This window comes from Cytobacillus gottheilii, assembly GCF_018582665.1.
In the GTDB taxonomy this organism is placed as follows: Bacteria; Bacillota; Bacilli; order Bacillales; family Cytobacillaceae; genus Cytobacillus; species Cytobacillus gottheilii.
Map to the genome: position 1 here is coordinate 1,030,001 of NZ_CP071709.1, position 57,671 is coordinate 1,087,671.

Here is a 57,671-nt window from a genome sequence, read left to right on the forward strand (position 1 = left end):
ATCCTACCTGCGGAGCCATATGGAGAGCTGTCCGAGTGGCCGAAGGAGCACGATTGGAAATCGTGTAGGCGGTTTATAGCTGTCTCAAGGGTTCAAATCCCTTGCTCTCCGCCATTCTAAAATATATATATGGCCCCTTGGTCAAGCGGTTAAGACACCGCCCTTTCACGGCGGTAACACGGGTTCGAATCCCGTAGGGGTCACCATTCATTTCGGAGGATTAGCTCAGCTGGGAGAGCATCTGCCTTACAAGCAGAGGGTCGGCGGTTCGATCCCGTCATCCTCCACCATTATTATTATTATCGCGGGGTGGAGCAGTCCGGTAGCTCGTCGGGCTCATAACCCGAAGGTCGCAGGTTCAAATCCTGCCCCCGCAATTTGGTCCGGTAGTTCAGTTGGTTAGAATGCCTGCCTGTCACGCAGGAGGTCGCGGGTTCGAGTCCCGTCCGGACCGCCATTTTTAAAATCAAATCAATACATATGGCTCAGTAGCTCAGTCGGTAGAGCAAAGGACTGAAAATCCTTGTGTCGGCGGTTCGATTCCGTCCTGAGCCACCACTACTGCCGGTTTAGCTCAATTGGTAGAGCAACTGACTTGTAATCAGTAGGTTGGGGGTTCAAGTCCTCTAGCCGGCACCAGCAGTGTTTATATAATCCGGAGGGGTAGCGAAGTGGCTAAACGCGGCGGACTGTAAATCCGCTCCTTAGGGTTCGGCGGTTCGAATCCGTCCCCCTCCACCATTTTTAGGGGTATAGTTTAATGGTAAAACGAAGGTCTCCAAAACCTTTGATGTGGGTTCGATTCCTACTACCCCTGTAATCTTTATGGCGATTGTGGCGAAGTGGTTAACGCATCGGATTGTGGTTCCGACATTCGTGGGTTCGATTCCCATCAGTCGCCCCATTTAATTTTCACAAGACAAACTAGATATTCATACTATACATTATGGCGATTGTGGCGAAGTGGTTAACGCATCGGATTGTGGTTCCGACATTCGTGGGTTCGATTCCCATCAGTCGCCCCATATATTTTATTGGGCTATAGCCAAGCGGTAAGGCAATGGACTTTGACTCCATCATGCGTAGGTTCGAATCCTGCTAGCCCAGCCATTCGCGGAAGTAGTTCAGTGGTAGAACACCACCTTGCCAAGGTGGGGGTCGCGGGTTCGAATCCCGTCTTCCGCTCCAATTATTTATGGCGGCATAGCCAAGTGGTAAGGCATGGGTCTGCAAAACCCTGATCACCGGTTCAAATCCGGTTGCCGCCTCCATAATTGTTCAGAACGCCGGGGTGGCGGAACTGGCAGACGCACAGGACTTAAAATCCTGCGGTAGGTGACTACCGTACCGGTTCGATTCCGGTCCTCGGCACTTTTAGAAGTGCCATTTAATATTTTATATGCCGGTGTGGCGGAATTGGCAGACGCGCACGACTCAAAATCGTGTTCCTTCTGGAGTGTCGGTTCGACCCCGACCACCGGTATCAAAAAACATTCAGCGACGGTATTTCAGTGTAGTTAATCACTGAAATACCGTCGCTTTTCTGTGTTAAATTTTTACGATAATTGATCGTTTGCCTATTCGTTTTCCTTAAAAACGGGGGAGGTGGATTTTTTTATGGATTCACCCACAAAAAAAAGAGACCCATAATTGAAATAACGAAAATGGACCTCCATAAAATTTTAATAATATAGATTAAAGTTAAATAGAACGCAAGCTTTCTTTCAGTGTTTTGACGATAAAGGTGAAGTCGTCTTCAGTAATACTTAGAGGAGGAGCAAGTTGCAAGATGTTATTATAGCCAGCAACAGTGTCCCCATTCTTTCCAATAATCAGCTTTCGCTCTTTGCAGGCGCTGATTACTTTATTAACGATTTCCACACTTGCTGGTTTTTTCGATTCTTTATCTTCAACCAGTTCAATTCCTATAAGAAGTCCTTTTCCTCTAACATCTCCTACAAATGGTAAATCTTTTAATTCTTCAAGCTCTTTTAATAATCGTTCTCCCAATACCTGTGAACGCTCAATTAGTTTTTCATCTTCAAAAATTTCTAGGTTCTTTAATGCAAGCGCACAAGCAGCGGGATTTCCCCCAAATGTATTTACATGGCGGAGGCGATCATATTGTTCATTGCCGCTGTATGCCTCATAAATCTCTCTTTTAACCGCAGTAACAGAGAGAGGCAGATATGCACTTGTGATCCCTTTAGCCATTGTAATAATATCCGGCTTTACATCATAATGCATAAAACCAAATGCTTTACCTGTTCGGCCAAATCCACAAATTACTTCGTCGCAAATTAGAAGGGCGCCGTGTTTTTCGCAAATCTCTTTAACCTTTTTCATATAGTTCTGAGGAGGAATCAAGCAGCCGCCTCCAGTAATGATTGGCTCCATAATCATGGCTGCTACAGTCTGGCTTAATTCCCATGTCATAACCTTGTCAACTTCATGAGCGCTTTCAAGGGTATGCTCATCAATCGGATTTCGGTATACATCGGGCGGATTCACATGGATAAAGCCCGGAGCTAGTGGCTCATATTTATATTTCCTTTCAGCCTGACCTGTTGCTGCAAGGGCTCCCATTGAATTTCCGTGATAAGCACGATAGCGAGAAATGAATTTATACCGTCCATGGTCGCCTCTTTGCTGGTGGTATTGACGTGCAATTTTAAATGCTGTTTCATTTGCTTCAGAGCCGCTATTTGAGAAAAAAATTACGTAGTCATCACCAAGCCATTCGTTAAGCTTTTCAGCCAGCTTAATGGCAGGAATATGGCTTTGAGACATTGGAAAGTATGGCATTTCCAGAAGCTGCGCATAAGCAGCCTCCGCCAGTTCCTTCCTGCCATAGCCGGCATTTACACACCAGAGGCCAGACATACCATCCAAATATCTATTCCCCTCAATGTCTACTACCCAGGCGCCTTTTGCCTCTTTAATAATTAAGTTTCCTGAAACAGGAGCAGAACCTCTCATTGCGTGCCAGATATAACGCTCATCTTTTTTTTGCAGATCCTTTCCTTGGTCCGTTGCTAGCATTCTTATCTCCCCATTTCATTAAAAGTTGTTTATTAATAACGAGCAGTTACCATCTTTTTACGAGTATAAAATTCTACTCCATCGCGGCCATTGGCGTGAAGGTCACCGTAAAATGAATTTTTATAACCTGAAAATGGGAAGAATGCCATTGGGGCTGGTACACCTAAATTTATACCAAGCATACCTGCATCAATTTCTTCACGGAATGTGCGAATTACACTTGCGCTATCTGTATATAGACATGCGCCGTTAGCAAACTCGGATTGGTTTGTAATCATAATTGCTTCTTCGAGGGTTTCTGCACGGACAATAGACAATACAGGGGCGAATATCTCATCTTTCCAGATTTTCATATCTGTTGTCACATGGTCAAAGATGGTTGGGCCCACGAAATAGCCATCTTCCTGTTCTCGATCTTCTCTCCCATCACGAATTAGAAGGGCTCCTTCATTTTCCCCGATCTCAATATATTGAATGGTCCGTTCTTTATGTTCTTGACGGATGACTGGACCAAGGAATACATCATGATCCATCCCATTTCCGATTTTAATTTCATCAGCTTTTTGTTTTAGTCGGTTAATTAACTCATCCGCTATCTCTCCAACGGCTATTACAACAGATGCAGCCATACAGCGTTCGCCGGCTGATCCAAAGGCTGCTCCAATGATATTTGTAACTGTATTATTCAGGTCAGCATCAGGCATAACAATTGAATGATTTTTCGCTCCAGCCAATGCTTGTACTCTCTTTCCATTCGCTGCAGCTGTTTTGTAAATATATTCTGCAACAGGTTGTGAACCAACAAAAGAAACGGCTTTTACATCCTTATTTTCAAGGATTCCATTTACAACATCATGGCCACCATGAACAATATTTAGGACCCCATCCGGAAGGCCAGCTTCTTTAAATAGCTCAGCTAAGCGATTGGCCAAAACCGGGGTGCGTTCAGACGGTTTTAACACAAATGTATTTCCGCAAGCGATGGCTAGTGGATACATCCAACAAGGCACCATCATTGGAAAGTTAAATGGAGTAATGCCGCCTACTACTCCAATTGGGTAACGGTACATACCGGACTCAATACCAGTTGCAATATCAGGAAGTTGATCGCCCATCATTAGTGTAGGGGCCCCGGCAGCAAATTCAACACATTCTATTCCGCGCTGCACCTCTCCATATGCTTCCTTGTAACTTTTACCGTTTTCAAGTGTAACTAGTCTTGCCAGCTCACTCCAGTTTTCAACTAGTAATTGCTGATAACGAAATAGTATCCGCGCTCGTTGAGGAACCGGTACCTTTTTCCAAGATTGGAATGCTTTATGTGCAACCGTGACCGCATGATTAACCTCTTCACGTGTGGAGATTGGCAGTTTTGCAATAATTTCACCTGTAGCTGGATTTGGGATATCACTTACATTCTTACTTTCTGATAACGTCCATTGACCGCCAATAAAATTTTTTAGTGTCTTTACTTCATTAGTTACAACCATCAGACTGCCTCCTTCAATTCATAAAATTATGAAATTTCGATCTAATCTAATTATATTAATGGAGAAAATCGTTTTCATTAGACAGAATGTAAAATAATTTTGAAGGAATACGTTACGTTCAGAAAAAATCTGATGTTTCTACTTATCTTACCGATCGTTTTTTTCTTAAGGTGATTGCTTGGCTCCATCCAGATACTCATAAGCCGCAACCGCAAATTCAAACGCTTGTCTTTTTGGCGGTTCCATAAAGTCCTCTCCTATTAACTCATATAACTTTTCTAGCCTGTGATAAAGTGTTTGCCTCACAATAAAAAGATGCTTCGCTGTTTCTTTTTTTGAACCATTGAATTTTAAATATAAACTTAATGTATTCATAAGCTTTGTGTTATTTTGGCGATCAAATAATAGTACAGGCTTTAAATAATCTGAAACAAATTCATATAAAATTCCTTGATCGTGGGCGGCTTTAATGATTCTGTATATATGTAAATCTTCATAAAAATAACTAGTTTTTTCATTTCGAACTTTTTCCCTGATACTAGAAGCCTCTTTAGCAAATTCGTAGCTTTTTTTTATTTCAGTTAAATGGTGAACTGGTTTACCAACACTAATATGTAAGTGATTGGTTAAATATTTTGTGTTTATTAGCCGTTCGATTGCAGTACCAACTCTTTGTTTATAATTAGTTTGAATCCTATTATCAATCAAAATTAATACAAGCGAATTTTCCATCATGGCAGGTAATAGGTGGAATCCCTGATTCTGAAAAATATTACGTAAAAATAGCTTTAAATAAGTTATGCTTGAATCATCAGGATCATAATCGACCTTGATGAGTACTACAATCGCTCTTTCAAGATTTTTACCAGGAGCAATCTTTTCAAGGTATCTCTCTATTTGTTCTTCATTGTGTTCTCCGCTTAGCCATTTTTGGATCCAATCCGTTTGCTTTGCATTTCTTCTTTCTTCAATCCATAAATCACGTAAAATTATTTGAGCAAGTGCTGTTACTGTTCTGTCTAGGAGCAATTTTTCAAACTCTGTTACCGAATCGGCGTTGTCTACAATGATCAACTCGGCATAATCCTGATTTAAGACATTAATTTTTTGGCGTGTGATAAATTCCTTTTTCCCTAAACTGCTTTCTTTAACTAATTGAAGGAGGTTATTATTTTCATTTTCTGATTTGTTGGAAACAATACTATCGTGACCATCATTTGATAAATAAATGACGGGCATTTGTAATTGTTTTTGCAACATATTCAAAACCACCTTTTTAGGGTCGGCTTCGAGCAAAACTTCATTTAGTTTTCGTGAATACTCCTCTAAATCCGTTACCATTTGATAATGTTTTTTAATAATTAATGTATGAATTTCTTCAGTGATATCAACAAACCTTACTTCCTTTTTAAATACTATAATCGGGAAATTGAAACGATCAGCTAATTTGATTAAATCACTTGAGATTTCACTAACATATTCACCTAACTCCACGCAAAGTCCAGATACCTGACATTCAATTAACTGCTTTACAAGTGAAATCATTGATTCTTCGCTATCTTTCCAACCTATACCAGTTGTTAGTATTAATTCATTTCCGTTTAATAGATTACCTACATTCGTAATTTCCATAACATGAACCCATTTAACAGTTCTTGTTATTCCTTTTTTCCCGGCAACAATTTTTGCAGTTTGAAAACTTTTCTGTTTCAATATCTCCTCTACAGATAATTTGACTTCATTTTTCATCCTCATAAGCCCCCGATTCATTCCAAAATGAGCCTCATTTTTTTTTGATTTATAATTTTTATTTCGCTGCTAAAGGGTAAAAGTGTTACCTGGTTAAATGATCATATTTATACTATCAGTGAAATTTCACAGCACTAGCATAGCATAGAACATCTGAATTGTCTGAATAATTTAACATTATGTCGTGTTATTTTATAAATTATTATATTTTTTGTCCAATGAGAATTAAGCGCCATCATGATAAGATAAGAAAATAAAATAAAATTCAGAAAATACGGATTAGTTAAACAAATAAAGAAGTTGATTTCTCAGCCAGTTCGAAATTTCTATATATTCAATCCAAATCCTATTCTATAAATTTAAAGAAATTGGTTAAGTGTATTAATGAAACAAAAGGTTGGTGGTGAGTGTTTAGTTTTTCAATTATGAAAAGGAGTGAAAATGATGACAAGTCATCGGATTGCTGTTTTACCTGGAGATGGAATCGGTCAAGAAGTAATGAAGGAAGCAGTTGAGGTACTGGAATTACTCAAAAAGCTGGATCCCTCAATAAGAATTGAATTTGATACATTTGGCTGGGGCAGTGAGTATTATTTAGAGCATGGAAAAATGATGCCTGATGATGCCTTAGATAAATTAAAAAAATACGATGCGATATTATTTGGGGCGATTGGCGATAAGCGGGTGCCTGATGATGTGACTGTATGGGGGCTGATTATGCCTATTCGGAAAAAATTCAAGCAGTACATTAATTTAAGACCAGTAAAATTATTAAAGGGAGTTTCCTGCAGATTTACAGGTGAAGATATCGACTTTGTTATTGTCCGTGAAAACGCAGAAGGTGAATATTCCAATAGTGGCGGTAGATTGTATCAAGGTCTAGATCAAGAAATTGCTGTTCAAAACACTATTATTACACGAGCAGGTACAAAAAAGGCTGCAAGATTTGCTTTTGAATATGCTGAAAAGCATGGAAAAGGGACGGTCACCAGTGCGACAAAGTCCAATGCGATCATCCATTCAATGAAACTATGGGATGAGACTGTACGTGAGGTTGGACAAGAATTTCAAGCAATTAATCTGCAAAGCTACTATATTGATGCTCTTGCAGCCTATTTCGTTTTAAAACCTGAGGAATTTGAAGTTGTTGTTGCTTCCAATTTGTTTGGGGATATTTTAAGTGACCTGGGTTCTGCTGTTGCAGGAGGGCTTGGGCTGTCTCCATCCGCAAATTTAAATCCAGAAGGGGATTTCCCTTCCATGTTTGAACCTGTCCATGGTTCAGCTCCTGATATCGCCGGAAAAGGGATCGCTAATCCAATTGCACAGATCTGGTCGGCGGCACTTATGCTTGAGCATTTAGGGAGAGCGGATTTAGCTGCAGTCATTTTGGAGTCAATTGAAGAAGTTCTTGTACAAAAAGAAGTACAAACACCTGACTTGGGCGGCAATTCAACTACAAGCGAGATGGGATCAGCGATACGAGATATTATTCAACAATTACTATTAGTGAAAGAAGGCCGGTAAAATGAGATTAGAAAATGAAGTAGTTGTTGTTACGGGCGCACAGGGCGGAATGGGAAAAGAAACAGTAAAACGTTTTTTAGAGGAAGGGGCTTTGGTAGCGGCTGTTGATCTAAATGTGGAAGGTGTAGAGGAAAGTGAACGTCTTTTGCCGATTTCAGCAGATTTAACAATGGAAGAGGATGTTGTGAAGGTTTTTTCAGCTGCAAATGAGAAATTTGATCGTATAGATGGGCTTGTTAATATTGCAGGAATCGCACAGCCAGCAACACCCATTGAAGAAGTAAGCTTGGAGGATTGGGAGAAAATTATGCGAGTAAACGCAACGGCTCCATTTTTAACAAGCCGTGCAGCTGTACCTTATATGAAGAAACAAGGGAAAGGAGTAATTGTAAATATCGCTTCTATATCCATGGTGAGACCTCGTCCTGGCTTGAATGCTTATATTGCTTCAAAAGGAGCCACCGTTTCTTTTTCGCAAGCATTGGCCATTGAATTAGCCGATTATGGAATCAGGGTAAATGTGGTGAATCCAGGTCCTGCAGATACGAATATGCTTGGGCAATTTACAGCGAAGGATGCGAATATTGAAGTAACAAAGGATACTGTTTTTAAGAATAGTGTTCCATTAGGAAGGTTAATTAATCCGAATGATATTGCCAATTCTCTAGTGTATCTGTGTTCAAAGGAAGCCGCCATTGTAACAGGCTCAATTATTAATGTAGATGGCGGAAGGGGGATTTAACAAGTGAAGGCGGTCGATGTGCAAGTTAAAGGATGTTACATAGGCGGAGAATGGAAGATTCCTGAAAAAGAGAGATTAATAGAAGTGAAGAACCCAGCGGATAGCTCTCTTTTAGCTTTTGTGCCAAGAGGGGACAAAAGGGAAATTGACCTTGCAGTAAAATCTGCGAAAAAAGCTTTTCATTCAAAAGAGTGGAATATGGTCAAGCCTTATAATCGAGGCAAGCTACTTTATCAGGTTGCAGAAATCATCCGTGAGAATAAGGAAGAATTAGCAGAAATAGAAACACTTGATGTCGGAAAGCCCATTGCACAGTCTGCTGTAGATGTAGAGATTGCAGCTCGTTATTTTGAATATTATGCAGGTGCCGCAGACAAAATTCTTGGAGAAACAATTCCGGTAGAACCAGGAATCATCAATTACACTGTTCGCGAACCGATAGGCATTGTTGGACATATTATCCCATGGAATTACCCGCTGCAAATTGCAGCAAGAAGTATTGCTGTATCTATAGCCACCGGAAACACAGCTGTCTTGAAGCCAGCAGAAGACACACCATTAACAACGTTAAAGCTTGTTGAATTAATGGAGCCATTAGGGCTGCCAAAGGGTGCTGTGAATGTTGTAACAGGTTATGGTTATGAGGCGGGTGCTGCGCTTTCTGCTCATCCTGATATTAACCATATTACTTTCACAGGTTCAGTGGAGACAGGGAAGAGGGTCATGGAGTCAGCAGCAAAAAATATCGTGCCCGTTACACTTGAGCTTGGCGGAAAATCCCCGAATATCGTTTTTGCTGATTGTAATGAAGAGCTGGCGCTTGAGTGGGTTATAAAGTCCATTGTACAAAATGCAGGTCAGACGTGTTCTGCAGGTTCACGTTTGGTAATTGAAAGGACCATTAAGGAAAAATTTGTTGACAAGCTTATAAATGCGATGGAAAAGCTGACTATCGGTCCAGGAATTGATAATCCTGATCTTGGACCAGTTTTATCACAGAAACAATATGAGCTCATCCAAAGTTTTATTGATTTGGCAAAGCAAGACGGAATTAGGATTGCGACAGGAGGAAAGCGTGAGTTAGTAGAGAAATGTGAATCAGGCTACTTCCTTCAGCCAACCATCTTGGATAATGTTCCTGCAAGCCACCACCTTGCACAAGAGGAAATCTTCGGTCCTGTATTAACAGTAACTACCTTCGAAACAGAAGAAGAAGCAATTGAAATCGCCAATGGGACACCCTACGGACTCGTGGCAGGTGTATGGACTGAAAACGCCGGCAGAGCACACCGCGTTGCCAGCCTCCTGCAATGCGGCCAAGTTTTCATCAACCACTATGGGGCCGGAGGTGGCATTGCCCAGCCGTTTGGTGGATATAAAAAAAGTGGTTTCGGCAGGGAAAAGGGACTTGAGGCGCTTAGGAATTATACACAAGTGAAGAATGTGGCGGTAAAATTTTGAGAGAAATGCCACTTGCCCGGCAGGATAAGCAATTAACTTCTCTGCGCGTAAAAAATGCAATAAGTTTAAGAGGAAGTAAGTGTCTAAACACCGTATATAATATCCAAACCGGACAATTATGAAGGAGTGAACCTTGTGAAATTAGTGATGAACTGGGATGAATGGGCTAACCTTGATGCTATAGGTCTCGCCGAAATGGTTCGTAAGGGGCAAATTACTCCGCGAGAGGTGGCTCAACAGGCTGCTCTCGCCATTGACGCCTTAAATCCTGAAATCAATGCCATTGTTGAGGTCTTTGATGATGTGATCAATGACCCCATGAAGGACGGAACAAACCTTGACGGAGTTTTCGCCGGAGTGCCATACCTGATGAAAGATTTAGGGCCCACTCTCAAAGGGCGCCTGCAGGAGATGGGTTCTCTGCTGATGCGCGGAAATCGATCTACAGCCGATAGCTTCCTGACCAAGCGCATCCGCCAAGCCGGTCTCAACATTATCGGACGGACGACAACGCCAGAGTATGGACTCTGCAGTTCAGCCGAGAATCCAGCGGTCTATGTTACACGAAATCCGTGGAATCTTGATTATACAACCTGCGGCTCTTCTGCAGGCACAGCAGCTGCGGTTGCAGCCGGCATCATTCCCATATCACATGCGACTGATGGTGGTGGCTCAATTCGAATTCCCGCTGGTGTAAATGGAAATATCGGCTTAAAACCGTCCCGTGGCGTCTTTTCGCTAGCTCCTCACGGTTCGGACTTAATGGGCTCGGTCTCCGCTCAGGGTTGTATGTCACGTACCATTCGTGACACTGCTGCATTTGTGGACAGTTGCAGAGGTGGAGCACCAGGCGAGTTCATGCCTTATTGGACACCATCGCAGCCATACTCCGAGCTCATCCGACGGGATCCAGGAAGACTTCGTATCGCTGTTTCACATGAGTGGGGCGATTACCGCGCTGCGCCGGAAATTGTTGCAGAGTTGGAGCGGGCGGCAGGCTTTCTTGAGACACTTGGACATCACGTTGAGTGGGTAATTCCAGATATTGACTTCCGTGCCGCCTACGAGGCGCAAACCGCTTGCTATATTATGAATTTTTCACAAGTGATTTCGGGTCTCTTGGAGAAAAAAGGCTTGGAAAAGCCACCTGCCGACCTTATTGAACCGATGTGCATACGGGTCTGGGAAGAGGGACGTTTCGCATCTTATACGCAGCGTGCCAATATGCAAGCAGTGTTTAACGATACTTCCCGGAGGCTAGGCACATTCTTTGAAGACTGGGATATCATCCTGACCCCCACGATGGCACTGCCTACGCCAAAGGTTGGAACGACGGAGTATCTGACGATCAGCGATAACCCATCAGTTTATGACTGGTTCGAGAATCTATGGAGAATATTCGCTTATACTCCAATCGCCAACCTTTCTGGTCTTCCGGGCATCTCATTGCCAATGGCAGAGCTCGAAAACGGACTGCCGCTTGGAATACACGCGCTCACACGGCAAGGAGATGATGGGTTGCTTCTTCAACTCGGAGCCCAGATTGAGCGCGCCCTGAATGGAGAGTGGAACCGTGGGCGGCGACCTGATGTCCACGTGGCATCGATTTTAACAACAATTTAATGGTAGTATCGCGGGCGGTGACTCGACGCCGCTCGCCTTAAATAGAATCCAGGAAACGACAGCAGGAAAGATAGGGATGGGCTATTATTGTTAGACTTACTAACCAACCATTCCTGTTAATCTATGAAAGTTCAAAAAATGAATGATACCCCAAAGTAAATCACCTTATTCCCACCCTTTAGATTAGTCAGAATAGTAATAAAATGAAGCATGTGCCGTTATAATCTTGGACTTGTATTAGTTCAATATCTAATCATAAATGAATCTACTATAGGTAACTTGTTCCTCTTAAAAAATCTAAATTTTTTGGAAACCGCGGTAAAAAAATAAAAAAATCTGGTGAATGGATCTCAGCTATGGGGTATGACCAACGTTTTATGGGCGTGAATTATATAGCAGACTGACTTTAACCACCCATTTTCACTTGACTATATGACCCATATTGCACTACTTGATCCCAAACTTAGGGAAGGAGAAATGATAAATGCAATTAAAATTAACAAAAAAGGAAAGAGAAAAGCAGATAAAAAAAGAGGCCATTATATGTACAGTCATGTATATTGTATTTTTTATCTGGTGGTTAGTAACGGGGGTTGGTTTAGGAAGTAAAGATCCATCTGAGTATACTTATATTCTAGGACTTCCTATGTGGTTCATGCTAAGTTGTATTGTAGGCTTTGTACTTTTCTGTATTGCATCAGCAGTTGTAGTAAAGTTCTATTTTAAGGATTTTGATCTCGAAGAAACACTTGAAGAAAAGGAGGAGAGGCAAAGTGACATCATATAGTCTGATTATTCTTGCTGTATTAATTATATATATGGTTCTAACCCTTATAATTGGGATAGTTTCAAGTAAAAGGCAAGCTATGGCACAAGCTGAGAAAGGATTTATCAACAATTATTTTGTGGGTGGAAGATCAATGGGAGGGATCGTTCTAGCGATGACGCTGGTCGCTACATTTACAAGTGCATCCAGCTTTATCGGTGCTCCAGGAATTGCATACTCAAAAGGATTAGTATGGGTATATATTTCCGTTATTCAAATACCTACAGCATTTATTGTACTAGGTATACTTGGGAAAAAATTCGCCATAATCTCCAGAAAAACAAATGCAGTAACAGTTACAGACTATTTACGATCCAGGTATAAGTCGCCTGCAGTTGTTATCATCTCCTCAATTGCTATAGTCCTATTCTTTATAGCAATGATGATGTCTCAGTTTATTGGTGGGGCGATATTACTTGAAACCATTACAGGATTACCATATGTATGGGGTTTAATTATATTCTCCATTATTGTTATCGCATACACCTCAATAGGAGGGTTTAATGCAGTTGCAATCACTGATACAATACAAGCATTTGTAATGTTAGTAGGATGTTTCTTGATTCTATTTACTGTCATAAAAGCAGCAGGGGGATACACACCATTAATAGAGACTTTAAACACTGTCAACCCTACATGGAGTTCGCTGGCATCTGACGGTAGTACCCCATTGCCATATATACTATCTTTTTGGGTATTGGTTGGTATTGGAGTACTGGGTCTTCCTCAGACTGCGGTTAGAGGAATGGCTTTTAAAAACACAAAATCATTACATCAGGCAATGATTTATGGAACAGTTGTAGTTGGAACTATGATGATAGTCATTATAATTGTTGGTGTATTTGCACCAGCAGTATTAGATCCTTCAGAATTCAAAAATACAGACTATGTAGTACCAATGATTGTACTGAAGTATATGAACCCAGTAGTCGCGGGACTGTTTATTGCAGCACCACTTTCCGCAATTATGTCTACCGTTTCATCCCTATTACTATTAGCTTCTGCTGCAATTGTTAAAGATATTTATATGAATTATTTTGTAAGAAGAGATACGGAAGAAAAAGGATCAGCATTTGAGGCGAAAATTGGTAAACTCAGCATCTTTTCTACTATTTTAGTTGGAGCAATCACACTTATTCTTACCTTAAATCCTCCTGATTTAATTGTTTGGATAAATTTGTTCGCTATGGGTGGATTAGAATGTGCATTTCTTTGCCCGATTATATTTGGACTTTATTGGAAAAAAGCAAATGCAACTGGTGCAATTTTTTCTTCCGTTATCGGAGTTGCAACGTTTTTAATTTTAAGTAGCACAGGTGTAACAGTATTTGGTACCAGTCCGATCGTAATTTCAATACTTACTTCAGTAATTGCGTTTATTATTGGTAGTTTATTAGGGAAAAAACCTGATAGAGAAACTCTCGAATTATTCTATTAATTTGATTTAATAAGCGAAAGTTTAATGAAAAAACCAAAAGTGCAGGCTGCCATGTCCCTTGACATGGAGCTTTGTACCAACTGTTTTGCTAATTGGGCTTATGACAGCAGGAAAGACGAGCGTGAGCCGAAAGAAATGGGCAAAGCAAACTAACTTCATCGGATTGTATATTTACTACAGTGACTAATCAGGGGAAAGCTTTTTACCCCCGTGTGCCATAATTATCACCTCCTTTCAAATTAAATAGGTAATTTTACATCTTTAATAAAAATAAAGCTCACAATCCTTATTACAAGGATCATGAGCTTTTTACTTTTTATTGTATTCGTTAGAAAACGATACTAAATCAATTGATTTTAGACAATATAAAAATCTCCCTGTATATTGCAAAATGCCCCTCCAAAAAACACATAGACAAAGCCATCTCCGACTCTGTCTACTTTCCCAATCCCACTATAACCTCAGCCCTAAGAACAAGACTCAAACAACTCAATTCTCTCCCAATGCACATCAGTTAGCTCTTTCTCCAGTTCATCTCTTTGCAGTTTAATTTCCTTCAAAGTAGTTTTCACAAGGTCATACATTTTTTCTGTCTGTGACATGGCGTCGTTGATTTTTCCATGGACCATCCAATCGACAACGATACCATCAAAGAAGTAATCGGCAACTGTAAGCATATTGCCGATATCGTAATCGTGGTCAAAGTGCTTTTTAAGATCCAGCAGCTCTTCTCGAAATTGGCGGAGGGTGTGCTGGGCATCATGGATGAGATCCTGGGCGTTATTGTAGCGGCTATGTTTGACAAAAGTAGAAATGGTGCCACCGCCGAACATATCAAAAGTTGACCAATTATGTGCAGATTCTAATTCGTCTAGTGCCTCATCTAGCTGATGTTTTGCTTTTTGTCCGACTTCAATTGCTTCGTTGTACTCCTTTAAGCCGGCAAACAACTCTGCTTCTTTTTCTGAAAGGGTGTATAATTTGTCATTCCAAAATGAATCAGTATCACGGATTAATCGTTCTTTTTCTTTTAAAATGGCTTCGTATTCCACATCTGCATTCGCTACAGATGTAAGCTCCATTTCAAACTTCTTTATCTCATTTTCCATATCAGCAACGGTTTCCATCGCTTCCTTATACTTTAGCTTCATAGCTGCAATTAGCTGTTCTTCTTGATCAATCTTCTCAAGTTTTTTACCAATTAGAGAATAAAAAATATTGGCAAGGGTGAAGGATTCAAAACGGCTAACATCTTCTTTTTTCTCTTCTAACATATGCTTATACATTTCTCTTTTTTGTATTTCTAGCTGTAAATCCGCCTTTAGGCGTTCCAAATGATCCTCATACTTCTCTTTTTTCCTCAAATCATCCTTCACAATGAGTAACTTTTCATTCAGCTCAGTAAACATTGGCGCTCCCCCTATACAGCTCTTTATTGTATATACGGAACTGGGAGAATAAGGTTTCAATTTTGTAGGGAAGCTTGCGCCCATTCGGTGACAGTTAAATAAAGTTAATCGTGATTGGGTAGATAAGTTGTAACGAATAAAAACATATCCTCGCTGATTATGGAATTTTATGTTAAAGTTTGGGTGATTAAATATTTTTTACTGTTTGTTACTTTGTTAATAACGATTTTCTAGAATGGGGGATTGTATGTTTAGTTTTCAAACCTTTAAAGATAAACGTTATTGGATTCTTTTGCTTCCGTTTTTAATTGTTTATATAGTAGTTGCTATATTTAGCTCGGGTTATTTCACAGGAAAGCCGATATTGGCACTATTATTTCCGTTTTTAAGCGTAATGCTGTTTTGGGTGACATACCACTTATGGAAGTATGTTGGAGACAAAAAAAGAGAAGATTGAAGTTTTAAAGCGTGATAAATATTGAGCTAGCGGAAATACGCTAGTAAAAACGCACAGTCATAATTGACTGTGCGTTCAGATTGTAGACAAAAGGGGTTCGGAATGGTCTCATTCCGAACCCCTTTTGAAGTTTTTTTCTATTTTTATTCCTTTAGAGGACAGAATGCAGCTATCCTATCCTCAGATTTATACTGTTTTTGGGTCCTGCCACGTCCAGTTGGCTATTTTCTTTAAATTCATGGACGCGAAAGTAAGCATCGCTTGCATCGACAATTTTTTAAGTCCCCTTAACGTTGTCCAACGCATTCCATGCTTTTCTTTTGCATCAGCGAAAACACGTTCAATCGTTTCCTTTCGCTTTGCGTATATTGGTTTTACATCTTTGTGATGGCGAAGATGTTCCACTTCCTCCACATATTCCTGCCAAATATGCCGGGTCACCACTTTTTGGTGATTCTTACTCTGTGTACATTGGTGCAATAATGAACAAGTGGCACAAGTCTGTTTCAATGATTTGTATTCACGGTAGCCTTCCTTGGTGGTAGTTGAATAGTTCAAAATTTTGCCCGCTGGGCAAATATAACAATCAAAATGTTCATCATAAACATATTCGTGCTTTCGGAAGAATCCATCCTTTGTACGTGGTCGTGTATAAGGGAGTGCAGGTGTTATTTCATGTTCAATTAAGTACTTCGTGATGGCAGGTGTTTTATAAGCTGCGTCTGCGGCAACGGCTTCAGGTTTTCCAACTCTATCAATCACTCGTTCAACTAAAGGCTCAAGGATTCCACTATCATGAATGTTTCCTGGTGTAACTATATTTCCTAAGATAAATCCGTTGCGATCAGAGGCGGCATGAAACGAATAAGCAAACTGTTTAGTGCGTTCGTCTTTGACGTAGTAGCCACTTTCTGGGTCTGTGGTACTTTCTTTGATCTCTTTTGTTTCCTCTTTTTCAAATTTATCAGGTGGAAATGGCTTCTTCCCATGATCTTCACGGTCATCGTTGATTTCTGTTTGAAGCTGTTCTTGATATGCGCGTGTTTCCTTACGCACAACTTTCTTCGCAAATTTATGTTTATTCGCGCTTGCTTTTACGTGTGTCGAGTCAATAAAAACATGTTCAGCGCTAATTAATTTCTTTTCCGTGGCCGTTTTTAAGATTCGATAGAAGATCTGTTCAAATAGATCAGTATCTTTAAAACGACGCTCATAGTTTTTACCGAAGGTAGAGAAGTGAGGAACTTTATCATAAAATCCATATCCTAAAAACCAGCGATAAGCCATGTTTGTTTTTAGTTCCTCAATGGTTTGGCGCATGGACCGAATACCGAAGGTATATTGAATAAAAGTAAGCTTTATTAAAATTACCGGGTCAATGCTTGGACGACCTACTTCTGAATATGTATCTTTTACTAAATCATAAATGAAGGAGAAGTCAATTGCAGCCTCCATTTTTCGTACTAAATGGTTTTCAGGTACCAGTTGATCTAACGCAACCATTTCAAGCTGATCACGTTGAATTGAATTATGTTTGGAAAGCATCTTCATCACCTCTAACCTTATTCTCCTTTTATTCTAAAACAAAAAAGACTGTAGGCAAACTCGATTTTCATCGAGTTTGTCTACAGTCTGAACGCACAGTCATAATTGACTGTGCGTTTTTGTTTTTAATCTTTATGACCCCGTTACCTAGCCAGTTCTGCCTTTATATCAACTTAGTTCACTTTAGATAGGTATAAAATTTTTTCATAGGTTCTTTCTAATGTGATACAAAATTCCAAAGATATCACACACTTATGAATACCCAACTGTATCCCCACAATTCCAAACCGCACACCAAAGTAAATAAAAAGAGTAGTTATGAACAATCACATTATTCTCATGAAGAAGCCGATATACTTACCCCATAAGCAATAAAAGCAGTGCAAAAAGGTCTGGGCAAATCCCCCTAACAATCTGCAGCAAACTGCATTGGAGGTCAAACAATGAAAATCATAAGTGTAAAAGGTCTGGAAAAGTCCTACGGAAAAAATCAGGTACTGAAAGGCCTGGATTTTGAAGCAAATGAAGGGGAGGTTATTGGAGTCATTGGAAAAAATGGCGCCGGTAAATCAACCTTTCTTGAGATTTTAATGACAATTAAAGATTTTGATCAGGGTGAGGTTTTGCTTTTTAATGAGAATTTGCAGAAGATCACGCTTGATAAGCTAGGCGAAATCCGAAGAGATATTTCGGTTGTGCTGCAGCCTACGCATTTTTATAAGTCATTAAAAGTGGAAGAGCTGTTGAAGCTGTTTAAAGCTTATTATAAGTCGAATAAAGAGATTGAGGAGATTATGGCTGATTTTAAACTTGAGCCTCATCGGAAATCTTATTTTGAGAAGTTGTCTGGCGGATGGAAGCAGAAGGTTAGTTTGGCGATTGCTTTTTTGTCGGAGCCGAAGCTGATTATTTTGGATGAGCCAACGACCGGTTTGGATCCTCATATGCGCAATGTGCTGTGGTCCTATATTGTTGACTATAACAAGAGCAGAGGCGGGACTGTGATTTTAACGACGCATTATATGGATGAAATTGAGATGTATTGCGATAAAGTGATGCTTATTGAAAACGGAAAGAATGAAATGTTTGAGAGTACAGAAAATATTTTGTCACTAGGGTACAAATCAATGAATGACTTTTACCTTTCTAAAGTGCCGGTATAGGAGGAGATCAGTATGTTAGCCACACAGTTAAAATATGATTTAATTATGTTTTCGAGGGAGCTGTTTTATTTAATATTCTCCATTGTGGTTCCTCCGGTCACATACGTGTTTTTGGGGCACCTGGTTGGTGAGAATACATTCGCGGGCGGTTTGAGCTATGCCCAAACGTATACTCCATCGTTTATTTTACTGATTACGTTTTCTGTTGTTTTCTTTGCGTTTGGTTTTGACCAGGTGATGAACCGCTCCACTGGGGTGGAAAAAAGGATCAGTATTTCGCCTGTGCCTGTTCGGACATTACTGCTTTCAAATATTATAAAATCGATCATTATTACGAGCTTTGGTTTTTTGCTCATTAATATGATTGGCGTATTTGTTTTTGAAATCACTCTTGAACCACTGATGTTTTTAGGTTCTTATGGTTTCTTTATTTTATTGAATGCTGTTTTATTAGTCATTTCATCTGCCATTTATTCTTTATTTAAGGAAATGAAAACGGCATTGATTTTTTCGATCCTCATCTTCCAGGTTGTAATGTTCACGGGTGATTTTTCGATTCCAGTGAGCCAAATGCCAGATTTCATTCAAATCGTCGCAAAGGCAAATCCGATGTATCATATGAACCATCTTTTTATCGATGTGTGGAATCAGCAGCTCGTTTTTGATGGTCAAACGTATATTTCTATTGCAATAGTGCTGGCAGTGTTTATCGCTTCATTGGTAATAATCCGATTTAATAGAAAGACAGCTTAAACCAGCTTCCATAATAGGAAAAATTAGGTTTCAATATTAGTTGAAATAGTGGTAAAATGCTCCTAAAAGACTCTTAAGGAGCATTATTGTTTTGGTTACAATTATCGGTTCTTTCGTACAAATTGCTACTCTATGCTTGAATAATTTCTTCTTTGTCAACGGTTTTGACCATGCAAAAGAAAGGTTTTATTTTGTATTGATCTTATCGTGCCTTGCACCGGTGTTATTTGTCTATATCGGCATTATCGGCATTGTTATTCCTGTGCTGCTATTGATTTACTCTAATTACAGATATAAAAAAGATCCCATTGTCAGTATAACAGCACCTTTTTTTGCTGTGATCATTCTTGTGATCAGTGATCATTTAAGCTTCTTAGCGAATTCTTTTCTATTTGATATTTCCGTGGAAATGGTAAATGCTCAACTGTCCTACTATGGTTTGCATTTGCTTTTCTTTCTCTTATTTTCAGTTCTTCTCAGTTTCATCACCCATATGGTGATTAGAAAACTGAAGCAGTTCGTACCTGTTTTTAAGCATTATTTTTTATTCTTGATGAGTTTAACTGTTCTGACGGTATCATTCTTTTATATTAATATTCTAGTATCCGATAGATCAGGTTTCTCAAGTGAGATTGTCCAGTTTAACAGCTTCATATTTTTAGCCTATTTTGCATTATTTATCACGATATTGGGACTTCTGCTTTTTTCGGTGATTAAAGAAATGAAAGTGAAAAATAAGCAGGAGGAGTATAAGCAATTGCGGATGTACTCGGAGAATTTAGAAGAAATGTATGGGGAGCTGCAAAAGTTCCGGCATGATTATATAAACATCTTATCTTCCATGTCAGAGTATATCAGAACGAAAGATATGGAAGGGTTAGAAACCTATTTTAATGAAAAGGTCATGCCCACCGGCCAGGGGATTAAAAAAAATCATTATAAGCTTGGTGCCTTACAAAATGTGAAAGTGACTGAAGTGAAAGGGACATTAGTCTCAAAGCTGATTAAGGCACAGGACTTAGGGATCGATATTGCCCTTGAGGCAACGGAGCCAGTACATCAAATAAATATGGATTATATCCGATTGTGCCGCTGTTTGGGAATCATCCTCGACAATGCGATAGAAGAAGCGGAGCAGTTCGACGGAAGCAGTATACATATTGCTTTTATTCAAAAAGAAAATTCCTTGCTCATTGTGGTCGCTAATACGATTGGCGGAGAAATACCAAAGCTTTATAAAGTATTCCAGCAAGGATACTCGACCAAAGGGGAAAACAGAGGGTTAGGATTAAGCAATTTAAAGGAAATTGTCTCTAAATGCGAAAATGTGACACTGGAGACAAAAATAACGGGGAAAATGTTTTTTCAGGAATTAGAGATTGCTGATTAAACGGAGGAGTACATATGCTGGATATTTTTATTTGTGAAGATGATCAACAGCAAAAGGAAAAAATCACAAACTATATCAAAAACTATATTATGATTGAACAATTAGATATGAGAATCACTCTTTCTACCGATAATCCCGATGAAATTATTGATTATTTAAAGTCTAACAAGGTGACTGGATTATATTTTCTTGATGTGGATTTAAAGCATGAAAAAAGCGGGATCGTGTTAGGGGCTGAAATTAGAAAATACGATGCAAGAGGATCGATTGTCTTTGTTACCACGCATTCCGAGCTCACCTATTTGACGTTTTTATATAAAGTTGAAGCCCTAGACTATATTATTAAAGACGATTTTACAGATTTACAGCAGCGTGTCATTGATTGTATGGTGACGGCGAATGAACGCCACTTGTCTGGCAGTGATGAGGCGAAAAAACGTTTTCATATTAAAAACGGCGATAAGGTGATCAGCGAGGATTACGACAATATACTATTCTTTGAAACAAGTTCCAAACTGCATAAAATTATTATGCATACAGATTCCAGACAGGTAGAATTTTACGGAAAGTTAAAGGAAATAGAAGAGTTTAATTCCGGGTTCTATCGCTGTCACAATTCCTTTGTCGTCAACATCGAAAATATTTCAGCAATAGATAAAAAAACACGTGAAATTACGATGGTGAATGGAGAGGTTTGTTATTCATCTGCCCGTTTTCTTAAAGGATTGCAAAAGGCTTGGGAAAAGCAATAGGAATGGAATAAAAATGTGGGTGCATCGTGATGATGTGTCTAAAGCAGTTTTCCCCAGAAGTTTATTAAAAAAGGACAATTCCCATGCTAATTTTCAATAGCATAAGGAATTGTCCTTTCTAGTATCCTAAACGATCTTTTTCCACCTTCAGTTTGTCTTCGTAATCTTTTAATTGATTTTTCTGTTCTCGCAGATAAACAGCAATTTTGGAGAATGTTTCTTTCGTCAGTTTTCTTACTTCGTTTTCTGCTTTGCTGATTTCTTGTAAAAGCTGTTTCTTAGCCGTTTTTCGTGCATTTTCTGATGAATGCTTGACGGTTAGAATGGAAGATAGCGATGAATTTAATTCTTCATTTTCAATTACATAAGATTGCAGAAACTCCATTACTTCTTTATACTGCGTATGCATTTGCTTCATTTTAAAAGAAGGGGAGTCAAAGGTTGTGATTGCTTGATCGATAATAGCATAGCGCTCATTGAACCAGCGAGTGGCCTCTTCATAATAAATATCCTCTGTAGTCGGAAATGTCAATCTCCTCATGATATTGGAACGTTTGATTGTAGATTTAAGGTTTGTTTCAGACTGAACCAGCTGTTTTTTAATAGAGCGCAGGATAGTGGGAGTATCGTCCACAAATTGCTGCTGAGCTTCTTCTAACAGTAAGAGCTGCTTATTGGTTCTAGCTTTATAAATAGCAGCGATTTTTTCATGACGTACATTTAGTTCATCATTAACATCCTGATAGCTTCTTTCTAAGAAATTTTTTTGTTTATCCTGAAAGGCTTCCAGCTGCAATCTGCTGGAGTTAAAAGCTGATTGATAGCTTTCAAGTGCCTGATTATAAGGAGCTAGTTTTATACTATTAGTAATCTGTCTTCCACCCATCGCTCCTATAATTCCACCTACTACACCGCCAATTGCGGCACCTACTGGACCGCCAACTGCTCCAATTAAAGCACCTGCCTGGGCACCGGCAAAACCGCCGCCGCCTGTTCCAGCAAGGTCCAACCCGACATTTTTAGCAGAATGTCCGAAGTCAGTTTTTCCAGAAGACATAAGGCCAAACTCGCGGTAGCCTGCTGTAATTAAGGTGACAAGAGGGATTCCGGCTCCCATTGAATCTCCTAAGCTATCAACTCCATTTAATGTTTCACGCGTAGCCCCATCCATTAATTGAGAGTTGAGAGCTGGTGTTCCGTAAACCAAATCAGAAGGACCGAACTCTTCAGCAAGTGCGCTATTCGTGATAACCGGTGTATCTGGATTCGTTTTAAAATGATCGTTAAGAACCGATACCGTTTCTCCGCCCTTTACCTGCCATGGTTCTCCGTCCACAATTAAGTCATAGCCTTGTTGATTAGCCTGATCGGGAAATTCTACATGATGACCTAAATCAGTTAACACATCGGCGGCATACTGTTCGGTCACATAGCCTTCAAGGCGTGTAATCCAGCCTTCAGCAGAATTTGAGTCAAAAATACTTATGTATTTATCTTCTACATAATTATGCAGGGCGTGAAAATTTGTTAAATCGTCCGTAAATGCAAATTGCATAGCATCATATACATTCCCGTCTATTTCATTTAAATAATAGAGAGACGGAAGTGAACCTGCTGCTCCAATAATCCCTGCTTCTTTTAAAGATAAAGGATGCTTTTTTATGTAGTCCAGTGATGCTGTTCCTTCAGGTATGTTTACTTTCTCGGATGGAACCCAGAGCATCATATCATTGCTTGGCAGTTTTCTTTCGAGCTCCTTCTTTTTCTTTAGGATGCTTTTTTTTCGCCGCATAAAATATACACCAGTACCTGTGGCAAGTATTAAAGAAAGTACAAAAATCTCCATTACAAAGTCACTCCAACTTAACATGATAAAAGTAATACTATTATATAGGAGAAAAGGAATGGTTTTTGTTGAATTTTGTCGAAACTGTAATAGCGGTTTCCTATATATAAAAATACCTCCAAAACCCAGTACAATCACATAAACACCCTCACAACCCCTTTCATATACTATTGTACTGAAAGGAGGGACGAGCATGAACAACAAACAATCAGCACATGATCACCATGCACATCACGATGAATCCCCGGCTGTCCAGGAATCGAAACGTTTCAAAGTACACAGCAATAAAAGAAAACAGTCTTACAAAGAAGGCGGAATCATCCATAGAATTGGAACGGATTATGTAGATTTGCTGCAGAGTGACCATAGTGTTGTTAGGGTGTTAACGAGACGAATCAAGAAGATTCATTGGGTCGATCATCATTGTCGAAATAAATGCCTGGATCATGTGGATTTTGAGAAAGCCTGCAGAGGCAATGATCTGCACTGTTCTCATTGCAGCCGATATCACCGAGATTGCCGCTGTGGTATGAAACACAAAAATTATTCGGATTTCGATAAGATATCAAGGGATTATGATCGTCACGATGGGCACTGCACTCATTGCGGCCGACATCAGCAAGATTGTCATTGTGGTATGGGCGCTAGGGAAAAGTTCATAGATTCCTATCTGGATTCACACTGTGCCCATTGCCGCAGAGACCATGATAACTGCCATTGCGGCAAGCAGTTCCACCGCATCAAGGATCCTGTTATTCCCTACTGTGATGACCGGATTCACTTACGGTTAGCTGGATTGACGGATAGCTTTCAATACAAGCTATTCAAGCACAAAGGCTGTAAGGTTGTCCTGGAGCTGGATCTATCGGATCATTTTGATTAGTTCAAAAAAGGAAGGTGCCATGTAAGGTTCCTTCCTTTTAAACGTCACATTTCATTTAGGGTTTGCCCTAAAATTATAAGCTTTACACTTCAGTCTTTATTTCTCCAGCTCAATCAAACAAATATCCTCAAAGTCGATCCATTGTTCTTCATCGTATTTTTTGAGAAGCAGGTCGCTCTCATCTACTTTCTCTAAAGTGCCATCCTGTTCAAATTTATCTGTTTCAGTTTGGATGTAGGCATAATAACCAGTATAGCTATCAAGGAGCATGCTAAGTTTTAAGCCGAAAAATATGTTCAGCAAATAAGGGCTTCTTGTAACGATTTCACCGAAATGAAATGTCAGGTTCCGCCTTAGACATGGGTTGATGCAGAGCAGTTCTGGTTCATCTTCATCATCCGATTTTTTTCTTCTGTCCATATTGTGAATGGACAGAAGTCTCACTGTTGGAAGGATGGTGATATTGTTGGTATCTGCATTTTCAATAATAATAAAATCATTTCCTGCGTCCAAAAAGTATCCGCAGACTTCTTCCTTTTTTTCCTTGCAGCTATAATAGACAGTTACGAATTGGTTTCTGAAGGAACGAAGACTTACTTGAAGTGATCTCGCATTTGTTTCGTCGTCATCATCCTCAGCAGAAAGTGCAAGCAGGAGTTCATTCGCAAGGGTAATACACCTTTCTAATTCCTCAAGTTCATTCTGTGGAAAGGAACTGAAGGGGGAAGTGAATTTTGGCTGCGGAAGCGTTTTTGGACAATCTTCAGGCACACAAAAATCATCATCCTTTACTCCCGCTGGCACCATCTCTGGACAGCGAAATGGTGTTTTTCCATGGATGAACTCTTCTTCCAAGCATTCAATCTCATCCCAAACCCTTACATTCCTCATTTCTTTAACAGCAGTTTTTCTCTTTTTATAAGCTGAAATGGTCAACAACCTCCTTTTATCTGTACATATACCTAGTGTATGGATGGTCATTAATTTGTGGTTGGGCAAATGACTAGGATCTGTGCATTTCTAAATGAAATTGTAAAAATATACATATTAGGTCATAGACCAAGCATCTCCAGTCATAAAAATTACAAACGAAAACTTGGAGGAGACTTTTGACATGGGGCATTTAGGGTTTTTGTTATATGGAAACCTTGTACTGATTTTATTCCTATATTTATATCTTAATAAAATTCGTAAACTCATCGGTTTTCAGCTGGGGATGAATATTTCAATGCTGGCAGGCGGTTTTGGTGCGATTGCCACAGGCGTAATCCTCATTTATCAGTTTCCATTAAAATTTGTCATCATCACAATGATGACAGCGGTAATTGGAATGCTGATTGGCGGCCTTTTTGGTGCGCTTTTTGATTATCAGACTCTGCTGACTGGTTATATAAATGGCTTAATGATGGGCATTATGGCACCGATGGTAGGAGCAGCGGCCAATACGAGCATTCTCTTTCTATCTTTTGTAGAAGCGGTATTCCTGCTTTCTCTTCTGCTGGTTTTGCTGTCTGCTAAAAATACATAAGTAAGGAGTCATGAATGTGGAATTATCCCCTCTATTTATTATGCTATTTCTTGTAAATGGTCTTATGGGGTTTTTCTTTTATTTTGTCATGTATAAAAAAAGGAAACTATTTGCGGACCGCTATGGGATGGTGATGGCCGCGGCAGGCAGCAGTATTTTCTGCATGAATCTGGCCATGCTTCTTCACTTCCTTTTTCCATTTGAAATTGGAGTACTTGCGATACTTTCCACTGTGATCGGCGGCGGGATTGGTTTACTGTATGGTGCACTCGTCCGTTTTCAGTCTTTATTGGCTGGCTTCTCCCATGGCAGCATTGGCTCCATCATGGGAACGATGGTTGGAGCCGTAGTGGAAAACCCAGCATTATGCGGATTGCCTGCTGCTTATTTTAATGATGTGGAGAATAATATGATTCTATTTGGTTTATTTGGCACAGGTTTGGTGTTTGCCACATTTGGTTTGTTATTTTACTCCTTGCGAGTATAAATAATATAGATATTTGAAAGGAGAGGAGGCTGAATGGAGAACAGACAGGAGGCAAAAAAGAAAATTCACTTAAATGAATATATGGAAAGATTGCTAGAGCAAAGAAAGCATGAAGTCAGAAAGAAGGATCCTATTAATGAGCTGAATGAACGAAAAGGAGAGGGCCTTACATCTCCTTCAACAATGACGACGACAGAAGAAACAAGGTTATTAATGGAATATATAGACCGGGCAAACATCTTTCATCTATTGGAAAACAATGAAAAACGCGGAAAGTCATTAAAGCTTAGGAAATTTTTTAAATCAAAACGAAATCAGCAGGTGGAAATTTACTCTGCCATCGGTACTGAATCTCATTACAAGGAGGGAAAAGTCAGTACGGTGGGCCGTGATTTTGTGATGCTGACCAATTTAAAGGAACGGGTGTGGATTCCTTATTCTGTCATTCAATCGGCTAATATTGTGTATGGAATCCCAAACTATTCAAACACCCATCAGCATTATCTTTATGATAATAATTTGCGCACGAAGCTGCTGCGGCAATTCGGGGAAACTGTTTCAAAACGTGATCTTCTGAAGCAGCAATTTATTGAAGAAACATTAAAGACAAACTTAAACACCTGGAAGGACACATGGGTGAATGTCTGGATCAGCAGTGATGTCAAAAAGCTTGGTAAGATTATCGATTCTGAAGACAAATTAATCATTGCGTTTATGGGGAAAAAAGAAGAAATTCATTTTGAAGAGATACGTTATATTGAGACCATTCGGTTGTTAAGTGTATTTACTTATGGCTTTAAAAATTATTATAAAAAGTAGGACAACGGGGGAGGAAGTCATATGACGAGTGAGAAGAAACCGCGCAGCAGCATTGGAGAATTGGAAGATCGTTTTTTCAGAGAGCTATTGGCCCTAAAAGGAACAAGCATCTTAATTGTAACTGAATCCGATCAGCTCAATTTATTTGGCCAGACTTTTCGTCCGATTTTTTGCGGCGAAATAATTGATGTACAGCCAGGTCATCTAACTCTATTTCCAGTCAATATAAAAATAATAAATGCCCCACAATTCAATTTTCCCACACCTCTTAGTATTCCATTTGAAAAAATTGCTCACTTTACACCTGATTTTGACTGTAATGAAAGATTTCCATTAACGTAAGGAGGGACCAAAAAATGAGTCATGAAAATAGTATTGCAGGAATGAACTTCCCAACTGTCAATGTCATCCATGATCAGGCGCTGGTTGAGACATTTGTGGAGGGCATTGGCAAGAATATCTTTATTTTAACGCCATCATACCCATTTGTTTTTATCGGAAAGCTGGTAGATGTGATTGAGGATCAGGCAGTGGTGGATGTGAAGGTCACCTCCATTTCTGAATTGGAAAATCGGCAATGGTTTATTCACATCCATTCAATCGAGGTATTCTATATTCAACAAAAAGGAATGCCGCGAATTCCTGAGTTAAAGACCAATTTCTGAGTCATCAAGGGGGAGAGCTATGAAACGCAAATTTCATGTTGTGGCGATTTCGATTCGGATTGTGCTCAACAACTTTGGTGACTACAACCGAAATGGCATCATGTATGTTTTAAAGGAAAACGAACAAAAGGTGAAGGATTTAGTCAAGAAAAATCCTTTCACACCAGTTGATTTAGTGCAGCCACTTTGTATCCGTGCCAGTGTGGGGGACGAGGTGGAGATTTTATTTGAAAATCAGATCCATTACGCAACAGGCATGCATTTTCAGGAAGCTGATTATGATCCGCAAGATTCAGATGGCGCCAATGCCGGCTTCAATCCCAGTTCTTTAGCAGAGCCTGGTGAGAAAATCACTTACACGCTAAATGTAAATCATGAAGGTGTGTATATGTTCACAGATCTAGGAAACCCGGACAGCAGTGATCAGGGAACGAATATTAACGGGATGTTTGGCTGTCTGTTTGTGCAGCCGCGCGGCTCATGGTGGTCAGACCCGGTAACAGGGGGACCGATTAACAGCGGTGTGTATGCCGATATACATCATCCTTTTCTGCCATCCTACCGGGAATATGGATGGATTTTTCATGATGAAATGCCAACTCGGGATGTAACGGGAAATTCACCGCTGGATCCGATGACTAATCAAGAGCGTGAATCCACTCATGCGGTAAACTATCGCTATGAACCGATGGAAAATCGGGTTCGGTTATTAGAAGAGGGAGTCGTTAGCCCGGATGGCCATGGCGAAGAAGTTCACCATGATTCATGGGTCTTTGGAGATCCGGCAACGCCTATTTTGCGGGGGTACCGCGGGGACCCTGTAAAACTCAGGCTGGTTCATGGGGGTGTGAAAGAGACTCATGTTCTGCATTATCATGTGCATCAGTGGTCAAAAGATGCGAAAAATACAGAATCAGAAATCTTGGATGCCCAGGCAGTCAGCCCGCAATCCTGGTACACAGTTCAGCCTCATTATGGGTTAGGCTCTCTTCAAGGGGCAATTGGGGATGCAATCATTCACTGTCATCTTTACCCCCATTTCGGCGTAGGAATGTGGGGGATTAACCGTATTTTTGATACACTCCAAGATGGAACTGGCTGTTATCCAAATGGCGAGCCGATCCAGGCGCTGCAGCCGCTGCCTGATAGGCCATGTCCTCCGAAGCCAACAAAAGAAAGACCAGGATTCCCTAACTTTATTCCAGGAAAGCTTGGGTGTAAAGCACCACGGCCGCCGCTAGGGATTGTGGGCGGACGCGATATGACTGAACTGGAAAGAAACGCGGCCGTGCCAAATGCCAGACCAGGTGCTGTATTTGTCGATCCTTGTGCGCTTGCTGATAACCCTGTAGTGCAGGAGTTTAATGTTTCTCTGATCCAGCTTCCGATTGTGTACAATCGCCAAGGCTGGAACGATCCGATCGGAAGGATCTATGTTTTAGATGAAGATATAGAGGATGTGTTAAGCGGAAGAAAAGAGCCGGAACCATTGGTTATGCATATGACAGCCAATACGTGCGTGCGCATTAATTTTACAAATCGTCTGCCGGAAGTGGTTGGCGGCAGCGCATTCCAGCTTGTGACAAGAACATATGAAACAGGTGTTCATGTGCATTTCGTTAAATTTGATGTGCTTGTTTCAGATGGTGCGAATGTAGGCTGGAACTATGACTCTAGTGTTCTATCTGGGGAAACAATCCGTTATGAATATTTTGCAGATGTAGAGTTAAAAGCATGGTTTTTCCATGACCATTTGTTTGCGAATTTTCATCAGCAGCATGGCGTCTTTGGAACAGGAGTCGTTCATCCGCGCTTCACCAAGTTTTTAGATTCCAAGACAGGAGAAGAAGTGGATCATGGCGTGCAAATTACCGCGGTTCATCCGCTCATTCCTGATTACCGGGATATGGTTCTGATGGTTCAGGATTTTGCTCTGCTATATGACAAAGATGGCTGTCCGCTTCAGCCTCCAGACTTTCCAGGTTCACAGGATGACCCAGGATTGTTTGGAGTCAATTATAAAAATGAACCGCTGCAATTCCGGTTAGGAAAAGACAAAGATCCCGCATATTCCTTTAGTTCATATGTTAATTGTGATCCAATTACGCCGATCCTGCACTGTTATGAAGGTGATCCAATTCGGGTCAGACTTCTTCAAGGGTCGCATGAGGAATCGCACAGTTTCAACATTCATGGCTTGCGCTGGAAGGCGGAGCACCCTGACTCTGAAACAAAGTTGAGAGATCAGCAGCATGTTGGAATCTCTGAGTCTTTTACACTGGAAATGGCTGTTCCCAGGTCTGGGGATTATTTATGGACGTTTGAAACAGAAGAAGACTTATGGAATGGTTTATGGGGATTAATTCGAGCCTTTGATGAAGAAGTGGATTTTCTCATTCCGCTGTCTGACCGTGAACCACCGCCACAACGCACAAAAGCGCTGCCGGAGCCGACAGGAAAACCGCCGGAGAAAGCAAAAATCGTTCCATCTCCAGGGCCTGTGAATGCACCAGTCAAAACGTTTAACATCGTCGCCTTTCATAAACCAATAACGTACAGCAAATGGGATGAACGTGATCCCTTTGGAATTGTTTTTGCTCTCGAAGAAGATGTAGAAGATATTTTAGAAGGGAAAAATCCTGAACCGCTGATTATCCGTGCCAATCAGGGAGATGTTGTGGAGATTAACCTGACGTCCAGACTGCAGTTTGATCAGTTTCCGTTTCCAGATGGCATTTGGCCTTATCCTCCTGTAAAAGAGCAGGCCTTTTACCCGCCGTCCGTCAGAATCTCTCTGCATGCGCAGCTCCTTGATTATGATGTGAAAACTTCTGCGGGAGAAACAGTTGGCTTTAACCCTGATCAGTCAGCAGCTCCCGGTGAAATCATCACCTATAAATGGTATGTCGACAACCCTGTTGGCGCCTGCGGTTTATGGGATATGACCGATATTCGCAATCACCGTTCACTTGGTACATTTGGATGTTTCATCGCTGAAGCAAAAGGAACAAAGTATCTGGATCCTGCAACAGGTGAAGAAGTAAAAACGGGTGCGAATGTAGTACTGCGCAATCCATATTTGCCGGATACCCGAGAGTTTGTTCTTGTTCTGTATGATGGCGCAAGACTGGTGGATAAAAAAGGTGATTTAATTGTGGACCCGGTGGATGCCATTTTAGGCGGAGTAGATCCAGAAGATCGTGATGATTTGGTTGATACGTATGATAATGGCTCTAGAGGATTCAATTACCGGACGGAACGATTAATCAACCGTCTCCGAGAGCATCCAGTATTAAAAGATTTATTCAGTTCAAGGGTGTTTGGCGATCCGTCGACACCGTTATTTGAAGCATATCCAGGTGATCCGATCACAATTCGGTTAGTTAATCCATCAGAACGCCGGCGTGCCCACACATTCCATCTTCATGGCCATTATTGGAATAACGATGACAAAGACATTACGTCTGAAGTGCGATCTGTGGAAGGTGAAATTGTTGCAGGTCATGCCGTTGACTTGCCGCTGCATTACGGAGCAGGCAGCTTATATCAATATCCAGGAGATTATATGTACCGCTCCGGCAACATCCGCTGGGATATCGAGGCAGGAATGTGGGGAATTATCCGCGTTCACAAATCCAAGCAAAACCATCTTTTTGTCTTGAAAAAGAAAAATAAAAATGAAAACAAAATCTAACTGTGATTCCTATGCTGGAGTGTGCTGAAGGATGAAAGTCACAAAAAAGCTTCTAATTTTTTTGGTCATCGTCGTTGGTTTTTTCCTAGTTTACTGGTTATGGCCAAGTGACGATGGCTTGCCAATCCTTGATAAAGTGGATGCCTTTGAGTTAGACAATGTTCACGGAGATCGGTATGGCTCTGAGAATGGCAAAGTGAAACTAGTTTCCTTTTTCTATACGAATTGCCCTGATATTTGTCCGCTAACGATGATGGATTTTAAAATAATACAGTCTATGTTAAAAGATAAAGGTTTGTTTGGAGACGAGGTTGAGCTTGTCAGCATTACGCTCGATCCTGCATATGATACCCAAGAGGTCATAAAGGAATATGCACAAATCTTTGAGACGGATACAAAAGGGTGGAAGTGGCTAAGAGACACCCCGGAAAAAATAATGGAAATTGCCGGCGAATTTCAGATGCAGTATGAATTAGACTCCGAAACAGTACTCTATCATTCTACAACCATGTATTTAGTAGATGAAGAGAACAACATTCGGGCACTATATGACATGGCCTTTGCGGATGAACCTGTGAAAAAGGATGATATAGTGAGAGATATTGAGTTATTGGCGGGAGAGTGATTTCCTGGTATAGAGCAAGATTTTCCGAGAGAGAACTATACGGAGCAGACCAAATCGAAATTGATTTGGTCTTTTTTCATTTAATAGAGTTTAGATACGGACGGTGGGTAATCAATAAGCGGAAAAACTTCTCCTAATAATAAAATTGCACTGAAATGGACTAAAATAGACGGAGAGTTTCCGGTTATTCACTCGAAAAACGAGAAAAGTGGCCATTTTTCTGAGCTTAATGGGAAAATCTCCGCTTATTTACCCTAAAAAGAGCGAATTTTGGATTTTAGCCGGAAATTCTCCGCTTATTTAAGCTCACTCACTGGCTGCTTTATTGCAAATACACTGTACTAAACCTTTTACAATATTAAATTTGACTCTTCGCTGGGCAGCACGCGCAGAACCCTTGGTGCAATGCCAGTCATGTTGGCAATGTGTCATCCAGTAGGAAAAGGTAGACCCGTGGCTGCAATCTTCACAAGATTCCCTTCACTTCAGGATCCTATATATTATCAAGGTTAAGGCCGTATACTAATAGGCATCTGAATCTTCGCCTCGTTTACAAACATAGTAGAAATTCTACTCATTCAGACAACTCTTACAGTATGTTGAAAAACGAAGTTTACTAATTAATGGCGATGCCCAATTATTTACGGACATCTCTCACTTGTGCAGGAGTCAGAATATATTGATGAACAACTGGAGGTGAACAGAGTGAGAGAATTATATACAGATGCCCCCTCACACCGAGAAGTGCTGGATGATTGGGAACGAACAGCACTTGAACAATTTTCTGAAAAAATGAGTGATAAAACCAAGCCATTTCCTTGTATCCCGGCGACTTATGGGTTTTCAAAAAATCAATTGCGATATGGTTTTATTGGGGACCCGCGGAATGAGGAAACGTTATATGAACTAGCAGCCATACTAGGCAAGTTCACCAGAGAATCTAAACATTTCGGGCCCTATACTTCACTGATTATTTTTTATCAGACACCAGTTGATTTGAAGGAGACGTATACAGTGGAGGATTACGAACAGCTTTTCTGAAAGCAGCTTAGTGGTTTAAGTGCCGTTGATGCTGAGGAATGGCCAGAAGATATTCCGGTAGATCCTCATCATCCAATTTGGGAGTTTTGTTTCAACGGAGAAAAATACTTTATGTATTGTGCCACTCCTGCTCATGTCAGCCGTCAAAGCCGCCATTTTGACAATATGATGCTTGCAATCACTCCCCGGTGGGTTCTGCAGGAATTTAATAAAAAAGAAAAATTTGCGTGCAGCATTAAAAAGAAAGTCCGTGAAAGATTGACCAAATACGATGATGCGACCATCCACCCAGACTTGAACAGTTACGGATCTGAGGACAACTTTGAATGGAGGCAATACTTTCTTCGAGATGACGATACTTCCTTATCGAAATGTTCCTATCATCGGATGCTGAAATTTTTAAAGCTTGATAAGTAAAAAGGCACAGGAATGGAACTTCCTGCGCTTTAAATATTTAACTGATTCAACTCATTCAGAATATTATTTGTTGTGGCAATCGTGGCAATTTCTTTTTGCAGCATAGCTAAATCATGTTCTTTATGGATGCTGCATCATGATAAATCCCTTTATGGTCTGTAATCTCAAAAGCCGCAATGGCGTCTTCAACTAAAATTGTTTTAAACCAATGTTGGCACTCATCCGCGTAGTTGTTGAGACACCATGCTGAATAGACAAGCCTGTAAATCACAACCAATCGATTTGATTCGCTTTCAAATCATTCTCCAGCTCTGTGCCAATAAAGCCGCTGTTTGCATTTTTGATTTATACCAGTTCATTTGAGTGTGGCTTTACATTTTCCTCTTAAATCTGTCCCTAGCATGTTCTTATAGTAATGAAATGGTTTTATACATATTTTTTAAAATAATAATTTTTCGAAGTTATCATTTATACTCAACACATGAACTTTAAATTGTACATACTTAAGACTTCAGTGTATTTCCGATTTTAAACATATAAGTATCCTGATATACACTTCCAGGCTTCTTGAGAAGTATTTTTTAAGAGGAATAACCTAATTATACTTTCGCATTAAAAAAAGATATTTCTAAAGAAAATAAACAAACGGATTGACAATTTACCCTATGGGGTATAATATGAGTCTTGTAATTGATTTTCACTAAGAAGATATTTTAGCAAACAAACTAAAGTTTTTTGTTTTAGAATATACCTGTATGGGTATATATTTTTTCTATTATAAATACCACAGGGGGTAAAATGATGCTTCAAGCAAATATGCAGCTGGATGCAAAAGGGTTAGCATGTCCAATGCCGGTTGTAAAAACTAAAAAAGCAATGACAGATCTTGCAGAAGGTCAAGTACTGGAAGTGTTAGCAACAGACAAGGGCTCAAAAGCAGATCTCGCTGCATGGGCAAGTTCTGTTGGACATCAGTATATCGGAACAGTGGAAGATGAAGACATTCTTTATCACTATATTCGAAAGGGCAACAATGAACCAGAAGTTGAAAAAGCCTTTGAACAAACTGTAGCACTTAAGGATTTAGATACCCGTGGGGGGATGATTCTTGATGTGCGCGAGGCAGCTGAATATGCATTTGGCCATATTAACGAAGCAAAATCGATTCCGATGGGTGAACTGGAATCACGTCTAGAGGAATTAGATAAAAATGAAGAAATCTATGTGATATGCCGTACAGGGAAAAGATCTGATTTGGCAGCACAGCTATTAGCAAAAAACGGTTTTACAAAAGTTTTTAACGTTCTGCCAGGAATGAATGAGTGGAACGGAATTCTAACAAAAGAAGTCTAGGAGGAATTGATTATGTCAAATAAAGTAGCTATTATCGCAGCAAACGGTGGAATGTTTGATGCATACAAAGTATTTAATATTGCAACAGCAGCAGCAGCTTCAGAAAAGGAAGTACAAATTTTCTTCACTTTTGAAGGACTAAACTTAATTCATAAGCAGGCAATACATGCATTAGAAATGCCAGCTGGAAAGGAGCATTTTGCTGAAGGATTTAAAAAAGCAAATGTTCCTTCCATCCCTGAGCTAGTAGAAATGGCACAAGAACTTGGCGTTAAATTTATTGCATGCCAAATGACAATGGATGTTATGGGACTTGCCAAAGAAGATTTCGTTGATGGAATTGAAGTTGGCGGAGCTGTAACATTCCTGGAATATGCTAAAGATGCAGCACCAACATTAACATTCTAATGATATGCAGTGGGGAACTTTCTCCACTGCAAAAAAATACTTAAAAATATACCTAGGGGGGTAATTAAAAATGACAGTAAGTAAATGGACGGCAGCAAAAATTGCCCGAAAAGTAATTGATAAGAAAGAACTGTTTATTTTAGATGTACGCAATGCAGATGCATTTGCTGATTGGAAAATTGAAGGTCATAAATTCGACTATTTAAATATTCCTTATTTTGAATTGCTGGATGGAGTAGAGGGAATTCTGCCACAACTACCGGAGGATAAGGAAATATTAGTGGTATGTGCCAAGGAAGGGTCATCAGTTATGGTAGCAGAAATGCTATCTGAAGCGGGCAGGGAAGTTGCTTATCTTGAAGGCGGAATGAAATCCTGGAGCAGCTATTTAGAGCCTATAAAAGCAGCGGATTTAGAAAATGGAGGAGAGCTCTATCAGTTTGTTCGATTAGGAAAAGGCTGTCTATCTTATATGGTCATTTCAGAAGGTGAAGCTGCTATTTTTGACGCTGTACGATTTACAGATGTTTTTATAAATTTCGCAAAAGAAAAAGGTGCAAAAATCAAGCATGTGTTTGATACGCACTTACATGCAGACCACATTTCTGGCGGAAGGCATATTGCTGCTGAAACGGGTGCATTTTATTATCTGCCAGAGGAAGATGCTGCAGAAGCCGTATTTGATTACACACCATTAACGAATAATCTCAACGTGAAAATCGGTGCATCTCAAATAAATGTAAGTGCGCTATATTCACCTGGTCATACGATCGGCTCCACTTCATTTATGATTGACAATAAGTTTTTACTAACAGGTGATATTCTTTTTATTGACTCAATTGGCCGTCCAGATTTAGCCGGACTTGCAGAAGATTGGGTTGGAGACTTGAGAAATACATTATACTCTCGTTACCGTGAACTTGCAGAAGATCTGGTCGTATTGCCTGCTCACTTCATGATCATTGACGAATTAAATGAGGATGGCACAATAGCAAGGCGCCTAGGTGATTTATACAAAGAAAACCATGGTTTAAACATTGAAGATGAAGCGGAATTCCGCCGTACCGTTACAGACCAGTTGCCGCCGCAGCCAAATGCGTATGAACAAATTCGTCAAGTCAATATGGGGAAATTGAATCCTGATCATGATGAACAAACCGAAATGGAAATTGGGCCGAACCGCTGTGCAGTTCGATAGGTGAAAACGGAGACTGAACCTAGAAAGATACATTAAATAAAAGGATTAAAGGAGCTATTCACATGAATATTACAAAAACATTAGATGCAAAAGGTCTTACATGTCCTATGCCGATCGTTAAAACAAAAAAAGCAATGGACACTCTTAACTCCGGGGAGATACTCGAAGTTCTGACAACAGACAAAGGAGCGCTAAGCGATATTCCAGCTTGGGTGAAATCAGGCGGTCATACCATCTTAGAGCAGAAAACAGAAGAAGAGACTCTATATTTTTATATTCAAAAAGCATAATGAAAACCAAATAGCGAGCAGTCATCCTCGCTCGCTTTTCTATACTGGAAAGAAGGCTGGATTATGGACGTAATATTTTTAATCGTGGTATTTGCTATTGGATTTATTGGTTCTTTTTTATCCGGAATGTTAGGTGTTGGCGGTTCTATCATTAAATACCCAATGCTATTGTATATTCCGCCATTATTTGGCCTTACAGCTTTTACAGCTCATGAGGTTTCAGGCATAAGTGCTGTACAAGTGCTGTTTGCCTCAATTGCCGGAGTATGGGCATATCGGAAAGGCGGATATTTAAACAAGCAGCTCATTATCTATATGGGCGGATCCATTCTGATCGGCAGTCTAATCGGCAGTTTTGGATCCAGCTATTTGTCAGAACAAGCAGTGAATGTTGTGTATGGCATTCTTGCTGTCGTTGCGGCAGTTATGATGATGATGCCCAAAAAGCTTGCAGATGATGTTCCGCTAAATGAAGTGACATTTAATAAGGGGCTTGCAGCCATTTTAGCTTTAATCGTTGGAATAGCTTCTGGAATTGTTGGTGCTGCAGGAGGATTCCTGCTTGTGCCTATCATGCTGACAATCCTCCACATTCCAACGCGAATGACGATTGCAACAAGTCTGGCCGTTACGTTTATTTCTTCAATAGGCGGCAGTATAGGGAAACTCGTTACCGGTCAAGTAGACTATTGGCCAGCAATCATTATGATTACGGCAAGCCTGTTAGCAGCTCCACTTGGCGCAAAAGCTGGCAAAAACATAAATACAAAGATGCTGCAATTACTTTTAGCACTAATGATTGCAGGAACAGCCGTGAAGATTTGGTTTGATATTTTAGTGTGAAAGTTGCGGTTTGATACTCCCAAGCTTTCGATAAATACCTAAACATTTTAAATCGGAGGTTATCACATGAAAGAAATTACGGCAAAGGAATTAGAACAGAAACAAAACACAAAAGAAAAATTAAATATTGTTGACGTAAGGGAAGACGAGGAGGTAGCAATGGGGAAAATCCCAGGAGCAAAGCATATCCCACTTGGGCAGATTCCAGCTCGGCTAAATGAATTAGATAAACAGGAGCACTACTACATCGTGTGCCGATCAGGCGGAAGAAGCAGCAATGCATGTCAATTTCTTATTCAAAATGGCTATAACGTAACAAATATGGCAGGCGGCATGCTGGATTGGGAAGGAGAAGTAGAATAGTCTCTATTTCTCTATGAAAAAATTACCGAATTAGGAGTGATCATATGGGGATCATTGAATGGATTTTGTTAATCATCGTTTTTGCATTTCTCGTTAGTCGTTTTATGCCTGTAAAAGGCGTCAATAATATTGGTGTTCAAGAAGCTAAAGCTAAATTTAAGGATAATGGCGTTCAATTTATTGATGTTCGCACACCTGGTGAGTATAAAGCAAATCATCGCAAACCTTTTCAAAATATTCCACTGTCAAATATGTCCAGTGAAATTGAGAAACTGGACAAGGAAAAAGAGGTCGTTGTCATATGCCAAAGCGGAATGAGAAGTACTAAAGCTGCAAAGATGCTTAAGAAAAACGGCTTCCAAAAGATATACAATGTTAAAGGCGGTATGAGTGCCTGGATTTAGGAAAGGATGACAGTCATGGCAAAATTAGTGACACCTGAGGAAGTAATGAAAAGAATTCAAACTGGTGAAGAAGTCAATATAATCGATGTTCGCGAAAAGAGCGAAACAGCAGCTGGCATAATTCCAGGAGCAGAGCATATTCCGTTAGGACAGCTGGTGTTGCGTAAATCGGAACTGGATCAGGGAAAAGATTATATTATAACTTGTCAATCAGGCAACCGCAGCAAAGCTGCATGTGGAATAATGGAAGCATTAGGTTATAAGGTCGAGGACATGGCTGGCGGTATGAATGCATGGAGCGGAAAAACCGAGTGACATCTAAATAGTATGCCATGCCGGCTGTTTTAATCTGAATAAATTGAAGAAATAGAGGCATCCATTATGAATCAGGATATAACAATTTACACCACTACAATGTGCCCTGTATGTGCTATGGTCAGGGACTTTTTAACACATATGAATATTGAATTTAAAGAAGTGAATGTCGACATGAATCCTATAGCGATGATTAAACTAATAGGAAAAACTAAAAGACTCTCGGTTCCGCAGACACATATTAACGGGAAATGGGTTTTTGGTTTTGATCCGGAAAAGATCATGGTTGCCCTTAAGCAATCCAATTAAAAAGAAGGGAGGAATCATTCATGATAAAAGTTACACCGGCAGCTATATCTGCGATCACAAAAGAAATACAGACCTTCATCGATGAAGGCAAAAAGCCGTTGATCCGCTTATCAATGGGCATCGGCTGAGGAGGTCCACAGCTTCGCCTGGCTCTGGAAGAGTCAGCTTTAGAGAATGATGAAATAACGGAAGTAAGCGACATCCAATTTTTAGTGAACGAAAGAGATAAAGTGTATTTTCATAATGTCAAAATTGATTATGTAAAAGGAATTTTTGGCAGCGGGCAATTTAAAGTTATTAACCTTTAAATCTGTAAAACGTCTTTTAAGAGATTCATGCATAAATAAAAATCCCGGAACAAATATCGGCCTCCCGATATGTTACGGGATTTTTATTTGTCTTCATAGATTCTGTTCGTCTGCTAATATTCGGGTTCTTTGCAGGGTAAGAACTATAGGAGGATTTTAGTAACAAAGATTTAATTGCAAATACCAATGAACATTGCCATAGAAAAAACTGCCTCCATTTGTTTTAGACAGGAGGCAGTTACAATTACGTCTTTGAGATATCCAGAAAACCTTCACCGAATACATCGCGCACATCATGGATGGTCAAAAAGGCATTTTTATCAGTTTTTTGTACAATTCTTTTCAATTTTACAACTTCCTGTTTACTGATGACGATATATAAAATGTCTTTAGATGTTTTTGAGTAATAGCCATGGCCGGAAAAAACGGTCACTCCTCGGTCCATTAAGCTGTTTACTTGCTGTGCAATAATATCCGGACTTTCGGAAATAACGGTAACCGCTTTTTTTGGATTAACTCCTTCAATGATATATTCCATTACTTTAGTTCCTATATAAAGCATTACAATCGTAAACATAAGACTTTCCATCCCTATAATAAAGTAAGATGAAAACGCCACAATCAAGTCAAAAAATAATAACCCATAGCTGATGCTCCAGCCAAGATATTTATTTGTGATTCTTGCAAGAATCGTAGTTCCGGCTGTTGTTCCGCCGACTCTGATAATTAACCCGATCCCTACTCCGGCAAAAATGCCTCCAAAAATGGCGTTAATCATAATTTCTTCTGAGGAGATGCTCCAGGACATGGTCAGCTGCAGAAAAAGGGAGTGAAAAACAACCGCAATAATGGTATAAATCGTTGTGATCTTACTTAAAAATTTATATCCTGCAATAATTAAAATTCCGTTTAATATTAAACTGACCAACCCGGGTGACCATTCAAACAGGTAATATAAAATAATTGTAATTCCTGTTACTCCGCCTTCGCCAAGATCATTCGGGATAATAAAAAGATTCACGGCTAAGGCAAAAATAAATGAACCTAGTAAAATATAAATGATATCAATAACTCTTTTCTTCACGGTTAACCTTCCTTCTCAAGATGTATATCTCATATAGTCCCTACCTATCTTACTACAGAGCTCAGCAGGCGGAAACACCTCAAGCATTTCTTTCAGAATAAAAAACATAAATGCACACTTGGGGACATAGTATTGATTTGGGTATGGACCATGACGGTTGTGGCATCCAGAAGAAATGCTCCCAACTATAATCGGGATTAATTGATTATATATTACTAATTTGATATTTTTACCATTTCAATCCCTAAAAAAGCTTGACAGATGATGTAATCAAGTGTTAGTTTTTAAAACGTAATAATTACGATTTGAATACATATAAGATGGGGAGAGGGAAAGATGAAGAAACTATTATTTAGTTTGCTGTTCCTGAGTGTTTTCTTAGCAGCTTGCCAGGGAACGAATGATCAGGTTGATGGAACAGAGGAAACAGAAGCAGAGGTACATGAAGAAGAGGATCATCAACATGATGAAGAAACGAATCATCAAGATGCCCCTGAAAATGTAAAAATAGAGGGACTTGGTGATCATTACCATACTGGTGACGAAATTAAGTTAACAGCTGTCCTGGATGAAGAAACAGAATATGATCATTGGCATTGGTATAGCAGAGAATCAGCTGATGATGAATGGGTAAGCGTTGAAGGACAGGAATCAGAAGTATTTACGGCAGAAGCAGAGATTAATGGATTAGAAGTCAAAGCTGTTTTGCTAGATGATGACCACAATCCAAGTGTTCAATCGGCTCCTGTGACAATTGTTATTGATGATCATCACGGAAACGATGAAGCGAGCAGACAAATTTATAATGGTTATTTTGAAGATGAGCAAGTAGAAGATCGCCCATTGACTAACTGGGAAGGTGATTGGCAGTCTGTATATCCATATCTTGTATCAGGAGATTTAGATGTTGTATTTGAACATAAAGCAGAAAGCGGAGATATGACCGCAGAAGAATACAAAGAGTATTACACAACAGGTTATATAACAGATGTAGACCGCATTACGATTGAAGATAGCGTTGTTACTTTTTATGAGAACGGCCAAGAGAGTTCAGGAACATATGAGGCAGATGGCTATGAAATTCTTCAGTATGAAAAAGGGAACAGAGGAGTTCGTTATATCTTTAAATTAACAGATGGCGCAGAGAACATGCCTCAATTCATTCAATTTAGCGACCATAGTATTTTCCCGGTTGAATCCTACCATTACCACTTGTATTGGGGAGATGACCGCGCAGAATTGTTAGAAGAAATGGATCATTGGCCAACATACTATCCTTCCGATTTGGATACAGACGGTCTAGTGCGTGATATGTTAGCACATTAATTCTGCAGGTTTTAAAAAAACACCATATAATTTTGTTGAAATTAGGAGAATTCTAGACATTAAATCGTAATTATTACGTTTTTATGCAGTTGGAGGGAAAGAGAAATGAAAAAATGGTTTGGTTTAATGCTGGTCATGTCTACTATTCTATATGGCTGTCAAAGTTCCGACGAAAACAGTGAAGAAAATACAGAAGGTAAGCTATCTGTTGTTACATCCTTTTATCCGATGTATGAGTTTGCCCGCCAAGTGGCAGGAGAGCGAGCCGAAGTCTCATTAATGGTATCAGCTGGTGAAGATGCCCATCATTATGAGCCAAGCGCTAAAGATGTTGCAAAGGTAAATGAAGCAGATGTGTTTGTCTATAGCAGTGAAGAGATGGAACATTGGGCTGAAAGCTTATTAGAAACGACTGAGAATGAGAAATTAGTTGTTGCGCGTACAGCGGATGGTGTGGAATCAGCTCATAGCCATGAACATAGTGGTGGTGAAGAAAAAGAACCTGTAAACATTGAAATCCAAGGTGCTGCTGAACATTACCATACCGGTGATATGATTGAATTAAGTGCAGAAACAGATAACGGTGCAGAGTTTGAGCATTGGCACTGGTATACGAGAAAAAGTGCTGACGATGAATGGGCAGCAATACCAAATGAATTTTCCTCCGAACTTGAATATTTAGCATCCATAGACAATTTTGAAGTTCGTGCAGTCTTATTCGATGATAATCATAGAGAGTTTGCAGAATCTGAGCCTGTAAAAATTGTTATTGATAACCATGGCGAAACACCTGGCCAAGGGGAAGAAGAAGGACATGAACATGGCGAAGAAGAGCATGATCATAGTCATGAGCATGGTGATGAAGAAGGTCATGAGCATGACGATGAAGAGGGACATGATCACAGTCATGGTGAAGGTGAGGAAACAAATCACGATCATGAACATGGAAGTGCAGAAGGTGCTGAGTCTGTAGAGATCATTGGATTAGCAGACCACTATCATACAGGTGATGTCGTTACCCTTGTGGCAGAACTGCAAGGTGAGGCGGACTATCAGCATTGGCATTGGTATTCACGCTCAGGAGAAGACGAGGAATGGGAAGCTATTTCTGGTCAAGAAACCGATCATTTTGAATATAAAAATACAGGAGAGAGCTTTGATGTAAAAGCAGTCCTGCTTGATGATGATCATAATACGTATGCTGAATCAGAGCCGATTTCCGTTTTAATTGACGACCATGAAAATAAGGATCCCCATATATGGCTTGATCCTGTTTTAGTGCAAGAGCAAGTGAAAATCATCCGTGATGCTCTTATCAAAGCCGATCCAGATGGAAAAGAAGTCTACGAAAAAAATACAGAGGCTTTTAATAATGAATTGCAAGAATTGCATGAGGATTACGAAGCTGCGCTAGAAGATGCAGAAAAACGTGTATTTGTTGTACAGCATCAGGCTTTTGGCTACTTAGCAGATCGGTATGATTTAGAACAAATTGCCATTGGCGGCTTATCAACAGAAGTGGAACCAAGTCCTTCACGTATAGCAGAGATTGGAGACTTAGTAAAAGAACATAAAGTGCCGATCATCTACTATCAGCAGGGAGCCAACTCAAGCATAGCTGAAACGGTTGCAGCTGAAACTGGGACAGAAACAGCAACATTGTTTGATTTAGAAGTACTCTCTAAAGAATTAGAAGAAAAAGATTTAGGATATATTGAAGCAATGCGGGAAAACCTGGAGTCTTTGCAGCTGAGTGTTCAGTAATGGAGCAGGGTGGCGTGGTTCGGAAATCGATAAGCGGCGTATCTCTGCGTCAGCTCTTTCACTGCGCTTCTCACGTACGATGTACGTTCCGGTGCTCGTTCGGTCGCTTCCTTGATCTACTTTCTTCTCGCTTCCCTCACGGTTTGGTAAAAAGATGAGTTTGCTACACATTCTTTTTACGCTCTTGGGTAAAGCCTAAAATCCGGTGGGATCTTGCAGATGGGTGGTTAACCGAGGCTTTAAACGCCCGAAGTAACATGGAACCCGCAAGTTGGGTGGTTAATAACAGCCAGTAACTCCCCAAAGTCGGGGAGTTACGCCACTATTCTAAATGGTCATATTCCCTCACAGCCAAAATATAAATATACTAGAATCCCATAAAGAAAGGTCGCATGATTGTGCATTATATTGAAGTAGAGAATCTTGCCTTTCATTATAAAGAAGAGCCTGTTTTAGAGAATATCTCTTTTGTGGTAGGTCCAAAAGATTTTGTGATGCTCACCGGAGAAAACGGTGCAGCGAAGACAACGCTTTTGCGAAATATTTTGGGTCTATTAAAACCATCAAAAGGAAGGGTTCAGCTTTCAAAGAAAAATCAATACGGTGAGAAGCTGGTAGTTGGTTATGTATCACAGCAGATTGCCTCTTTTAACGCTGGTTTTCCGAGCACGGTTCTGGAACTGGTTCAATCCGGACGTTATCAAAGAGGCAAATGGTTTAAACGACTCGATCAAGCAGACAAAGAGCATGTTCGCCGTTCTTTAGAATCTGTTGGAATGTGGGACATGCGCCATAAAAAGATAGGGGAATTGTCAGGCGGGCAAAAGCAGCGGATTTCAATTGCGCGTGTGTTTGCAACTGACCCTGACTTATTTATTCTGGATGAACCTACTACGGGTATGGATGTCCATTCCCGAGAAGAATTTTATCAATTACTAAGACACAATTGCCTCGAGCATGGCAAGGGAATTCTAATGGTTACGCATGACCATGAAGAAATACGCCATTACGCTAATAAGCATATTGAGTTAGTGCGGAAGGAGGGCTCGCCTTGGAGATGTTTCTCTATGGATTCATGCAAAGAGCTTTCCAAGCTTCCATCCTAATTTCTCTCATTGCCCCCATATTAGGTTTGTTTTTGATTCTCCGCAGGCAATCGCTTATGGCGGACACTCTATCACATATCTCTTTAGCGGGAGTGGCACTAGGTCTGTTAATGGGTGTGAATCCTACATGGACCAATATTTTAGTAGTGGCTGTCATAGCTATTTTATTAGAATTTTTACGGCAAATGTACCGAACCTATTCAGAAATTTCAGTTGCGATATTAATGTCTGCTGGAATGGCTCTGGCACTGGTCTTAATGGGGTTAAACGATGGTGGAGCAACACTTAGCATGACGCAGTTTTTATTTGGCTCCATTGTGACCATTAGTGAACAGCAAATCTGGATGTTAATCGCCTTAACCGCTATTATTGGTGTCCTTTATTTTATTTTTCGAAAGCCTATGTACATTCTTACGTTTGACGAGGAAACAGCTTTTACTGCAGGTTTGCCTATTAAAATGATGTCCATATTGTTTAATGTACTAACAGGAGTCACGATCGCGATCATCATGCCAATCGTCGGGGCTTTGCTTGTCTCGGCCATCATCATTTTGCCCGCGGCTATCTCACTGCGGCTAAGCAAAAGCTTCATGGGTGTCATTTTTCTAGGAATGGTTATCGCCCTTGCCGGCATGCTGAGCGGGTTGGTCGCTTCCTATGAATTAGGTACCCCGCCTGGTGCTTCCATTACCTTAATTTTAATGATCATCTTTGCGGCTGCCACCTTGTTAAAATTTTTATGGCGCCAGGTAAGATTAGGCCGCTTGAAAAGGACATAATTATCCGAATGAATCTGCACACTGTGCAGATTTTTTTCATTGCAGAAAGAGTATTTTTGCAAAATATAAAGGTCTCACAGAGCTGTAAATAGAATAGGGTGTAGGAAGCTGTCGAAAAAATAGGCTCAATTTTCGTACATAATGATGAGTGACTATTCACAGTGAAAATCTGAAAGGAGAATCATGATGAATACAATTCAGAAAAAAATGCGCGGAGTATATTTAACAGGCAATGGCGGGCTTGAAAAATTAGAGTACCGCGAGGATATTGATGTTCCAGCACCAAAAGCAGGAGAAGTGCTGGTGAAAATCGGGGCAGCCGCTTTAAACAATACAGATGTGAACACACGTATTGGATGGTATTCAAAAAACGTAAAATTGGAAACAAGTCATGGTGGTGCTTCTGGATATGAAGAAGATGTTGAAGGCGATGGAACCTGGCTTGGGCAAGCAATGGAATTCCCCAGAATTCAAGGAGCAGATGGCTGCGGCAAAATCGTTGCAGCAGGAGAGGGTGTAAGCCCGGACAGAATTGGTGAAAGAGTCTTAATACGTTCTGTCCAGGAAAGAGAATCAAGTGAAAATGGGATCGAATCGATTACGTTTGGTTCAGAATGTGATGGTGCATTTGCTGAATATGCGACAGTACTGTCTGAAGAAGCCTTTGTCATTCATTCTGACTTATCGGATAAAGAGCTAGCCGCCTTTCCATGCTCCTATGGAACGGCTGAAAATTTGATTTATAGAGTTGGAGTCAAAAATGGGGATGTTGTATTAGTAACGGGTGCCTCTGGTGGAGTTGGATCTGCACTTGTGCAGCTGGCCAAAGTAAGAGGATGCAAGGTAATCGCTGTTTGTGATCCTGAAAAAGCTGAGAGAGTTAAGAGCTATGGAGCGGATGAAATCGTCAGCCGAGGAGACAGCTATGTCGAAAAGATTGGAAAAATGAAGGTAGACGCCGTTCTCGATGTAGTAGCTGGCAGTCAATGGCCAGAACTTCTGGAAGTCCTGAAAAAGGGCGGTAAATACGGAGTTGCCGGTGCCATTGCCGGACCACTTGTCGAACTGGATGTACGTGATCTTTATTTAAAAGATTTAAGTCTGTATGGAAGTACATATCAATCAAAAGAAGCGTTCCAGAATCTTATTCATTATATTGAAGAAGGAAATATTAAACCAGTAATCGCCAAGGTATTCCCGCTGAAGAATTTGGCAGAAGCACAAAAAGCGTTCCTGTCTAAAACTATGGTTGGCAAAGTGGTTATTGAGGTTGCTGGGGAATAGAACATAGTTCAATATGGAGATCCTATTTGAAAACCTTTCTGCCTTTGCAGGAAGGTGTTTTTTTGCTGATAATAATGATTTGAAGTTATTGACATCATTCGGTACTGTGTAATACTATATAGTGGTAGTTAGTAATACAGAATACTGTTAATACAGAGTACTTAAATATAATGGAGGATAAAATTTTGGATAATATCACTGAAATGCTGAAAGGAGTGCTGGAAGGGTGTGTGCTCGAAATCATCAGCAGCGGCGAAACATATGGCTATGAGATCACACAGCAGCTGCGGGAACTCGGCTTCACCGATGTCGTTGAAGGCACGGTCTATACGATTACAATGCGGCTCGAGAAAAACAATCTGGTGAACATTACGAAAAAAGCCTCCACTAAAGGACCGCCAAGAAAATTCTACACACTCAATGAAGCCGGGCAAGAGCATCTCCAGACGTTTTGGAGAAAATGGGAATTTGTTTCAAGTAAGATTACGGAGCTTAAAACCAAAGAAAAAGGAGAGAAATGATATGAGCATTTTTGAAAAATTGATTGGAAGTCTGGAAGACAAACGGGAATGGAAAGCGCTGGAGAACCGTGCAAAGGCACTTCCAAGCGAATATCACAATGCATATGAAGCCATCAAAAAATATATATGGACCGCAGATGGTCCTTCTGACTGGCAGGACACGAATCGTATTTTTACAGGAATTATTGATCTTTTTGAACAAGGCGCTGCAGAAGGCAAAAAAGTAACGGAGCTGACCGGAACGGATGTAGCCGCATTTTGTGATGAACTGTTGAAGGACACGAAAACGTGGAGAGACAAATACCGCGATAAATTGAATGATACGATTGGCAAAGGGTAATCTCATGCAGCTTGGGCGCATATACGAAAGTAAGGCGTCTGCTGAAAAAACTGCTGGGTTTCTCCTTATGCATAACAAAGCTATTTCGAGAAGTAAATAAAGGGAGGAATTCCGCTTATTCCGGGAAACGACCTTAATTCCTGCAAAATAAGCGGAGTTTTTCCGACTATATGAACAAAAACCTTATATTTCGTTACAAATTTAGCTGTTAACCGGAATATTTCCGCTTATTTCCTCCATTTTAGCCTCTTTTTACAAATTAACCGGAATTTCTCCGCTTATGAATAGGAATGCAGGGTTGTTTTGGGTTGCCGAAAGCTTTCGGTATGCAGAGATCATCATTTTTCTTGATACAAACTATTCAATCCGCACCTATCGGATCATAAAGAGGTTCTTGCGGCAGAAACTGCGTTTAGAACAGGCTCACTACAAGCCCACGGTAAAGATATTCTTTAGTATGTTTAAATGGAACCGACATTTTGAAGACGTTGGGAAACCGAACTTTTTTAATAGATTTATGATATATCGTAATAAGACCATTGTTGTGAATAATAAAAATCACTTGCACTTATGAATGAATCATACTAGCGAAAATGTTAAGCTGAAATTATGAAACTTGTACGAAAGGGCTGTTTTTATGGAACCAAATTTAAAAAAGAAGAAACCATCTTTTCTATACGCATTAGGTTTATTTCTCGTAATATTTATAGTTGCCTTTCTTGTGTTGTTTGTGTTTGGTGAATGAATTAAAATTTCAGAAATAGGAACCCGTTCAGCGGAAGGGTTCCTATTTTAATGTTAGATGTACAGGAAGATTTAAGGGCTAAAAGTACCAACAGCACTCTTGAACTGTAACCCTAGAGCGGTTTATTTCTTAATAGTTATAGCAATGAAATTCTACAGAGTTACTATAATGAGGATAATTCGCCTTCTGTCACCCATTTATGATAGGTAACAGCTTCTTCCGTTTCAGTGTCAATATAATCAACCATATATACTGTAGTTTGCTCAGCAGAATCAATAACCGCTGCTGCTCCATTCATCCCATCCATATGATCAGCATTTAAAACCACTTCATCACCAGGCTGAAAGGGTGCGGAGCCCTCATTTTCAAGCTCTTCATGTACTACCCATTTATGATCTTTCACTAATTCACCGTCGGTTGTTGAGGTATACGTTACAGAATAAACTGTTGTATCAAAGGCACCGGATATTTCTGCTTCAGCACCGTTCATTCCAGCCATGTGCTGTGCGTTGATAATCGCCTTGCTGCCAACAGGATAGGCTGGTTTTTCTGCTTCTGTCAAACCTTCTGGTACTTCACTAGAACCAGAGTGGTTCATTCCTTCATGATCAGAATGAGCATCTGACTCTTCATCTGTCACTGTATCCATCTCTTCATGTGAATGAGAGTCGCTGCCGTTATTTTCGTCTGAGACATTCTCATCACTTCCGCCGCAAGCTGATAAGCCGAACACTGTTAGTAAGGTCAGTATTCCTATTAATACATATTTGTTCATCTGAATTCCTCCATTCAAGCATTTTTAAGTCAGCTAAAAGCTATTTTATTTATAATACCCCCATGAGGTATAATTGTCAAAAGACTTTATAACCACTGGTTTGTTTAATAAGAAAACTAGCTGGTTTCTCAAAAGATGAGAACATGACCTGGACGGTTAAGTACTGCCTGAAAAAATAGAGTTCTGGAATAGTCATGGATCGTACAATTAGAGAAGGAATTTGAAGGATTTTAAGAGAAACATTAAATGACTATATTCAGAATTGATCAGTTAAAATAGGTGCTCTTCAAAATTCAATAAAAGAGAGGTAATGAAATGGAGTATCGAATAGAACATTTGGATTTACATATAAAATTGATTGGCAGAGGAACGCAGGTTCAAACAAGCAAAGCGTTTCAAGCAATTCCAGCGATTTGGAATACGGCAACAAAGGATGGCTTTGTACGGAAATTGGTGAATCTGTCGTGGGAAAAACCTAAATGTAAGCTAGAAGGTCTGTTGGGGGTTTGTGGAAAAGAGGCTGTCATTCTAGATGATGAGTTTTCATACTTTATGGGTGTAAGATACGATGGTGAAGTGCCAAGTGATATGGAATCCCTAATTATTTCACATCGAACTTGGGCAGTTTTTCCTGACATAACCACTGCATGGAAGGGATTATATACAGAATGGGTTCCAAGCTCTGGCTACGAACTGGCTAATGTGCCTTGCATTGAGTGTTATTATCCGCCAGAACGTCAACCTAGTAATGAGCTTTGGGTGCCTGTTATAGATAAATAATATACAGCAGCTAAGTTAAATTCCGCTGTTGGGGTGGAATTTTTTTAGATATAAATTCTAGAAATTCTCCATAATATTTCTAATATAATTCCAAGTTCATACAACCATAAAGAGCTGAATCATTTGAGGGTTTGGCGAATCCATCTATTCAGACACTGAAGGTGTTGGCGAAAGCCCTTAATGTTCCCACCTTTAGTTTTTTATTAGAAGAATCTAATACCGAAGAGTTAATTGTTCGGCACAATGAGCGTAAGCAAATGGTGGTTGAAAATCTTTCGTATGAATTGCTTTCTCCAGATTTTACAGGAACATTGGCAACAGCAATTATGAATGTTCCTCCTAACTCATCCCTTCTGAAAAGCTTCTTGAACATAAAGGAGATGAAGTAGCATATGTCTTGCAGGGGAAAATTAAAGTGTACCTAAACGATCAGGAGTATATTTTAAACACCGGAGATAGTGTCAAAATTCCAGCATATATGAAGCATAAATGGGAAAATCATTTCGAGGAGCATGCTTCGATTCTTTTTTCTGTCACTCTGCCAGCGTTTTAAGTTATTCGATATTGCAGAAAAAAGCTGCCTAACTTGAGGCAGCTTTTTTAAATCCCTGTCTTAACACCAAATCCAACTAAAATGATGCCTGTTGATTTTTGGAATGCTTTTTGGAATTTAGAATTATTCAGCCATTTTTTGGCGTAATCAATCACATAGACAAGGGTTAGAAACCATAAAACGGCAAGTAAGGTAAGAATGGATGCTAACAGGATTAATTGCTGATTAATGTGTCCGTTTAAATCAATAAATTGAGGCATAATTGTTATATAAACCAGTACGGTTTTTGGATTGAGTACATTACTCAATAATGCTTGCATAAAGGACTCTTTATTGTGGGTGCTTGAAGAATGACCAGGTGAATTGGCTTGTTCTTTCATTTCCTCCAGGGAAAACACACTTTTAGCAAAAAAGCTTTTGATCCCCAAATAAATTAAGTAAGCAGCTCCCAAATACTTGATTGTATTAAAGAGAATAACAGACTGTGCAATGACAACAGATAAACCAAGAATCGCGATAAGGGTCCAAAAGGAGAGTCCTGTTACCATTCCGAGGACCGTATAACGTCCAGCTTTTGTGCCATAGCTTAGTGTGTTTTTCACCAAAAGCATCGTATCTGCACCTGGAATAATAACCATCATTGCAGCAATCGATATGTATGTAAGTAAACTATCCATCATGTTTTCCCTCCTTTTAAGTAGTGACTACCAAGGTAACTACTTTTATGAGTATAGCAGAAGGATTTGGAAATGATCAATACGTTTTGATAAAATATTAGTTACTATAGTAGCGACTAATACTGAGGGTGAACAAGTGATGAAAGAAGTTATTTATGAAACATTAAAAAATCTGCATTTTACGGAATATGAAGCGAAAGCATATCTTACCTTATTGGAGGAATCTCCATTAACAGGATATGCCGTAGCGAAAAACTCTGGTGTACCTCGGTCGAGAATTTATGAGGTTCTGGATAGTCTCGCTTTACGCGGAGATATTTTAGTAAGCCCTGGCAGCACGCCGCAATATACCCCTGTTCCTGCTAAGGAGTTAATTAAAAATCGCCGCAGGGAAGCAGAAGAGAATTTTGAACTGGCCGAAAAATCATTAGCAGAGTTTGAACGTTCTGCTAATGACCGGGAAAATATCTGGAATATCACAGGAAGCAGCGAAATCCTTGATAAGGTAAAAGAGTGTATATGCTCTGCCAAAAAGAGAATTCTTTTAGAGGTATGGGGTGAGGAGTACGAGGCGTTGGAGCATGAACTAAGGCAGGCAGCCAAAAAGGGTGTGGATATAATCATCATCTCTTATGGTGAAATCACGTCTGATTTTGCTCATGTGTACCATCACTATATGGGAGATGAGATTACTGAAGAGTATGGCGGGCGATGGATCGTTATTAGCTCAGATGATACAGAAGTCGTAGCAGGAATTGTTTCTTTGGGAAAAGATAGCCGTGCAGCATGGACAAGACATGTCGGTTTGGTGATGCCAATTACAGAGTTTATCATTCATGATTTGTATCTCATGGAAATAATGGAGAAGCACAGAGGTCTATTAGAAGAAAGCTTTGGAGATAACCTTATCCATTTACGCCATAAGTTTTCCATGCATCCAGACTTTAAAAAACATTATATAAAATAATGATTAAACGAGATATTGGATTTAGGTCTGTCCCAATTAAATCTTGTCACATTTAACCTAAGCTGCCTCGTTTGGCAGCTTTTTAATTTTATAAAAGGCAGGTTACTTCATAAGTCACATAGAATTTAAATATAAGGAACTGGAAAAGGTGGTTTATATTTACATGATTGATGTGACACAATGCCCTCAGGTTCAATAATAATGTGAAGCACGGATATACTTTTTCAACTCGCCGAATTAGCTGGTCAGATTCTCCAGAGTCCATTTTTGCTGATGATGATCATGAAGCATTAAGTAAAGATGCATTTCTAAGATGAAAAAAATCCACGCTGTTAGATGTGAAAAATGCAGGTTAGTACTGTTTAAACATGAGTAAGTACAGTAGATAAATATAAAATATAGGTGAATGGGGGAAAGTTGTGATGAATTATTTTATCTTCTTCTTATTCTTTTCTGTAGTGTTTTTTGCACTTGAAAGAGTACTGGTTAAGGTATTCGGAATTAAGAGGAAAAGCCTTTCTGAAACAGCTGGTAAAAAGATAGATCAATGGGGACGGGGCATTCTTTTAGTTGTCCATCTGAGTGTGCTGCTGTTTATACTTCAAATGGAATTAAATATTAAATGGTATTTAATTAGCTTCTTTATAACCTCTTTTGGTTTTCAAATGGTCTTGGAGTGGGTGTATTTAAAAAAGACTAAGCAACATATTTTAACCCTTATATATCTAGTGATCTCCGTCCCTATTCTCTATAATAGTGAGATCATTATGGAACAGATTGATTTTATCAGAAATGGTTTCTAACTAAGAACGTTTAAAAAAGATATAAAGATGTAGAAGATTCACAAAAACCTATAAAATCCGAGGTGAAATACGTTGAAAGAATGGACAAAGACCATTGAAATAGATGCACCAATCGATTATGTATGGAGCTTTTTAGACGGGCCGGTTGAGAACATGCAGAGGATTATGCCGGGGGTCCTTGAGAATAAACCAGTTAAAGTGACAGAAGAAAATGTAGGAAGTATTTATCGCCAAAAATATAAAGAAGGCAAAAGAATAGAAGAATATGATGTTGAAACTTTAGAATACCTCAATACTCCTGACGAGAAAAACCTGAAAGTTGGTTTCACGTTAGCAAAAATGTTCGAAATTACCGCAAAGTATGAATTAAGAAAAATTAACGATCAGAAAACTCAGTTTACATACACTACCAGAAATAAGCCGTTAAAAGCATTCCTCAAGCTTTTTTTATTTTTTGCAGGTGATAAAGTTGTTGTGAGATTTTGTGAGAAGGTGAAGAAAGAGGCTGAGGCTGACTATCAAAATTCATCGGATTTAAGATGAAAATGCAATTTTATAAAGAATTTTAATGAGTGTATGAGAGATTTTGTGAGTTGCATAATCTCTCTTTTTTATACATATAGACATACTCTGCCTAATCAAACAGCGTATTACATCTGTTTTCTGCGGTGCTCTTTGTTTGACAGTTAAGTCACAGCACTGTATTATTGACGTATCAATAATTGATGTATCAAACATTGACGTATCAATTATATAGAAAGGAGTTCTGCCTGTGAATGCTTGTTCTGTCCGATTACAGATTTTCCTGCAGCTGCAGGCTGTCAATAAGGAGCTCTGTTCAAAGTTCGAGTCTTGCTTAGGAGCCAGTCCATCTCGCATAGAGATTCTTCATTATTTGCTGCAGCATGAGGAAGTGACTCAATCCGCGCTGCAAGGCGAAGTTAATATCGATGCTGCCGCTGTTACCCGCCACTTGAAGCAGCTTGAGGCTGCAGGTACGATTGTACGCTACAAAAAAGCAAATGATCAGCGAGCTACATGGGTAAAGCTGGAGGAAGAAGCGAAGAGACACATACAGCAATCTTTTCACGAAAAGAGTCAATTTGTAGACGAAACTCTTGCCGGCTTTTCAGACGCAGAGCTAGAACAATTTCTGCAGATGCTGAGTAAAGTGAGTGAAAATGTGTCCCGTGTTACAAAGAAACAACTTGGAGGAGAAAATCATGAGCCAAATGTCTAAATATAATAAAGAAGCTTTTCTGGAGATCATGCAGGATCGCCGTTCTATCCGCACATATGATGAAAATGTAAAAATCAGCAAAGAAGAGATGTCTGAAATTCTCGCAGCAGCTACGAAGGCGCCATCTTCAGTTAACCTGCAGCCTTGGCGTTTTGTTGTGATTGAAAGTCCTGAAGCAAAAGCAAAGCTTGCTCCGCTTGCCAAATTTAATCAGCAGCAAGTGAAAACTTCTTCTGCTGTGATAGCTGTTTTTGCTGATTTGAATAATCTTGACTACCTGGAGGAAATTTATGGAAAGGCAGTCGAGCTTGGGTTAATGCCTCAGGATGTAAAGGATAAGCAAGTACCTTCCATCCGCGGGCTGCTTTCTGGGATTTCTCCGCAGGCGAATAAGGAAACCATCTTAATTGATAGTGGTTTAGTATCCATGGGAATCATGCTGACTGCAAAGGCATTTGGATATGACACATGTCCGATTGGCGGATATGAGAAGGATCAAATTGCAGAAGCATTTGATTTAGATAAAGACCGGTATGTTCCAGTCATGCTGCTTTCGATCGGAAAAGCAGCAGATGCAGGCTACCAATCCTACCGCATGCCGGTTGAACAAGTTGCAGAATGGAAATAAGGAGGAAAAAACAATGATTATTATTCATGCTAGAATGACAGTGAAAGAAGAGAAAAGGGAAGAATTCCTGCAAGAAGTAGAAGCAGTTTTGGAAGGAAGCCGCGCCGAAGAAGGTAATGAATACTACGATCTATTCCAGGATCCACAAGATGCTAACAGCTTTATCATGGTGGAAAACTGGAAAGACATGGAGGCTGTTCAAAGCCATAATACCAGCAGCCACTTCCAAAAATTCAGCACAGCTGCTAAAGAATTACTGGCTGCTCCACTTGCAGTAAATGTTTATCAAGGTGAGAAATTAAATTAATATAATAGAGGATGACTAACACAGTCATCCTTTTTTATATTATAAATCTTTGGATGTAATTCGGACTACCACAAACATCAATACACGCCTTTACTTCTTTTCATCCTCAACAATACCTGGGCCACAATGGCCAATACAGGCAATTCAATCAAAGGACCGATAATAAGAGCAAGAGCAATTAATGGCTGGTCCGGAAAAGCCGTCAGAACAATCGCGAGTGCAACAGGTGAATTCCGGGCAATGATCGTCATGCTTAAGCTCACTGTATCTTCATAACTATATCGAAAGACTTTTCCAGCTGTCTGCGCTGCAATAAAATTAATGATATAAAAGAGAGCAAGCGGGATCAGCATAATCCAGATGACTTCTATATTATTTAAAAGGTAAGATCCTTGTGATGCAAACATGGCTACAATCGCCAGACATAAAAATAAAATTTGGGTGGAGGCAAAGAATGGAATGATTTTTTTCTCTAATCTATCTTTTTGCGTCCGAAAGAAATAGCGGGTAAGACTTGCCAGGATAAAAGGAATCAGCAAGACCAATACGACACTTTCCAGAATGGCCGCCATTTCAACAGTTTCCATTGTTCCAGCGAAGATGAGTAAATAGATTGGCAGCAATACAAGCTGTAAAATTAAATTAACAGGCAAGACAGAGGTTGAAAGTGAGATGTTGCCTCTGGCAATGGAAGTGAAAATCAAATACCAATCTGTACAAGGAGTCACCAATAATAGGATAAAACCGAGCCAAAGAGCTGGGTGCTCCCATAAGAAAATTGCTCCTAATCCCCATGCTAAAAGGGGAGTCCAAACAAAATTCAACATAACATCCGTACTCAGAAACTTTATATTCCTAAAAGCGTTCTTTAGCCCTTTTAATGGAATCGTTAAAAAGAGTCCAAATAACATAAACAGCAGAAATGGCAGAATGAACGTTTCAGCATGCTTTTCAAATATAGAAAACTGCCCTAATAAAAGGCCTATTCCAACAGCAATTAAAATGATAAATGTTTGAAACTTTTCTATGAAATTCATTTTATAATTCCCCTTTAACAGACTGAGGGCAGATGTTCATAACGTACCGCTCTGTATTAATTTACATCAATTAAATTTTAAATGCATTATGAATATTGAGTTTGAATGTTAAGGATTCTGCTTTTAGCTAAAAGAACTCTCAATAACAGATATTCCACTGGAAGAGAGTATAGTGACAGAGCTGAATTTTTGTTAGAATTTAAGGAAAATACTAGGGTTTTTCCATCTAAATATAAAAAGCTGCAATGAAACATACAGTTTAGTTATTAATAAATAGGAAGAGGGATGATCTTGCTTATTACTTTATAGGCAAATTCATCCTTTTTTGGTTTTAAACTAAAAATGTGAGGTATTGATGATTATAAAGAACTATAATTGCTCAGTTTAAACTCTTTATTTTACAAGTTATATCCATAAAAATGCTGTCAGTTGGTCTGCCATAAACACCATTTCTCAATTGAAACAGGAGGTAAAAGAATGGAGAAGACAAGGAAAAAGTCACCTAAGAAGTTTTTCGCAATTGCAGGTATTCTCGGTGCCATTATCCTTACTTTATACGCAGTTGAACAAGTTTTTCATGTGGATGCAGGACTTACAGCTTTTCTTGATCTGCTGGATTCTCTTTCATGGAGAACATAGCGGAGTTTCTATTTGCCTCATTCCAAGTAAAGGAGGACATTCGTGAAGCAGGAAAAGTATCAAACGCCAAAGAGAACTCGCTCTTATGAATAGGATAGCGAGTTTTTTTATGCTGATGCGTCTGAAAGGTTTCTAAATTTACGTTAAGGATGAAGACATATATTGATTGATTGTTTTACCATAATAGGCATTATTCACTTTGGTGAAAAGAGGAATCCCTTAATATTTCCTTGAATATATACGAAAAAGTCGTTCAAAGGAGGCCGCTTATGGCACTAGTCGCAATTTACACGATTGGAAGACTGAATCGTCCTTACGATCATCCTGTATCAAAAGGGTTTTATGAGATGGGTTATAAAGTCATGCGCCAGGCATCTGTTTCTGGAGATTTAATCAGGGAATTTTCATCAGATGAAGTGCAGATCCCTGAAGAAGTGAAGGGTAAAGGATATCCTGTTCTGACGCTGACAGTTTGGCAAAGCCTGCAGGCCTTATATCGCTTTAGCTATTCTGGCAAGCATAGCCAAGCGTTGCGAAATAGAAGCAGATGGATGGAGTCTTATGAAGATAAACACATCCCATATATAATCTGGTGGACAGAAACGGTAAATGATGTGTCGTGGGAGGAGGCATTCAGGAGATATAACCATTATAAAGACCATGGTTCCACTCCTTTTGCTTTTGATTTTAAGCATGCGTTTGATGAAAAAGGAGAAGTATTGGTGATGAAGTAGTTCTTAATAAACTGATACTTTCCACTCTATTGTGATAGGTAGGCGCAGTAATTTGCCTGGTAATGAAATTAAATCTTCAGCAGATAATCCGCAGCGGCGTTATTAAGAAGTATAACTTACTTGAAGTAGTAAGAGAATAAGCTTGAGGACGTGAGATTGCGGATGTGGTTCCTATGGCTAACTGTTATTGTATTTAACCTAGTATTTTTATTCATGCCTAAAAAATTGACAATCATAGAGCTCTTCACTACATGTTTGTTTGCAATGGTCCTTCAGCAGGTAGTGGATCTGGCTCTAGACTTAAAACTCGACTTATATGGTTATTTTACAAAAGGCATACAATGGAGATATTTAATCCCGATATTTGGTATTTACCCGGCATGAACGCAATTTTTCTAAATTATTATCAATACATGAAG

55 protein-coding genes, 17 tRNA genes and 3 pseudogenes (1 of these 75 cut by a window edge) are annotated in these 57,671 nt (G+C 39.7%); 64 read left to right on the forward strand and 11 right to left on the reverse strand.

All coding sequences use genetic code 11. The annotated features are described in order from the left end of the window. The 17 genes from J1899_RS04955 to J1899_RS05035 all read left to right on the forward strand — a co-directional run. Positions 1 to 18 (forward strand) — tRNA-Asn (locus tag J1899_RS04955) (it extends 57 nt beyond the left edge of the window). A gap of 3 nt (positions 19 to 21) precedes the next feature. After that, a tRNA-Ser gene (locus J1899_RS04960) sits at positions 22 to 114 on the forward strand. Between the two features lie 17 nt (positions 115 to 131). Next, positions 132 to 206 (forward strand) — tRNA-Glu (locus tag J1899_RS04965). Positions 207 to 214: 8 nt separating this feature from the next. Further along, positions 215 to 290, forward strand: a tRNA-Val gene (locus tag J1899_RS04970). Positions 291 to 303: 13 nt separating this feature from the next. Next, positions 304 to 377 (forward strand) — tRNA-Met (locus J1899_RS04975). Between the two features lie 3 nt (positions 378 to 380). Continuing rightward, a tRNA-Asp gene (locus J1899_RS04980) sits at positions 381 to 457 on the forward strand. A gap of 25 nt (positions 458 to 482) precedes the next feature. Next, positions 483 to 558, forward strand: a tRNA-Phe gene (locus J1899_RS04985). Positions 559 to 563: 5 nt separating this feature from the next. Further along, positions 564 to 639, forward strand: a tRNA-Thr gene (locus J1899_RS04990). An 18-nt stretch (positions 640 to 657) separates the two neighbouring features. After that, positions 658 to 741 (forward strand) — tRNA-Tyr (locus J1899_RS04995). A gap of 5 nt (positions 742 to 746) precedes the next feature. Further along, positions 747 to 817, forward strand: a tRNA-Trp gene (locus tag J1899_RS05000). 11 nt (positions 818 to 828) lie between these two features. Next, a tRNA-His gene (locus J1899_RS05005) sits at positions 829 to 904 on the forward strand. 45 nt (positions 905 to 949) lie between these two features. Then, positions 950 to 1,025: transfer RNA gene (locus tag J1899_RS05010), tRNA-His, on the forward strand. Positions 1,026 to 1,035: 10 nt separating this feature from the next. Beyond that, positions 1,036 to 1,110, forward strand: a tRNA-Gln gene (locus J1899_RS05015). Positions 1,111 to 1,113: 3 nt separating this feature from the next. Next, positions 1,114 to 1,188: transfer RNA gene (locus J1899_RS05020), tRNA-Gly, on the forward strand. Positions 1,189 to 1,197: 9 nt separating this feature from the next. Further along, positions 1,198 to 1,271, forward strand: a tRNA-Cys gene (locus J1899_RS05025). Between the two features lie 14 nt (positions 1,272 to 1,285). After that, positions 1,286 to 1,371: transfer RNA gene (locus J1899_RS05030), tRNA-Leu, on the forward strand. A 30-nt stretch (positions 1,372 to 1,401) separates the two neighbouring features. Continuing rightward, positions 1,402 to 1,483: transfer RNA gene (locus J1899_RS05035), tRNA-Leu, on the forward strand. A gap of 218 nt (positions 1,484 to 1,701) precedes the next feature. Here J1899_RS05035 and J1899_RS05040 read toward each other — a convergent pair. The 3 genes from J1899_RS05040 to J1899_RS05050 all read right to left on the reverse strand — a co-directional run bounded on the left by J1899_RS05040 (position 1,702) and on the right by J1899_RS05050 (position 6,281). Continuing rightward, positions 1,702 to 3,042: an aspartate aminotransferase family protein gene (locus tag J1899_RS05040; RefSeq protein WP_214477910.1), complete on the reverse strand. Its 1,341-nt coding sequence runs from the start codon at positions 3,040 to 3,042 to the stop codon at positions 1,702 to 1,704. Between the two features lie 32 nt (positions 3,043 to 3,074). Next, positions 3,075 to 4,532 (reverse strand): CoA-acylating methylmalonate-semialdehyde dehydrogenase, encoded by a 1,458-nt coding sequence (locus J1899_RS05045; protein ID WP_214477911.1) that lies wholly within the window; start codon positions 4,530 to 4,532, stop codon positions 3,075 to 3,077. Positions 4,533 to 4,697: 165 nt separating this feature from the next. Continuing rightward, on the reverse strand, positions 4,698 to 6,281 hold the full coding sequence (locus J1899_RS05050; protein WP_214477912.1) for a PucR family transcriptional regulator: 1,584 nt from the start codon (positions 6,279 to 6,281) through the stop codon (positions 4,698 to 4,700). Positions 6,282 to 6,725: 444 nt separating this feature from the next. Here J1899_RS05050 and J1899_RS05055 point away from each other — a divergent pair, with 444 nt between their 5' ends. The 7 genes from J1899_RS05055 to J1899_RS22715 all read left to right on the forward strand — a co-directional run bounded on the left by J1899_RS05055 (position 6,726) and on the right by J1899_RS22715 (position 14,051). Beyond that, entirely contained in the window at positions 6,726 to 7,808 is a 1,083-nt protein-coding gene (locus J1899_RS05055) for a tartrate dehydrogenase (protein ID WP_281420729.1), read from the forward strand. Position 7,809: 1 nt separating this feature from the next. Continuing rightward, entirely contained in the window at positions 7,810 to 8,550 is a 741-nt protein-coding gene (locus J1899_RS05060; RefSeq protein WP_214477914.1) for an SDR family NAD(P)-dependent oxidoreductase, read from the forward strand. A 3-nt stretch (positions 8,551 to 8,553) separates the two neighbouring features. Beyond that, the gene (locus J1899_RS05065; RefSeq protein WP_214477915.1) at positions 8,554 to 10,011 is read left to right on the forward strand and encodes an aldehyde dehydrogenase family protein; all 1,458 of its coding nucleotides are present in this window, start codon (positions 8,554 to 8,556) and stop codon (positions 10,009 to 10,011) included. A 135-nt stretch (positions 10,012 to 10,146) separates the two neighbouring features. After that, positions 10,147 to 11,634, forward strand: coding sequence for an amidase (locus tag J1899_RS05070; RefSeq protein WP_214477916.1), 1,488 nt, complete (start codon positions 10,147 to 10,149; stop codon positions 11,632 to 11,634). Between the two features lie 484 nt (positions 11,635 to 12,118). Next, entirely contained in the window at positions 12,119 to 12,421 is a 303-nt protein-coding gene (locus J1899_RS05075) for a YhdT family protein (RefSeq protein ID WP_214477917.1), read from the forward strand. Next, positions 12,408 to 13,898: a sodium/pantothenate symporter gene (gene panF / locus J1899_RS05080; RefSeq protein ID WP_246586584.1), complete on the forward strand. Its 1,491-nt coding sequence runs from the start codon at positions 12,408 to 12,410 to the stop codon at positions 13,896 to 13,898. Before J1899_RS05075 ends, panF begins: the two co-directional genes overlap by 14 nt. A 24-nt stretch (positions 13,899 to 13,922) precedes the next feature. Further along, positions 13,923 to 14,051, forward strand: coding sequence for a hypothetical protein (locus tag J1899_RS22715; RefSeq protein WP_281420639.1), 129 nt, complete (start codon positions 13,923 to 13,925; stop codon positions 14,049 to 14,051). A gap of 314 nt (positions 14,052 to 14,365) precedes the next feature. Here the strand turns inward: J1899_RS22715 and J1899_RS05085 are convergent, their stop codons facing one another. Next, positions 14,366 to 15,307 carry a coiled-coil domain-containing protein gene (locus tag J1899_RS05085; RefSeq protein WP_214477918.1) on the reverse strand — a complete coding sequence of 314 codons (942 nt, stop codon included), beginning with the start codon at positions 15,305 to 15,307 and terminating at the stop codon, positions 14,366 to 14,368. Positions 15,308 to 15,554: 247 nt separating this feature from the next. Here J1899_RS05085 and J1899_RS05090 point away from each other — a divergent pair, with 247 nt between their 5' ends. Beyond that, a complete protein-coding gene (locus J1899_RS05090) occupies positions 15,555 to 15,764 on the forward strand; it encodes a permease (protein ID WP_214477919.1) in 210 nt (69 codons plus the stop codon). A gap of 186 nt (positions 15,765 to 15,950) precedes the next feature. Here the strand turns inward: J1899_RS05090 and J1899_RS05095 are convergent, their stop codons facing one another. After that, entirely contained in the window at positions 15,951 to 17,309 is a 1,359-nt protein-coding gene (locus tag J1899_RS05095; protein ID WP_214478757.1) for an IS1182 family transposase, read from the reverse strand. A 443-nt stretch (positions 17,310 to 17,752) separates the two neighbouring features. Between J1899_RS05095 and J1899_RS05100 the strand changes: the two genes are divergently transcribed. From J1899_RS05100 to J1899_RS05115, 4 genes are all read left to right on the forward strand, one after another. Continuing rightward, the gene (locus J1899_RS05100) at positions 17,753 to 18,472 is read left to right on the forward strand and encodes an ABC transporter ATP-binding protein (protein ID WP_214477920.1); all 720 of its coding nucleotides are present in this window, start codon (positions 17,753 to 17,755) and stop codon (positions 18,470 to 18,472) included. Between the two features lie 12 nt (positions 18,473 to 18,484). Beyond that, positions 18,485 to 19,225: an ABC transporter permease gene (locus tag J1899_RS05105; RefSeq protein WP_214477921.1), complete on the forward strand. Its 741-nt coding sequence runs from the start codon at positions 18,485 to 18,487 to the stop codon at positions 19,223 to 19,225. A 91-nt stretch (positions 19,226 to 19,316) separates the two neighbouring features. Beyond that, positions 19,317 to 20,615, forward strand: coding sequence for a sensor histidine kinase (locus tag J1899_RS05110; protein ID WP_214477922.1), 1,299 nt, complete (start codon positions 19,317 to 19,319; stop codon positions 20,613 to 20,615). 17 nt (positions 20,616 to 20,632) lie between these two features. Next, positions 20,633 to 21,367, forward strand: coding sequence for a LytR/AlgR family response regulator transcription factor (locus J1899_RS05115; RefSeq protein ID WP_214478758.1), 735 nt, complete (start codon positions 20,633 to 20,635; stop codon positions 21,365 to 21,367). Between the two features lie 118 nt (positions 21,368 to 21,485). Here J1899_RS05115 and J1899_RS05120 read toward each other — a convergent pair whose 3' ends face one another. Then, complete coding sequence (locus tag J1899_RS05120; protein ID WP_214477923.1) at positions 21,486 to 23,213, reverse strand: hypothetical protein; 1,728 nt, start codon at positions 23,211 to 23,213, stop codon at positions 21,486 to 21,488. A gap of 193 nt (positions 23,214 to 23,406) precedes the next feature. On the opposite strand from J1899_RS05120, the gene J1899_RS05125 reads away from it, so the two are divergent. Beyond that, positions 23,407 to 24,096, forward strand: coding sequence for a hypothetical protein (locus J1899_RS05125; protein ID WP_214477924.1), 690 nt, complete (start codon positions 23,407 to 23,409; stop codon positions 24,094 to 24,096). A 96-nt stretch (positions 24,097 to 24,192) separates the two neighbouring features. Here the strand turns inward: J1899_RS05125 and J1899_RS05130 are convergent, their stop codons facing one another. After that, the gene (locus tag J1899_RS05130; protein WP_214477925.1) at positions 24,193 to 25,032 is read right to left on the reverse strand and encodes a hypothetical protein; all 840 of its coding nucleotides are present in this window, start codon (positions 25,030 to 25,032) and stop codon (positions 24,193 to 24,195) included. Between the two features lie 178 nt (positions 25,033 to 25,210). Between J1899_RS05130 and J1899_RS05135 the strand changes: the two genes are divergently transcribed. The 17 genes and pseudogenes from J1899_RS05135 to J1899_RS05215 all read left to right on the forward strand — a co-directional run bounded on the left by J1899_RS05135 (position 25,211) and on the right by J1899_RS05215 (position 38,855). Further along, on the forward strand, positions 25,211 to 25,624 hold the full coding sequence (locus tag J1899_RS05135; RefSeq protein WP_214477926.1) for a hypothetical protein: 414 nt from the start codon (positions 25,211 to 25,213) through the stop codon (positions 25,622 to 25,624). Between the two features lie 16 nt (positions 25,625 to 25,640). Next, positions 25,641 to 26,111, forward strand: a complete 471-nt coding sequence (locus J1899_RS05140; RefSeq protein ID WP_246586585.1) for a hypothetical protein — start codon at positions 25,641 to 25,643, stop codon at positions 26,109 to 26,111. A gap of 33 nt (positions 26,112 to 26,144) precedes the next feature. Next, a complete protein-coding gene (locus tag J1899_RS05145) occupies positions 26,145 to 26,930 on the forward strand; it encodes a hypothetical protein (protein ID WP_214477927.1) in 786 nt (261 codons plus the stop codon). Between the two features lie 21 nt (positions 26,931 to 26,951). Further along, positions 26,952 to 27,272, forward strand: a complete 321-nt coding sequence (locus J1899_RS05150) for a hypothetical protein (protein ID WP_214477928.1) — start codon at positions 26,952 to 26,954, stop codon at positions 27,270 to 27,272. A 14-nt stretch (positions 27,273 to 27,286) separates the two neighbouring features. Continuing rightward, positions 27,287 to 27,595 carry a hypothetical protein gene (locus J1899_RS05155; RefSeq protein WP_246586586.1) on the forward strand — a complete coding sequence of 103 codons (309 nt, stop codon included), beginning with the start codon at positions 27,287 to 27,289 and terminating at the stop codon, positions 27,593 to 27,595. A 19-nt stretch (positions 27,596 to 27,614) separates the two neighbouring features. Continuing rightward, positions 27,615 to 31,289, forward strand: a complete 3,675-nt coding sequence (locus J1899_RS05160; protein WP_214477929.1) for a multicopper oxidase domain-containing protein — start codon at positions 27,615 to 27,617, stop codon at positions 31,287 to 31,289. Between the two features lie 31 nt (positions 31,290 to 31,320). Further along, positions 31,321 to 31,914 carry an SCO family protein gene (locus tag J1899_RS05165; protein WP_214477930.1) on the forward strand — a complete coding sequence of 198 codons (594 nt, stop codon included), beginning with the start codon at positions 31,321 to 31,323 and terminating at the stop codon, positions 31,912 to 31,914. A gap of 705 nt (positions 31,915 to 32,619) precedes the next feature. Continuing rightward, positions 32,620 to 33,372: pseudogene (locus J1899_RS05170) on the forward strand (YqcI/YcgG family protein). An 801-nt stretch (positions 33,373 to 34,173) separates the two neighbouring features. Further along, positions 34,174 to 34,725, forward strand: a complete 552-nt coding sequence (locus J1899_RS05175) for a sulfurtransferase TusA family protein (RefSeq protein WP_214478761.1) — start codon at positions 34,174 to 34,176, stop codon at positions 34,723 to 34,725. Positions 34,726 to 34,737: 12 nt separating this feature from the next. Then, the gene (locus J1899_RS05180) at positions 34,738 to 35,133 is read left to right on the forward strand and encodes a DsrE/DsrF/DrsH-like family protein (protein WP_066448952.1); all 396 of its coding nucleotides are present in this window, start codon (positions 34,738 to 34,740) and stop codon (positions 35,131 to 35,133) included. Between the two features lie 70 nt (positions 35,134 to 35,203). Continuing rightward, the gene (locus J1899_RS05185) at positions 35,204 to 36,331 is read left to right on the forward strand and encodes an MBL fold metallo-hydrolase (RefSeq protein WP_214477931.1); all 1,128 of its coding nucleotides are present in this window, start codon (positions 35,204 to 35,206) and stop codon (positions 36,329 to 36,331) included. A gap of 62 nt (positions 36,332 to 36,393) precedes the next feature. Then, a complete protein-coding gene (locus J1899_RS05190) occupies positions 36,394 to 36,621 on the forward strand; it encodes a sulfurtransferase TusA family protein (RefSeq protein WP_214477932.1) in 228 nt (75 codons plus the stop codon). A gap of 63 nt (positions 36,622 to 36,684) precedes the next feature. Then, positions 36,685 to 37,464, forward strand: a complete 780-nt coding sequence (locus J1899_RS05195; RefSeq protein WP_214477933.1) for a sulfite exporter TauE/SafE family protein — start codon at positions 36,685 to 36,687, stop codon at positions 37,462 to 37,464. Positions 37,465 to 37,530: 66 nt separating this feature from the next. Beyond that, positions 37,531 to 37,827, forward strand: coding sequence for a rhodanese-like domain-containing protein (locus tag J1899_RS05200; RefSeq protein WP_214477934.1), 297 nt, complete (start codon positions 37,531 to 37,533; stop codon positions 37,825 to 37,827). Between the two features lie 44 nt (positions 37,828 to 37,871). Next, positions 37,872 to 38,231: a rhodanese-like domain-containing protein gene (locus J1899_RS05205; protein ID WP_214477935.1), complete on the forward strand. Its 360-nt coding sequence runs from the start codon at positions 37,872 to 37,874 to the stop codon at positions 38,229 to 38,231. A 15-nt stretch (positions 38,232 to 38,246) separates the two neighbouring features. After that, the gene (locus J1899_RS05210) at positions 38,247 to 38,546 is read left to right on the forward strand and encodes a rhodanese-like domain-containing protein (RefSeq protein ID WP_082851730.1); all 300 of its coding nucleotides are present in this window, start codon (positions 38,247 to 38,249) and stop codon (positions 38,544 to 38,546) included. 66 nt (positions 38,547 to 38,612) lie between these two features. Then, positions 38,613 to 38,855 (forward strand): glutaredoxin family protein, encoded by a 243-nt coding sequence (locus tag J1899_RS05215; RefSeq protein WP_214477936.1) that lies wholly within the window; start codon positions 38,613 to 38,615, stop codon positions 38,853 to 38,855. 552 nt (positions 38,856 to 39,407) lie between these two features. On the opposite strand, the gene J1899_RS05220 is transcribed toward J1899_RS05215, so the two are convergent. Further along, positions 39,408 to 40,247 (reverse strand): YitT family protein, encoded by an 840-nt coding sequence (locus tag J1899_RS05220; protein WP_214477937.1) that lies wholly within the window; start codon positions 40,245 to 40,247, stop codon positions 39,408 to 39,410. Between the two features lie 336 nt (positions 40,248 to 40,583). Between J1899_RS05220 and J1899_RS05225 the strand changes: the two genes are divergently transcribed. The 7 genes from J1899_RS05225 to J1899_RS05255 all read left to right on the forward strand — a co-directional run bounded on the left by J1899_RS05225 (position 40,584) and on the right by J1899_RS05255 (position 47,367). Next, on the forward strand, positions 40,584 to 41,573 hold the full coding sequence (locus tag J1899_RS05225) for a ZinT family metal-binding protein (protein WP_214477938.1): 990 nt from the start codon (positions 40,584 to 40,586) through the stop codon (positions 41,571 to 41,573). Between the two features lie 105 nt (positions 41,574 to 41,678). After that, a complete protein-coding gene (locus J1899_RS05230) occupies positions 41,679 to 43,337 on the forward strand; it encodes a metal ABC transporter solute-binding protein, Zn/Mn family (RefSeq protein ID WP_214477939.1) in 1,659 nt (552 codons plus the stop codon). A gap of 392 nt (positions 43,338 to 43,729) precedes the next feature. Further along, positions 43,730 to 44,443, forward strand: coding sequence for a metal ABC transporter ATP-binding protein (locus J1899_RS05235; protein WP_371806968.1), 714 nt, complete (start codon positions 43,730 to 43,732; stop codon positions 44,441 to 44,443). Continuing rightward, on the forward strand, positions 44,389 to 45,222 hold the full coding sequence (locus J1899_RS05240; protein WP_066448918.1) for a metal ABC transporter permease: 834 nt from the start codon (positions 44,389 to 44,391) through the stop codon (positions 45,220 to 45,222). Before J1899_RS05235 ends, J1899_RS05240 begins: the two co-directional genes overlap by 55 nt. A 183-nt stretch (positions 45,223 to 45,405) precedes the next feature. Next, positions 45,406 to 46,506: an alcohol dehydrogenase family protein gene (locus tag J1899_RS05245; protein WP_214477940.1), complete on the forward strand. Its 1,101-nt coding sequence runs from the start codon at positions 45,406 to 45,408 to the stop codon at positions 46,504 to 46,506. A gap of 185 nt (positions 46,507 to 46,691) precedes the next feature. Beyond that, a complete protein-coding gene (locus J1899_RS05250) occupies positions 46,692 to 47,027 on the forward strand; it encodes a PadR family transcriptional regulator (protein ID WP_066448915.1) in 336 nt (111 codons plus the stop codon). 1 nt (position 47,028) lies between these two features. Next, complete coding sequence (locus tag J1899_RS05255; protein ID WP_066448912.1) at positions 47,029 to 47,367, forward strand: DUF1048 domain-containing protein; 339 nt, start codon at positions 47,029 to 47,031, stop codon at positions 47,365 to 47,367. 908 nt (positions 47,368 to 48,275) lie between these two features. On the opposite strand, the gene J1899_RS05260 is transcribed toward J1899_RS05255, so the two are convergent. After that, positions 48,276 to 48,887 (reverse strand): YdhK family protein, encoded by a 612-nt coding sequence (locus J1899_RS05260; protein WP_214477941.1) that lies wholly within the window; start codon positions 48,885 to 48,887, stop codon positions 48,276 to 48,278. A gap of 300 nt (positions 48,888 to 49,187) precedes the next feature. Here J1899_RS05260 and J1899_RS05265 point away from each other — a divergent pair. Both J1899_RS05265 and J1899_RS05270 read left to right on the forward strand, forming a co-directional pair. Further along, positions 49,188 to 49,667, forward strand: a pseudogene (locus J1899_RS05265) (GyrI-like domain-containing protein); the annotation flags it as partial. Between the two features lie 128 nt (positions 49,668 to 49,795). Next, a pseudogene (locus J1899_RS05270) lies at positions 49,796 to 50,220 on the forward strand (cupin domain-containing protein); the annotation flags it as partial. Between the two features lie 47 nt (positions 50,221 to 50,267). Here the strand turns inward: J1899_RS05270 and J1899_RS05275 are convergent. Continuing rightward, the gene (locus J1899_RS05275; protein WP_214478762.1) at positions 50,268 to 50,897 is read right to left on the reverse strand and encodes a homoserine/threonine efflux transporter; all 630 of its coding nucleotides are present in this window, start codon (positions 50,895 to 50,897) and stop codon (positions 50,268 to 50,270) included. Positions 50,898 to 51,036: 139 nt separating this feature from the next. Between J1899_RS05275 and J1899_RS05280 the strand changes: the two genes are divergently transcribed. From J1899_RS05280 to J1899_RS05305, 6 genes are all read left to right on the forward strand, one after another. After that, positions 51,037 to 51,864 carry a TrmB family transcriptional regulator gene (locus J1899_RS05280; protein ID WP_214477942.1) on the forward strand — a complete coding sequence of 276 codons (828 nt, stop codon included), beginning with the start codon at positions 51,037 to 51,039 and terminating at the stop codon, positions 51,862 to 51,864. 422 nt (positions 51,865 to 52,286) lie between these two features. After that, positions 52,287 to 52,667, forward strand: a complete 381-nt coding sequence (locus J1899_RS05285; protein WP_066448895.1) for a DUF4181 domain-containing protein — start codon at positions 52,287 to 52,289, stop codon at positions 52,665 to 52,667. Positions 52,668 to 52,739: 72 nt separating this feature from the next. Continuing rightward, positions 52,740 to 53,210, forward strand: a complete 471-nt coding sequence (locus J1899_RS05290; protein ID WP_214477944.1) for an SRPBCC family protein — start codon at positions 52,740 to 52,742, stop codon at positions 53,208 to 53,210. A gap of 229 nt (positions 53,211 to 53,439) precedes the next feature. Continuing rightward, positions 53,440 to 53,907, forward strand: a complete 468-nt coding sequence (locus tag J1899_RS05295) for a MarR family winged helix-turn-helix transcriptional regulator (protein WP_214477945.1) — start codon at positions 53,440 to 53,442, stop codon at positions 53,905 to 53,907. Beyond that, positions 53,900 to 54,535, forward strand: coding sequence for a nitroreductase family protein (locus tag J1899_RS05300; protein WP_246586679.1), 636 nt, complete (start codon positions 53,900 to 53,902; stop codon positions 54,533 to 54,535). The genes J1899_RS05295 and J1899_RS05300 overlap by 8 nt, the downstream gene beginning before the upstream one ends. 13 nt (positions 54,536 to 54,548) lie before the next feature. Further along, the gene (locus J1899_RS05305; RefSeq protein ID WP_214477947.1) at positions 54,549 to 54,842 is read left to right on the forward strand and encodes a putative quinol monooxygenase; all 294 of its coding nucleotides are present in this window, start codon (positions 54,549 to 54,551) and stop codon (positions 54,840 to 54,842) included. Between the two features lie 77 nt (positions 54,843 to 54,919). Here J1899_RS05305 and J1899_RS05310 read toward each other — a convergent pair whose 3' ends face one another. Continuing rightward, positions 54,920 to 55,879, reverse strand: coding sequence for an arsenic resistance protein (locus tag J1899_RS05310; RefSeq protein ID WP_214477948.1), 960 nt, complete (start codon positions 55,877 to 55,879; stop codon positions 54,920 to 54,922). A 477-nt stretch (positions 55,880 to 56,356) separates the two neighbouring features. Between J1899_RS05310 and J1899_RS05315 the strand changes: the two genes are divergently transcribed. Beyond that, a complete protein-coding gene (locus J1899_RS05315) occupies positions 56,357 to 56,518 on the forward strand; it encodes a hypothetical protein (protein WP_214477949.1) in 162 nt (53 codons plus the stop codon). 269 nt (positions 56,519 to 56,787) lie between these two features. After that, a complete protein-coding gene (locus J1899_RS05320) occupies positions 56,788 to 57,252 on the forward strand; it encodes a DUF3291 domain-containing protein (protein ID WP_214477950.1) in 465 nt (154 codons plus the stop codon). Positions 57,253 to 57,671 lie beyond the last annotated feature (419 nt).

Bases quoted from the DNA above. Each gene is read 5' to 3' on its own strand.
- J1899_RS05315 (WP_214477949.1), top strand. From the start codon at position 56,357: ATGGAGAAGACAAGGAAAAAGTCACCTAAGAAGTTTTTCGCAATTGCA.
- J1899_RS05260 (WP_214477941.1), bottom strand. From the start codon at position 48,887: ATGAACAAATATGTATTAATAGGAATACTGACCTTACTAACAGTGTTC.
- J1899_RS05120 (WP_214477923.1), bottom strand. From the start codon at position 23,213: ATGGAGATTTTTGTACTTTCTTTAATACTTGCCACAGGTACTGGTGTA.
- J1899_RS05305 (WP_214477947.1), top strand. From the start codon at position 54,549: ATGATTATTATTCATGCTAGAATGACAGTGAAAGAAGAGAAAAGGGAA.
- J1899_RS05045 (WP_214477911.1), bottom strand. From the start codon at position 4,532: ATGGTTGTAACTAATGAAGTAAAGACACTAAAAAATTTTATTGGCGGT.
- J1899_RS05320 (WP_214477950.1), top strand. From the start codon at position 56,788: ATGGCACTAGTCGCAATTTACACGATTGGAAGACTGAATCGTCCTTAC.
- J1899_RS05245 (WP_214477940.1), top strand. From the start codon at position 45,406: ATGATGAATACAATTCAGAAAAAAATGCGCGGAGTATATTTAACAGGC.
- J1899_RS05105 (WP_214477921.1), top strand. From the start codon at position 18,485: ATGTTAGCCACACAGTTAAAATATGATTTAATTATGTTTTCGAGGGAG.
- J1899_RS05200 (WP_214477934.1), top strand. From the start codon at position 37,531: ATGAAAGAAATTACGGCAAAGGAATTAGAACAGAAACAAAACACAAAA.
- J1899_RS05225 (WP_214477938.1), top strand. From the start codon at position 40,584: ATGAAGAAACTATTATTTAGTTTGCTGTTCCTGAGTGTTTTCTTAGCA.
- J1899_RS05255 (WP_066448912.1), top strand. From the start codon at position 47,029: ATGAGCATTTTTGAAAAATTGATTGGAAGTCTGGAAGACAAACGGGAA.
- J1899_RS05230 (WP_214477939.1), top strand. From the start codon at position 41,679: ATGAAAAAATGGTTTGGTTTAATGCTGGTCATGTCTACTATTCTATAT.
- J1899_RS05185 (WP_214477931.1), top strand. From the start codon at position 35,204: ATGACAGTAAGTAAATGGACGGCAGCAAAAATTGCCCGAAAAGTAATT.
- J1899_RS05135 (WP_214477926.1), top strand. From the start codon at position 25,211: ATGGGGCATTTAGGGTTTTTGTTATATGGAAACCTTGTACTGATTTTA.
- J1899_RS05205 (WP_214477935.1), top strand. From the start codon at position 37,872: ATGGGGATCATTGAATGGATTTTGTTAATCATCGTTTTTGCATTTCTC.
- J1899_RS22715 (WP_281420639.1), top strand. From the start codon at position 13,923: ATGAAAAAACCAAAAGTGCAGGCTGCCATGTCCCTTGACATGGAGCTT.
- J1899_RS05215 (WP_214477936.1), top strand. From the start codon at position 38,613: ATGAATCAGGATATAACAATTTACACCACTACAATGTGCCCTGTATGT.
- J1899_RS05235 (WP_371806968.1), top strand. From the start codon at position 43,730: ATGATTGTGCATTATATTGAAGTAGAGAATCTTGCCTTTCATTATAAA.
- J1899_RS05145 (WP_214477927.1), top strand. From the start codon at position 26,145: ATGGAGAACAGACAGGAGGCAAAAAAGAAAATTCACTTAAATGAATAT.
- J1899_RS05100 (WP_214477920.1), top strand. From the start codon at position 17,753: ATGAAAATCATAAGTGTAAAAGGTCTGGAAAAGTCCTACGGAAAAAAT.
- J1899_RS05090 (WP_214477919.1), top strand. From the start codon at position 15,555: ATGTTTAGTTTTCAAACCTTTAAAGATAAACGTTATTGGATTCTTTTG.
- J1899_RS05195 (WP_214477933.1), top strand. From the start codon at position 36,685: ATGGACGTAATATTTTTAATCGTGGTATTTGCTATTGGATTTATTGGT.
- J1899_RS05300 (WP_246586679.1), top strand. From the start codon at position 53,900: ATGTCTAAATATAATAAAGAAGCTTTTCTGGAGATCATGCAGGATCGC.
- J1899_RS05285 (WP_066448895.1), top strand. From the start codon at position 52,287: ATGAATTATTTTATCTTCTTCTTATTCTTTTCTGTAGTGTTTTTTGCA.
- J1899_RS05210 (WP_082851730.1), top strand. From the start codon at position 38,247: ATGGCAAAATTAGTGACACCTGAGGAAGTAATGAAAAGAATTCAAACT.
- J1899_RS05190 (WP_214477932.1), top strand. From the start codon at position 36,394: ATGAATATTACAAAAACATTAGATGCAAAAGGTCTTACATGTCCTATG.
- J1899_RS05180 (WP_066448952.1), top strand. From the start codon at position 34,738: ATGTCAAATAAAGTAGCTATTATCGCAGCAAACGGTGGAATGTTTGAT.
- J1899_RS05150 (WP_214477928.1), top strand. From the start codon at position 26,952: ATGACGAGTGAGAAGAAACCGCGCAGCAGCATTGGAGAATTGGAAGAT.
- J1899_RS05075 (WP_214477917.1), top strand. From the start codon at position 12,119: ATGCAATTAAAATTAACAAAAAAGGAAAGAGAAAAGCAGATAAAAAAA.
- J1899_RS05050 (WP_214477912.1), bottom strand. From the start codon at position 6,281: ATGAAAAATGAAGTCAAATTATCTGTAGAGGAGATATTGAAACAGAAA.
- J1899_RS05275 (WP_214478762.1), bottom strand. From the start codon at position 50,897: ATGGATAGTTTACTTACATACATATCGATTGCTGCAATGATGGTTATT.
- J1899_RS05085 (WP_214477918.1), bottom strand. From the start codon at position 15,307: ATGTTTACTGAGCTGAATGAAAAGTTACTCATTGTGAAGGATGATTTG.
- J1899_RS05060 (WP_214477914.1), top strand. From the start codon at position 7,810: ATGAGATTAGAAAATGAAGTAGTTGTTGTTACGGGCGCACAGGGCGGA.
- J1899_RS05055 (WP_281420729.1), top strand. From the start codon at position 6,726: ATGACAAGTCATCGGATTGCTGTTTTACCTGGAGATGGAATCGGTCAA.
- J1899_RS05125 (WP_214477924.1), top strand. From the start codon at position 23,407: ATGAACAACAAACAATCAGCACATGATCACCATGCACATCACGATGAA.
- J1899_RS05155 (WP_246586586.1), top strand. From the start codon at position 27,287: ATGAGTCATGAAAATAGTATTGCAGGAATGAACTTCCCAACTGTCAAT.
- J1899_RS05310 (WP_214477948.1), bottom strand. From the start codon at position 55,879: ATGAATTTCATAGAAAAGTTTCAAACATTTATCATTTTAATTGCTGTT.
- J1899_RS05280 (WP_214477942.1), top strand. From the start codon at position 51,037: ATGAAAGAAGTTATTTATGAAACATTAAAAAATCTGCATTTTACGGAA.
- J1899_RS05165 (WP_214477930.1), top strand. From the start codon at position 31,321: ATGAAAGTCACAAAAAAGCTTCTAATTTTTTTGGTCATCGTCGTTGGT.
- J1899_RS05040 (WP_214477910.1), bottom strand. From the start codon at position 3,042: ATGCTAGCAACGGACCAAGGAAAGGATCTGCAAAAAAAAGATGAGCGT.
- J1899_RS05160 (WP_214477929.1), top strand. From the start codon at position 27,615: ATGAAACGCAAATTTCATGTTGTGGCGATTTCGATTCGGATTGTGCTC.
- J1899_RS05095 (WP_214478757.1), bottom strand. From the start codon at position 17,309: ATGCTTTCCAAACATAATTCAATTCAACGTGATCAGCTTGAAATGGTT.
- J1899_RS05175 (WP_214478761.1), top strand. From the start codon at position 34,174: ATGCTTCAAGCAAATATGCAGCTGGATGCAAAAGGGTTAGCATGTCCA.